Genomic DNA, 56893 nt, shown 5'->3' on the forward strand with positions numbered 1-56893 from the left:
TCGACCACGACGCCGCCCGGCGCACCGCCGAACTCGCCTCCCTGCTCGGCCCCCAGGCGCACGCCTACCGGGTCGACGTCAGCGACGGCGCCGCCGTCGACGCCTTCGCCGAGGCGGTCGCCGCCGCGCACGGGGTCCCCGACGTGGTGGTCAACAACGCGGGCATCGGCCACTCCGGGACGTTCCTGGAGACCACCGAGAAGGAGTGGCAGCGCGTCCTGGACGTCAACCTCTGGGGCGTGATCCACGGCTGCCGCGCCTTCGGCTCGCTGATGGCCGACCGCGGCCGGGGCGGGCACATCGTCAACCTCGCCTCGGCCGCCGCCTACCTGCCGTCCAAGGCGCTCACCGCCTACGCCACCAGCAAGGCGGCCGTGTTCATGCTCTCCGACTGCCTGCGCGCCGAACTGGCCGGGCACGGCATCGGCGTCTCGACCATCTGCCCCGGCATCGTCAACACCAACATCACCCGCACCTCCACCTTCTCCGCCACCAGCGCCGACCAGCAGGCGGCCAAGCAGGCCCGCGCCGCGAAGCTCTACGCCCGCCGGGGCTTCCCGCCGGAGAAGGTCGCCACCGCGATCCTGCACGCCGTCCGCACCGGCAAGCCGGTCGTCCCGGTCACCCCCGAGGCCAAGGCCGCCCGCTTCCTCAGCCGCCTCTCCCCGGGCCTGCTGCGCCTGGCGGCCCGCCTCAACGTGACCTGAGCGAGCGGCCGGTGGGCCTGTGATATCGGAGAGGCTGGAAATCGATATCACAGGCCCAGCTCGCTCGGGAGGCCCGCCATGGCTCGCACCGTGATAGACGTCAACGACACGCTCCTCGCCGAGGCCGCGGAGATCTTCGGGACGACCACCAAGGTCGCCACGGTCAACGCGGCCCTGGAGGACACGATCAAGCGCCGCAAGCGCGAGTCCTTCCTCACCTGGCTCTCCGAGGGCGGACTGCCCGACCTCACCGGCCAGGCGCACCCGGGTGAGTGAGCGCTTCCTGATCGACAAGTCGGCCTTCGCCCGGTACCCGACACCTGCCGTACGCGCCGCGATCGAGCCGCTGCACAACGCCGGACTCCTCGCCGTCTGCGGGGCCGTCGAGCTGGAGGTCATGCACAGCGCCCGCTCGAAGGCCGATGCCGAGCGCATTCGCGAAGGAATGCGCGGCTTCGACTGGCTTCCGACGCCGGACGAGGTCTGGGACCGGGCGATCGAGGTGCAGGCACGACTGACGGCCGCCGGCAACCGGCGGGCCCTGTCGGTCGCGGACCTCGTCACCGCCGCCACGGCCGAGCGTCACGGCGCGACCGTCCTGCACTACGACGGTGACTACGACATGATCGCCGCCGTGACCGGTCAGTCCACCCGCTGGGTCGTTCCGCCGGGTACGGCCGACTGACCCGCCCCCGGCGGCGCCGGGAGCCTGCCGCGTGCGCTCGTACGTCGTCGCGGGTGGCCGCATCGACGGGCCGGCGGCGAAGACATGATGCCGCCGCCCGACGGCACGGCGCGGTAAGTCCCGGGTGACCGGGGCAGCATCCAGGGTGCCGGAGGAAGCACGAGCGAAGGACGGGACATGGCGCAGCCGCTCACGGGCAAGGTCGCCCTGGTCGCCGGGGCGACCCGGGGGGCCGGGCGGGGGATCGCGGTGCAGCTGGGGGCCGCCGGGGCGACGGTCTACGCGACCGGGCGCAGTGCCGGCGGGCACCGCTCGGAGTACGGGCGGGCGGAGACCCTGGAGGAGACGGCGGCACTGGTCACCGCGGCCGGCGGCCGGGGGATCGCGGTCCGCGCGGACCACCTCGTCCCCGCCGAGGTCGAGGCCGTGGCGCGGCGGATCGAGGCCGAGCAGGGCGGGCTCGACGTCCTGGTGAACGACATCTGGGGCGGCGAGAACCTCTTCGAGTGGGAGAGCCCGGTCTGGGAGCACGACCTGGACAACGGGCTGCGCCTGCTGCGCCTGGCCGTCGAGACGCACGTGATCACCAACCACCACCTGCTGCCGCTGCTGCTGCGCCGCCCGGGCGGTCTGGTGGTGGAGATGACCGACGGCACCGCCGACTACAACGCCACCCGCTACCGGAACTCGCTCTGCTACGACCTCGCCAAGTCCTCGGTGCTGCGGATGGCCTTCGCGCTGGGCCACGAGCTGGCCCCGCGCGGGGCGACGGCGGTCGCGCTGACCCCCGGCTGGCTGCGCTCCGAGATGATGCTGGAGCACTTCGGCGTCACCGAGGAGAACTGGCGCGACGCGACCGCGAAGCAGCCCGGCTTCGGCGTCTCGGAGTCGCCCGGCTACGTCGGCCGCGCCGTGGTGGCGCTGGCCTGCGACCCCGGGGTGGCGCGCTTCAACGGCGGCTCGCTCTCCAGCGGCGCCCTGGCGAAGGAGTACGGCTTCACCGACCTGGACGGCAGCCGCCCGGACGCCTGGCGCTACCTGGTCGACCAAGAGACGGCGGACGGCCCGCTGGACCCGGCCGGCTACCGCTGAGCGAGGCCGCGGGGCGCGGCCGGGCGCGCCGTGGCCGCTCCGGGCCGGGCATTTGGTACCCAGGAGTTCCATCACCCAGCGGAAGCGAGGGAACCCCCATGGCCACCGGCACCGTGCAGTCCTACCACGCCGACCACGGCTACGGCCTGATCACCCCCGACGAGGACGGCCCCGCCCTCTACGTCTACTTCGACTCGATCCTGGCCGAGGGCGACCGCGTCCTCACCGAGGGGCGGCGGGTGGAGTACGAGCCGATGGAGCAGGAGGGGCGCTGGGTGGCCGAGCGGGTGCGCCCGCTCTGACCCGCGGTCGGCCCGCCCCGGCCGGCCGAGGCCCTACGATCAAGGCCCATGGAGATGACGACCGCCCTGTGGTCCTTCGCCCTCGTGGTGGGACTGCTCACGCTCACGCCCGGGATCGACACCGCGCTGGTGCTGCGCACCTCCGCCCTGGGGGAGCGCCGGCAGGCCTGGGGCGTGGTGCTCGGCATCCAGACCGGGACCCTGATCTGGGGCACCCTCACCTCGGCCGGGGTGACCGCCCTGCTGACCGCCTCCCACCTGGCGTACGAGGTCCTGCGCTGGACCGGGGCCGCGTACCTGGTCTGGATGGGGATCGGCCTGCTGCGCAACCGGGGCGGCGGGGCCGAACCGGAGCGGCTGCCGACCGGCGGCGGGGTCCGGTCCGGCTGGCGGCGCGGCACGCTCACCAATCTGCTCAATCCCAAGGTCGGCGTCTTCTACGTCGCCGTGCTGCCGCAGTTCATCCCCGCGGGGGCCCCGCACTTCGCCGCCGGGGTGGCGCTGACCTGCGTCCACGTCGTGGAGGGCCTGCTCTGGTCGGCCGTGCTGGTGGGCTTCGCCAGGGCGGTGCGCGGCTGGCTGAGCCGGCCCGCCGCCCGCCGGCTGCTGGACCGGGTGACGGGTGCGGTGGTGGTGGGCTTCGGGGTGCGGCTGGCGCTCTCGGAGTAGCCCGCCCGGCGCGCTGCCCGACGTCACCCGGGTGGTGGCGCCGGATGGCCGGGCGGGCGGGGGCGGGGCTGCATGGGAGGCGACGGAGCCCATCCGACGGGAGCAGCGCATGGCCATCATCGTGATGTTCGAATTCCCCGGTACCACCCGGGACCAGTACGAGGAGGCGGTGGACCGGCTGACCGGCGGCACCGGGCTGAACGCGCCCTCCGACTGGCCGGTGCGCGGGCTGGTCCTGCACGTGTCCGGTCCGACGCCGGGCGGCGGCTGGCACGTCACCGAGGTGTGGGAGTCCCGGGAGGCCTTCGAGCACTTCTCGGCGGTGCTGCTGCCGATCCTCCAGGAGGTCGGCATCCCGGCCGCACCGCCGCTGATCCGCGAGGTCCACGACGTCGTGCGGTGACGGCGGGGCCGGGCCGCGCCGCGGTCAGGCCGCGTGGGACCGCGTGTCCCCGGTGGCCGGACCGGCCGCCCGCGCCAGGTCGTGGTGGATCGGCCCCTCACCGCGGCTCAACGGCAGGCAGCTGCCGCCGCGCCGGTGGGCGACGATCTCGGCGGCGACCGAGACGGCGGTCTCCTCGGGGGTCCGGGCGCCGAGGTCCAGGCCGATCGGCGAGCGCAGCCGGCCGATCTCGGCGTCGGTCAGGCCGACCTCGCGCAGCCGGGTGTTGCGGTCCCGGTGGGTGCGGCGCGAGCCCATCGCGCCGATGTAGCCGACCGGCAGCCGCAGCGCGCGCTCCAGCAGCGGGATGTCGAACTTGGCGTCGTGGGTGAGGACGCAGAGCACCGTCCGCCCGTCGATCCGGTCCAGCTGGGAGTCCAGGTAGCGGTGCGGCCAGTCGACCACCACCTGGTCGGCGTCGGGGAAGCGCCGCTCGGTGGCGAAGACCGGCCGGGCGTCGCAGACGGTGACGTGGTAGCCGAGGAACTTGCCGATCCGCACCACGGCGGCGGCGAAGTCGATCGCTCCGAAGACGATCATCCGCGGCGCGGGGACGTAGGACTCGACGAAGAAGGTGACGGTGCCCTGCTCCCGGTCGTCGCAGGGGCGTCCGTCGAGGCCGAGGACCAGCCGGCCGGTGCGCCCGGCGTCCAGCATGGCGCGGGCCTCGTCGACCACGGCGCGCTCCAGCGGGGCCACGGTGGTGGGCGCGGGGGAGAGGGCCCCGTGGTGGGTGTCGGCGGTGACGGCGACGGTGGCGCCGACCAGTGCGGCGGGGCCGTCGATCACCCGGGCCAGGGCGACCGGGGTGCCGGAGGCGAGGTAGGTGATGCCGGCGTCGAGCGCGGGGTCGGTGCCGGGGACGACCGGCTGGACGAAGACGTCCAGCACGCCGCCGCAGGTCAGGCCGACCGCGAAGGCGTCCTCGTCGCTGTAGCCGAAGCGTTCCAGCACCGGCCGGCCGGACTCGATGGCGGCCTGGCAGAGCTCGTAGACGGCTCCCTCGACGCAGCCGCCGGAGACGCTGCCGATCGCCTCGCCGGCCGCGTCGACGGCGAGCGCGGCACCCGGGTCGCGCGGCGCGCTGCCGGAGACCCCGACCACCGTGGCCACGGCGAAGGAACGCCCGGACGCGTGCCAGGCCTGCAGCTGCTCGGCGATGTCGTGCATGTCGGGGAGCTCCTTAACACCTCGGAAGACGGAACGGGAGGTGCCGCCGTACGGGAAACGATTCCCGTACGGCGGCGGTGCTGCTAGTGGACGCCCAGCCAGGACTTGATCGGAGTGAGCGCGAAGTAGACCACGAACACGCCGGTGAGGATCCACATCAGCGGGCCGGGCTCGCGCCACTTGCCGGTGCCGGCCTTGATGACGGTGTACGAGATGACGCCCGCGGCGACACCGGCGGTGATGCTGTAGGTGAACGGCATCAGGGTGCAGGTGAGGAAGGCCGGGATGGCGACCTCGCGGTCCGACCAGTCGATGTGCCGGGCCTGGCTCATCATCATCGAGCCGATGACGACCAGGGCCGCGGAGGCGACCTCGGTGGGGACGATCGCGGCGAGCGGCGAGAAGAACAGCATGAGGGCGAACACGCCGCCGGTGACGGTCGAGGCGAGGCCGGTCCGGGCGCCGTCGCCGACGCCGGTGGCCGACTCGACGAACACGGTCTGGCCGGAGGCGCCCGCGACGCCGCCGATGGCACCGCCGGCGCCGTCGACGAACAGCGCCTTGGACAGGCCGGGCATCCGGCCCTGCTTGTCGGCCAGGCCCGCCTCGGTGCCGACGCCGATGATGGTGGCCATCGCGTCGAAGAAGCCGGCCAGGACCAGGGTGAAGACGGCGACCGAGGCGCTGATCGCGCCGAGGCCGTGGCTGCCGAAGGCCCCGAAGACGTCGATGTGGCCGAAGAGGCCGAAGTCGGGTGCGGAGACCGGGCCGCCGCTCGGCCACACCGGGGCGGAGCTGACCCAGGTCTTCGCCGGGAGGTCGGCGACCGCGTTGATGACGAAGGCCACCACGGTGCCGCCGGCGATGCCGATCAGGATCGCGCCGCGGACGTTGCGGGCCAGCAGGACGAAGATCGTCAGCACCGTGAGGCAGAAGACCAGCACGGGCCAGCCGGCGAGTTCGCCGAAGGGGCCGAGCGCGAGCGGGGTGGGGCCGCCGGTGTGCACGAAGCCGGCCTTGACCAGGCCGATCAGCGAGACGAAGAGGCCGATGCCGATGGTGATGGCGTGCTTGAGCGGCAGGGGGATGCCGTTCATGATCTTCTCGCGCAGTCCGGAGACCACCAGCAGGACGATCAGCAGGCCGTAGACGACGCAGAGGCCCATCGCCTGGGGCCAGGTGGTGTGCGGTACCACCAGGGCGGATATCACGCCGGAGACCGAGAGGCCGGCGGCGACCGCGAGGGGGACGTTGCCGACCACGCCCATCAGGATCGTGGTGACGGCGGCGGCGAGCGCGGTGGCGGTCGTGAGCTGGGCGTGGTCCAGCTTGAGGCCGTTGACGTCGGCACCGCTCAGGATGATCGGGTTGAGCAGGACGATGTAGGCCATCGCCATGAAGGTGGTGAGGCCACCGCGGATCTCGTTGCCGAAGGTCGATCCCCGGGCCGTGATCTTGAAGTACGCGTCCATGGCGTTCTTCGGCGGTGTGACCGGGGCCGACGTGGGGGTGTCGTCCTCGGTGGGTCTGTCTTCAGTGGTGCCGGGCTCCGTGGGGATCCTGGTCATGTCCACTCCCAAGTGTCAAAGGGGGTTGGGGTGGGCGAGCCGACCTGACAGCCAGTCAACGAAGTTGGCACAGGGGGACGATTCGACTCACTGGGCGCACTCTGTGGCAGTGCTGCGGTGCAGTGCGTTCCACCGGCCGTCGGCCGGGGGTGGGTGGTGCGCACCGCTGCAGAACCCCGGCGTGGGAGAGGCAGCGGGAGGATGCGTTCGCTTTGCTTCGGCTGGTGCATGTGTGGTGCCTGTACTTCGGGGTGGAACTGCCCCGGGGCGGCGGGGAAGACGGTCGCCGCCCCGGGGAGGTGTGGGGGAGACCCGGTGGCTACTTCGGTCCGGGGGCCTCGGTGGTCAGGTGCTCGGGCCGGACGGGGATCCGGTTGAGCGCCAGACCGGTGGCGTTGCGGATGGCGGCCACGATCGACGGCGTCGCGGAGACGGTCGGCGCCTCGCCCACCCCGCGCAGCCCGTACGGGGCGTGCGGGTCGGGGAGTTCGAGGATCTCCACCGGGATCGGCGGGGTGTCCAGGATGGTGGGGATCAGGTAGTCGGTGAAGGACGCGTTGCGGACCTTCCCGTCCTTGACGATGATCTCCTCCATCACGGCCAGGCCGAGCGCCTGGGTGCAGCCGCCCTGGATCTGGCCCACCACCGAGAGCGGGTTGAGCGCCTTGCCGACGTCCTGGACGGCGGTCAGCTCGACCACCTTGACCAGGCCCAGCTCGACGTCCACGTCGACCACCGCGCGGTTGGCGCAGAAGGTGTACTGGACGTGGCCGAAGCCCTGCCCGGTCTCCTTGTCGAACGGCACGGTCGGGCGGTGGTGGTGCTCGCGGGTGAGGTCGATCGCCTCGTCGCCGAGCAGGTCGACCATGGAGACCAGGGCGCCCGTCGACGGCGAGACCACCTTGCCGCCGGTCAGCGTCAGGTCGTGCTGGGTCCAGCCGTAGCGCCGGCGGCCCTTCTCGATCAGCGCCTGCTTGACGGCCTCGGCGGCGAGCTTCACCGCACCGCCCGTCATGTAGGTCTGCCGGGAGGCCGAGGTCGAACCGGCCGAGCCGACCTCGGTGTTGGCCGGGTGGATGGTGACCTGCTCGACGCCCAGCTCGGTGCGCGCGATCTGGGCGTGCACGGTGACGCCGCCCTGGCCGACCTCGGCCATCGCGGTGTGCACCATGGCGACCGGCTCGCCGCCGATCACCTCCAGGCGCACCCGGGCGGTGGAGTAGTCGTCGAAGCCCTCGGAGAAGCCGACGTTCTTGATGCCGACCGAGTAGCCGACGCCGCGCACGATGCCCTCGCCGTGCGAGGTGTTGGACAGCGCGCCGGGCAGCTGGCGGACGTCCACGTGCTCGGTGTCCAGCGGCGGCGGGAGCGGCATGTCCTTGACCCGGCGCAGGAGTTCGGCCACCGGGGCGGGCGAGTCGATCTGCTGGCCGGTGGGCATGAAGTCGCCCTCCGACATCGCGTTCAGCTGGCGCAGCTCGACCGGGTCCATGCCCAGCTCGGCGGCGAGCCGGTCCATCTGGGTCTCGTAGCCGAACGCGGCCTGGACCGCGCCGAAGCCGCGCATCGCCCCGCAGGACGGGTTGTTGCTGTACAGCGCGATGGCGTGCATCTTGACGTTCGGGATCACGTAGGGCCCGTGGCCGAGCGAGGCCGCGTTGCCGACCACGGCCGGCGAGGCGGAGGCGTACGCGCCGCCGTCCAGCACGATCCGGCAGTCGGCGAAGACCAGCTTGCCGTCCCGGGTGGCGCCGTGCTCGTAGGTCATCCTCGCCGGGTGGCGGTGCACGTGGCCGTAGAAGGACTCGTCACGGGCGTAGACGATCTTGACCGGCTTGCCGGTGTGCTGGGCGAGCAGGCAGGCGTGGATCTGCATCGAGATGTCCTCGCGGCCGCCGAAGGCGCCGCCGACACCGGCCAGCGTGAGGCGGACCTTCTCCTCCGGCAGGGCCAGCACGGGGGCCATCTGCTGGCGGTCCACGTGCAGCCACTGGGTGGCGATGTAGAGGTCGATGCCGCCGTCCTCGGCCGGCACGGCCAGGCCGGACTCCGGGCCGAGGAAGGCCTGGTCCTGCATGCCGACCTCGTAGCTGCCCTTGACGATGACGTCCGCCAGGGCCCGCACCTCGTCGGTCACGCCGAGGCCGGAGACCAGCTTCTGCTCGTGGCAGATGTTGCCGTAGCCGTGCGACTTGAACTCGTGCGGCTCGTGCACGTAGCCGTGGGTCTCCGGGTCGAGGCACTGCTCCTCGGTGGTGATCGGGGTGAGCACCTCGTACTCGACCTTGATCTTCTTCACCGCGCGGCGGGCCGTCTCCGGGTGGTCGGCCGCGACCAGCGCGATGGCCTCGCCGTGGTAGCGGACCTTGTCGATCGCCAGGGCCGGCTGGTCCTGGATCTCCAGGCCGTAGTACTTGGTGCCGGGAATGTCCTCGTGGGTGAGGACGGCGTACACGCCGGGGACCTTCAGCGCGTCGGCGATGTCCACCGAGAGGATGTTCGCCCGGGGGTGCGGCGAGCGCAGCGCCATACCCCAGAGCATGTCCTCGTGCCACAGGTCGGACGAGTAGGCGAACTCGCCCTTGACCTTCAGGTTGCCGTCCGGGCGCAGCGGCGAGCCGCCGATGCCGTCCTTGCTGGCCTGGTTGATGTTCTGCAGGTTCTTCTGACCCTGGATGGTGCGGGTACTCACTCCGACGTCGCCCTCTCGCACGTGCGGGCGGAAGCCAGCCGCACCGCGTCCATGATCTTCTCGTAACCGGTGCAGCGGCAGAGGTTGCCCGACAGCGCCTCACGGATGTCGTTGTCACTCGGCTGGGCGTCCTTCGCCAGCAGCGCGTCGGTCTGCACCAGCAGGCCGGGCGTGCAGAAGCCGCACTGGACGGCGCCGGCGTCGATGAAGGCCTGCTGGACCAGGCCCAGCTCGCCCTGCTCGTCGCTCAGGCCCTCGACGGTGCGGACCTCGCGGTCCTGCACCTGGCCGGCCGCGACCAGACACGAACAGACCGGGACGCCGTCCAGGTAGACCGTGCAGGAGCCGCACTCGCCCTGCTCGCAGGCGTTCTTCGAGCCCGGGAGGCCGACCCGCTCGCGCAGCACGTAGAGCAGGCTCTCGCCCTCCCAGACGTCGTCGGCCTCGACCGGCTTGCCGTTGGCGGTGAAAGTGACCCTCATGCCGCGCTCCTGATCTGCTTGCTGTAGTCGTTCCACGTCCAGGTGAGCGTGCGGCGCGCCATCACGGCCAGCGAGTGCCGCCGGTAGTCGGCGGTGCCGCGGACGTCGTCGATGGGCGAGGCGGCGGCCTTCACCAGCTCGCCGAACCGCTGGATCACCTCGGCGCCCAGCAGCTCGCCGGACTCCCACAGGCCGCGCTCGGCGAGCACGCCCCGCAGATACTCCTCGGCCTCGACGGCGCGGCGCGGCGTGGGGGCGGCCGAGCCGATCCCGGTGCCGACGGTGCCGTTCTTCGGGTGCAGCGCGAAGCCGAAGGCGCAGACCGCGATCACCATGGCGTTGCGGGTGCCGATCTTGGAGAACTGCTGCGGGCCGTCCGCGACGGGGATGTGCACGGCCCTGATCAGCTCGTCGGCCGCCAGGCTGTTGCGCTTGACGCCGACGTAGAACTCGTCGATCGGGATCATCCGGGTGCCGCGCACGGAGCCCGCCTCGACGAACACGTCGCGGCCGGCGGCCAGCAGCGCGGGGTGCGCGTCGCCGGCCGGGGAGGCACCGCCGAGGTTGCCGCCGACGCCGCCGCGGTTGCGGATCTGCGGCGAGCCGACGGTGTGGGCCGCCAGCGCGAGGCCGGGCAGCGGACCGGACAGCTCGTCGATGATCCGGGAGTAGGGGACGGAGGCGCCGAGCCGGACGACGTCGCCGCCGTTCGACCATTCGGTGAGCTCGGTGATGCGGTTCAGGTCGAGAATCGCGGATGGCCGGTGCACGTCGAAGTTCATCTCGACCATGACGTCCGTACCGCCCGAGATGGGCAGCGCGGTCGGGTACTCAGCCTTCGCCGCGAGTGCCTCGTCCCAGGTAGCGGGCCGAAGGAACTCCATGCGGGTGTCTCCTCAAGTCGTTGCCGGCCGGACGGGTGGGCACAGTGCCCGGGAACTCGGTGTTCGGACCGCGCTGTCCGCTTCGTCGCCTCCGCGTCGGGTCCTGGTCACCGGGGTGTGTCCGGCGGCGTGTGGCCAGTGAACCTCTGTGACGGGGCCCACTGGCAGTCACCGATGGCATGAAGCCCCGGCTGTGGTCCCGCCCGGCATCCTGTACGTTCCTCTAAGGACGAGAATCTCGCAGCCCAGCTGATTTCCGGGTGCTGCCTACGACCGTAATCCGGCCGTGATTCCCAAGCTATGACCCCGTGATCCGGGCGTCCGTTGGGACGTAACACCGAGCACGGATGTTCGGGCACACTGTGACCCCCGGACCGCGCGCTCGGGCCCCCTCACCCCCACCCCAAGCCCGTAAGGAGTCCCGGATGCGTGTCCGCGACCTGCTCGCCCCCGGAGCCCCGAGACTGCGCCTGCTCGCGGCCGAGGAAGAGCTCGACCGGCAGGTCAGCGGCGTGATGACCACGGACCTGCACGACCCGGGCCGCTACCTGCACGGCGGCGAGCTGGTGCTCACCGGCATGCTCTGGCGCACCGGGCCGGCCGACTCCGAACGCTTCGTGCGGACCATCGTGGCCGGCGGCGCGGTCGCCCTCGCGGCCGGCGAGGCCGAGGTCGGCCCCGTCCCCGAGGACCTCGTCGACGCGTGCCGCCGGCACCGGATGCCCCTGTTGGCGGTACCCGACGACATCGCTTTCGGCACCGTCACCGAGTTCATCGGCCGACAGGTCTCCGCCGACCGCGCCGCCGACCTGGCCGCCCTGGTCGACCGCCACCGGCTGCTGGTCTCCGCGGCCGGCGGCGGCGGACTGGACGCCGTCCTCGACCTCCTCGGCGGCGACCTCGACCTCGACTGCTGGGTGCTCACGCCCACCGGCGCGGTGATCGCCGGCCCGGCCGACCGGCTCTCCGCCGAGGACCGCGACCAGCTGGTCCGCGCCCACCTCGGCGCCCAGCGCCAGCGCCGCCGCCCCCCGCACCGGGCCCGGCTGGCCAACGGCTCCTACTCGCTGCTGCCCGCCCCGGCCCTCGACGACGTCCAGGCGCCGCTCGCCGACTGGGTGCTCGCGGTGGCCGGCGACGTCACCGAATGGACCACCAAGCGCCAGCAGCTCGCCGAGAACCTGGCCCGGCTGGTCGCCGCCGAGCGGCACCGCCGCGACGAGGGCCGCCGGCTGCGCCGCCGCCTCGCCGACGAGGTGCTGACGCTGCTCCAGCGCGACGCCGACCCGGGCGAGATCAGCCGCACCCTGTACGCCTCCTCGGCGATGGCCGCCCGGTACGAGAACCCCGAGCCCAAGCCGCAGTCGCCGGACGGCTCCTGGCTGGTGCTCAGCGCCGAGGGCACCGGCCTGCCCGAGGGCGCGGTGCGGCTGATCCTGGAGGAAGCTCTCAACGGCACCACCGACCGCGCCCTGGTCGCCGGGGCGGGCACCGGCGCGGTGGTGGTGCTGCCCGCGCTGGACAGCGCGGTGCCCGCCGACACCCTGCGGGAGCTGCTCGCCCCGCTGGAGGCGGGCCTCGGCTCGGAGGGCCGGATCACCCTCGGCGTGTCGGCCCCCGCCTCCGAGGCGGGCGGCCTGCGCGGCGCCCTGGAGGAGGCCCGGCACGCCCGCCGGATCGCCGCCGCCCGGGTCGGCCGGGTCTGCGTGGCCGGCCCGGAGGAGCTGGCCTCGCACGTGCTGCTGCTGGCCGCGGTGCCCGACGAGGTCCGCCGGGCGTTCCGCAGCCGGCTGCTGGACAAGGTGATCGCCTACGACATCGAGCACCAGGCGGACCTGGTCCGCACCCTGGAGGCGTTCCTGCGCTCGGACGGCTCGTGGACCCGCTGCGCCGCCCAGCTGCACGTGCACGTCAACACGCTGCGCTACCGGATCGGCCGGATCGAGGAGCTGACCGGCCGTGACCTCTCCCGGCTGGAGGACCGGGTGGACTTCTACCTGGCCCTCGAACTGGCCTGAGCCCGCACGGAAAGGGGTCCGCCCCGCACACCGACGGTGTGCGGGGCGGACCCCTTCCGCATGACTACGGCTGCACGGGGATGATCGAGGTGAGCCACTGGAAGACGCCCGGCACCATGTTCTTCCAGACGTCGCTGGAGTGCGGCCCGGTGGTCTCCTGGACCTGGACGGTGGTCGGCGCCTTCGCGACGGCCGCGATCGCCTGGCCGTCCTCGTAGCCGTCGCCCTTGTTGCCGCTGATGTACAGGGCGACCTTCGGCGGCTGGGCGGCGGTCTTCACGATGGTGACCGGGTTGTTCGCCTCGCGCAGCTTGGCGTCCTTGCCGACCAGCGAGGACTTCTCGACCGCCGGGTCGTTGTAGCCCGAGAGGCTGATGCCGGCCCGGTAGCGGTTGGGGTGGGCCAGTGACAGCTTGGCGGCGCAGTGGGCACCGGCCGAGTAGCCGGCCACCGCCCAGCGGTCGGCCGACGGCTCGGCGCGGAAGTTGTCCAGCACCATCTGGGGGACGTCGCGGGTCAGCCAGGTGTCCGCGTTGACCTTGCCGGGCACGTCGGTGCAGCCGGCGTCGGTGCTGTTGCCCAGCAGCAGGGTGCGCGGCGAGACCAGGATGAACGGCGCCACCTTGCCCTCCTGCATCAGCGGCTTGAGCTGCTCGGAGACCTTGAGCGTGCCGTACCAGGTGGAGGAGGAGCCGGGGAAGCCCGGGATCAGCTCGACGACCGGGAACTTCTTGTCCTTGAACGCCGGGTCGTGGTACTGCGGCGGCAGCCAGACCAGCACCTCGCCGTCCACGCCGGACAGCTGGCCCTTGAGGTCGGTCTTCTGGACGTCGTTCGGCACCTTGGGGTCGTCCACGCTGCGGAACTGCTGGTGGACCTTGGGCGGCTGCTTGGCGGCGTCGCCGCCGGCCTGGGCCCCGCCGGCGCCCGCCTCGGCCGGGGGGACGGAGGGCACGGCCCGGACGTGGTTGCCGGTGCCCAGCAGGTCGTCCCAGTTGCCGTAGATCAGGTTGGCGTTGTTGACCATGACGAAGACCGTCGTCACGGCGGTGATCTGGCAAAAGACGATCATGGCAAGCCTGGACAGGACCTGCACCGGCCTCGGCCCGCGCACCTTTCCCCAGAGCAGCAGGGCCGCCGCGATGGAGATCGGCACGAGGACGATCGTGCAGATGAGGAATGGCGTGCCTGTCAGTTGCATCAAATTCTCGTATCCGGGTTCAAAGCCGTCCGGGGCCCCACTCGCCCGGAACGCGCTCCAATGGCATCAGACGGTCGGGAACACGGGATCGGTTGCCGTCCAAATCTGTAAGGAACCTGAGAGGAACATCACGTTTCGGCGCTGTTTCCCTCTTGGGGCCCGCACCAGTCTGCCACCCTGACGGCCCGCACCCGGACGCTGCACCCAGCGGACTCCCAGGAACGCCACCGGGGGCACGATACCGCCCGGGCGGATCCGGGCGGCGGGCGAGGCGGTGCGATGCCGCGCGCGGCGGGCAGCGAGACTATGGGGATGAGCACAACCCGCTTTCGCCCCTTCCGCCGGTTCCGGCCCGCCTGCGCCGTCCTCGCCGTGCTGGCCGCCGTGGCCGGCTGCAGCAGTACCGGAGGCCTCCGCGCCGAGCACGCCCGCAGCCAGGCCGCGGCCGCCGGTGGCAGTGCCGTCACCACCCCGCGCTGGAAGATCGCCATGGTGACCCACGCCGGCGCCGGCGACGCCTTCTGGGACACCGTGCGCAAGGGCGCCGAGCAGGCCGCCGCCAAGGACAACATCACCTTCCTGTACTCCAACGACGCCCAGACCCAGAACCAGGTCCAGCTGGTCCAGGCCGCCATCGACCAGAAGGTCGACGGCCTGCTGGTCACCCTCGCCAAGGGCGACGCGCTCGGCGACGTGCTCGGCAAGGCCAAGGCGGCCGGCATCCCGGTGATCACCGTGAACTCCGGCCAGGAGTACTCCGCCCGGTTCGGCGCGCTGACCCACATCGGCCAGGACGAGTCCACCGCCGGCCAGGCGGCCGGCACCGAGCTCGCCGGCCGGGGCCGCAAGAACGTCCTCTGCGTGATCCACGAGCAGGGCAACGTCGGCCAGGAGCAGCGCTGCTCCGGCGCCCAGTCCAAGGCCGGCGGGGCCTTCCAGGTGCTCTACGTGGACGGCGTCAACATGCCCGACGCCCGGGCCGCCGTCTCCGCCAAGCTGCAGGCCGACCCGGCCATCGACACCGTGCTGACCCTCTCCGGGCCGATGGCCGCCACCGGACTGCAGGCGATCCAGGACGCCCGCCGCCCCGTCGAGCTCGACACCTTCGACCTGGGCACCCAGGTGGTGGCCGGCCTCAAGTCCGGCTCGGTCGGTTTCGCCGTCGACCAGCAGCCCTACCTCCAGGGCTACGAGGGCGTCGACCTGCTCTGGCTCTACCGCTCCAACCTGGACATGCTCGGTGGCGGCAAGCCCGTGCTGACCGGGCCGCAGATCCTCACCCGCGACGACGCCGACGCCCTCGCCGAGTACGTCGCGAGGGGGACGCGTTGAGCACCACCGACCTCCTCGTCCAGGACCGCCCGGCGGCGCTGCGGCGGGTGCTCGCCCGCCCCGAACTGGGGGCGCTGATCGCCGCCGCCGCGGTCTTCCTGGTCTTCGCCGCGGTCGCCGAACCGTTCCTGCGGGTCTCCTCGCTGGGCACCGTGCTGTACGCGGCCTCCACCATCGGGATCATGGCCGTCCCGGTCTCGCTGCTGATGATCGGCGGCGAGTTCGACCTGTCGGCCGGCGTGCTGGTCACCACCGCCGCGCTGACCTCGTCGATGGTGTCCTACCAGCTCACCGCGGTGACCTGGGTCGGCGTGCTGGTCTCGCTGCTGGTGACGCTGGCGGTCGGCGGCTTCAACGGCTGGATGCTCAGCCGGACGAAGCTGCCCAGTTTCATCGTCACCCTGGGCACCTTCCTGATGCTCACCGGTGCCAACCTCGGCGTCACCAAGCTGGTCTCCGGCACCGTCTCGACCAAGCCGATCTCCGACATGGAGGGCTTCGGCGCCTGCCGTTGGCTGTTCGCCTCCGAGGTCACCGTCGGCGGGCTGACGGTCAAGGCCACCGTCTGGTGGTGGCTCGGCCTGCTGCTGGTCGGCAGCTGGGTGCTGCTGCGGACCCGCTTCGGCAACTGGATCTTCGCGGTCGGCGGCGACGCGGCCGCGGCGCGGGCGGTCGGCGTGCCCGTCGCCCGGACCAAGACGGTGCTCTACCTCGGCGTCGGCTTCGGCGCCTGGGTGCTCGGCCAGCACCTGCTGTTCTCCTTCGACACCGTGCAGTCCGGCGAGGGCGTCGGCAACGAGCTGATCTACATCGTGGCGGCCGTCATCGGCGGCTGCCTGATCACCGGCGGCTACGGCTCGGTGGTCGGCTCGGCGCTCGGCGCGCTGATCTTCGGCATGGCGAGCAAGGGCATCATCTACGCCCAGTGGAACCCTGACTGGTTCAAGTTCTTCCTGGGTGCGATGCTGCTGCTCGCCGCCTTGCTGAACACCTTCGTCAAGCGCCGCGCCGAACGGGGACCGCGATGACCGAGCTGCTCCGCCTCGAAGGCGTCGGCAAGACCTACGGCTCCGTCCGGGCGCTCCAGGACGTCTCGCTCACCCTGCGGGCCGGCGAGATCAGCTGCGTGCTCGGCGACAACGGCGCCGGCAAGTCCACCCTGATCAAGATCATCGCCGGGCTGCACCGGCACGACGAGGGCCGTTTCACCGTCGGCGGCGAGGAGGTCCGCTTCGGCTCCCCGCGCGAGGCGCTGGACCGCGGCATCGCCACCGTCTACCAGGACCTCGCGGTCGTCCCGCTGATGCCCGTCTGGCGGAACTTCTTCCTCGGCTCCGAACGGGGCCTGCGGCGCTGGGGCGGACTGCGCCTGGACGCCGACGGGATGCGCGCCACCACGCGGGAGGCGCTCGCCCGGATGGGCATCGACCTGCACGACGTCGACCGCCCGATCGGCACCCTCTCCGGCGGCCAGCGCCAGTGCGTGGCGATCGCCCGGGCCGTCCACTTCGGCGCCGAGGCGCTGATCCTGGACGAGCCCACCGCCGCGCTCGGCGTCAAGCAGTCGGGGGTGGTGCTCAAGTACGTCACCGCCGCCCGCGACGCCGGCCTCGGGGTGGTGCTGATCACCCACAACCCGCACCACGCCTACCTGGTCGGCGACCACTTCACCCTGCTCAAGCGGGGCCGGATGGCCGGCAGCCACCCGCGGGCGGAGACCGGCCTGGAGGAGCTCACCACCGAGATGGCCGGCGGCTCCGACCTGGAGGAGCTCTCGCACGAGCTGGCCCGCCCGGGCACCGGCACCCGTGAACCCCGTGAACCCCGTGACACCCGTGACTCCCGTGACCCCCGTGAGGAGCGTCCGCAGCCGTGACCACCCCCAACGCCGCCTCCCGGCCACCGGTCCTGCCCAGCCTGCTCGGCCTCGGCCCGCGGGCCGAGCGCCGCCGCCGGGCCCTGCCCGCCGGCCTCCTGCGGCTGCCCACCATCGGCGTCGACATCGGCGGCACCAAGGTGGTCGCGGGCGTGGTGGACGGCGAGGGCAAGGTGCTGGAGAAGCTGCGCACCGACACCCCCGACAAGAGCAAGAGCCCCCGGGTCGTCGAGGACGTCATCGTCGAGCTGGTGCTCGAACTCGCCGACCGCCACGACGTCCACGCGGTGGGCATCGGCGCGGCCGGCTGGGTGGACGCCGAGCGCTCCCGGGTGCTCTTCGCCCCGCACCTGAACTGGCGCAACGAACCGCTCCAGCAGGCGCTCAGCGAGCGGCTGCGGTTCCCGGTGATCGTCGAGAACGACGCCAACGCGGCGGCCTGGGCCGAATGGCGGTTCGGCGCCGGGCGCGGCGAGGACCTCATGGTGATGCTCACCCTCGGCACCGGCATCGGCGGCGCGGTGGTCCGCGACGGCTACGTCGACCGGGGCAAGTACGGGCTGGCGGGGGAGTTCGGGCACATGCAGGTGGTGCCCGGCGGCCACCGCTGCCCGTGCGGCAACCGGGGCTGCTGGGAGCAGTACTCCTCCGGGAACGCCCTGGTGCGCGACGCGCGCGAGCTGGTCGCCGAGGAGTCGCCGGTGGTCCAGCTGCTGCTGGCCAGGGCCGGCGGCGCGGTCGAGGGCATCACCGGCCCGCTGGTCACCGAGGCCGCCCGGGCCGGTGACGCGACCGCCGTCGAGCTGCTCTACGAGGTCGGCACCTGGCTCGGGGTCGGCATCGCCAACCTCGCGGCCGCCCTGGACCCGGGCCGCTTCGTGGTCGGCGGCGGCGTCTCCGAGGCCGGCGACCTCCTCCTAGCCCCGGCCCGGGACGCCTTCCGCCGCACCCTCACCGGGCGCGGCTTCCGCCCGGAGGCGACCATCGCGCACGCGGCCCTGGGCAACGAGGCGGGCCTGGTCGGCGCTGCCGACCTCGCCCGCCAGGTCGCCCGCCGCTTCCGCACCATCAAGCGGCGCCGGGTGGAGCGCAGCGTGCTGTAGCGCCGGACTACCCGCCGGTAGTCGCGGCGCCCTGTTGTCCGGGCCATGCCTCCTGTGAAACAACGGAGTTGACGTCGACTCAGGAGGCCTCCGGATGAGAGCTCTGGCCCGAATCGCCCCGCCGCTCCTGCTTGCCACCGCCCTGGTCTGTTCCGCCGCCGGGCCGGCCGGGGCGGCAGCCCCGCCGCCGAAGGTGCCCGAGGCGGTGGGCTGGGGCGGCGCGGTGGCCAGCGTGGACGCCGACGCCACGGCGGCCGGCATCGAGGTGCTGCGCAAGGGCGGCAACGCGGTGGACGCCGCCGTCGCCGTCGCGGCGGCGCTCGGTGTCACCGAGCCGTACTCGGCCGGCATCGGCGGCGGCGGGTACTTCGTCTACTACGACCACGACAGCGGCCGGGTGTCCACCATCGACGGCCGCGAGACGGCCTCCCGGACGGCCGACGCGTCGCTCTTCCTGGAGGGCGGCAAGCCGCTGGCCTTCGCGGATGCCGTCACCAGCGGGCTGTCGGTCGGCGTGCCCGGCTCCCCGGCGACCTGGGAGACGGCCGTGCGGCAGTGGGGCAAGCGCTCCTTCGCCGACGCGCTGAAGCCGGCCCGGCGGATCGCCGAGCAGGGCTTCACCGTCGACCAGACCTTCCAGGACCAGACCGCGCTCAACCAGGACCGGTTCAAGGACTTCCCCGCCACCGCGAAGCTCTTCCTGCCCGGCGGCAAGCTCCCCGCGGTCGGCTCCACGTTCCGCAACCCGGAGCTCGCCGCCACCTACCGCCAGCTGGGCGAGCAGGGCACCGCGGCGCTCTACCGGGGCGACCTCGGCGCCGACATCGTCCGGACCATCCAGCACCCGCCGGTGGACCCGGCCTCCGGGCGCAACGCCCGCCCCGGCAAGGTGGACGCCGCCGACCTGGCCGCGTACCAGGTGCGCCGCCAGCAGCCCACCCACGTGGCCTACCGCGACTACGACCTCTACTCGATCGCCCCGTCCAGCTCCGGCGGCACCACCGTCGGCGAGGCGCTCGGCATCCTGGAGGACGGCGACGTCGGCCGGTACGACGACACGCAGTACTACCACCACTTCCTGGAGGCCTCCCGGATCTCCTTCGCCGACCGCAACCGCTGGGTCGGCGACCCGGCCTTCTCCGACGTCCCGGCCAAGGAGCTGCTCTCCCCCCGGTACGTCGCCTCGCGGGCCTGCCTGATCAGCCCCGACCGGGCGCTCACCAGCCCGCTCGCCCCCGGCGACCCGCGCCACCCGGCCGACTGCGCGAACACCGGCGCGGCCCAGCCCGAGCCCTACGAGGGACTGAGCACCAGTCACCTGACCGTGGCCGACCGCTGGGGCAACGTCGTCTCCTACACCCTCACCCTGGAGCAGACCGGCGGCAGCGGCATCACCGTCCCCGGCCGGGGCTTCCTGCTCAACAACGAGCTGACCGACTTCAACTTCACCCCGCTGACCCCCGGGGTGCCGGACCCGAACCTCGCCGGGCCGGGCAAGCGCCCGCGCTCCTCGCTCTCGCCGACCATCGTGCTGCGCGACGGCGAGCCGGTGCTGGCGGCCGGCTCGCCCGGCGGCGCGACCATCATCACCACCACCCTCCAGGTCCTGCTCGGACGCCTGGACCGGGGCCTCGGCCTGGAGCAGGCGATCGCCGCGCCGCGGGCCAGCCAGCGCAACACGGCCGCCACCCAGGCCGAGCCGGCCTTCCTGGACCTGCCCGAGCGGGCCCGGCTGGAGGCGCTCGGCCACGTGTTCACCAGCACGCCCGAGATCGGCGCCGCGACCGGCGTCGAGCGCCTGCCGGACGGCCGCTGGGTGGCGGCCGCCGAGCCGGTGCGGCGCGGCGGCGGCGCGGCGGCGGTGGTGCGCCCCGCGCCCTGACGCCCGACGCCTGACGGCGGTGGCCCCTGGGCCCGCGGGCCCACGGGCCTGTCGGTGCCGGGCGGTAGATTCGGGGTGGGCGTCCTGCCGGGCGCCCACCCTCGTCCGTACCACCGGGAAGGCCGCCCGCCGTGACCGTCCGCATCGCCACCTGGAACATCAACTCCGTCACCGCGCGGCTGCCCAAGCTGCTGGAATGGCTGGAGAGCGCCAAGCCGGACGTGCTCTGCCTCCAGGAGCTCAAGTGCTCCACCGACGCCTTCCCCTACGAGCCGGTCCGCGAGCTCGGCTACGAGACCGCCGCGTACGGCACCGGCCGGTGGAACGGCGTGGCCATCGTCTCCCGGATCGGTCTGGAGGACGTGGTGCGCGACCTCCCCGGCCAGCCCGGCTTCCTCGCCGACGGCGCCCTGCTGCCCGACACCGAGCCGCGGGCCATCGCCGCCACCTGCGGCCCGGTCCGGGTCTGGTCGGTCTACGTGCCCAACGGCCGCGAGGTGGACCACGCCCACTACCGCTACAAGCTGGAGTGGCTGGAGGCCCTGCGGCTGGCCTCGCTGGAGGACGCCGCGGGGGAGCGTCCCTTCGCCGTCCTCGGGGACTTCAACATCGCCCCGACCGACGAGGACGTCTTCGACGTGGCGGCCTTCGAGGGCCTGACGCACGTCACCCCCGCCGAGCGCGCCGCCCTCGCCGCCCTGGGCGAGGCCGGTCTGCAGGACGTCGTGCCCCGCCCGCTGAAGTACGACCGCCCGTACACCTACTGGGACTACCGCCAGCTGGCCTTCCCGAAGAACCGGGGCATGCGGATCGACCTCACCTACGCCAACAAGCCCTTCGTCGACGCCGTCACGGACAGCTATGTGGACCGCGAGGCCCGCAAGGGCAAGGGGACGTCGGACCACGCCCCGGTCGTGGTCGACCTGGACCTCTGAGCCCGGCCGGGCCCGGCGTCACGCCCCGTAGCGGCGGCTCGCCCGAACGGGCCAGAGCGGTGGCCGGGCGCCGGGTGTGTGCCTACCGTCGGTGAATGACTGGGTGTGGTTGTTCGATCACGTGGACTTCGGAGTCCCCGGCCGCGCCCGAGAATCCCGGAGGTTCCGGTATGCGCCCCACGCGTACGGCCGCCGCCGCCCTGATCGGCGCGACGGTGCTGACCGGCCTGACGGCCCCCCTCGCGCTGGCCAAGGACGGCGCCGCCACGGTCAGCCCGTCCCAGGCCGCACCGGGCCAGACCGTGACGGTCACGGTCTCCTGCGAGAAGTCCGACAAGCCCGACGCCAAGACCATCACCGCGAGCTCCCAGGCCTTCGAGGGCGGCCCGGCCACCCTCACCCTGGGATCGGACGGCCGGCACACCGGCTCCGCGCGGCTGGCGGGCAAGGCCGGCGGCGACAGCAAGGTCGACGGCACCTGCCCCGACGGCGCCGCCTTCTCGACCAGCGTCACGGTGACCACCGTCGCCGCGTCCTCCGGAGCCTCCTCCTCGCCCGGCCAGAGCCTCGGCGAGTGGGGCAAGGCGGCCGGGGAGTGGGCCGGCTCGCTCGGCCAGTCCGGTGCGGGCAGCCAGCAGGTCGCCCCGCACGGCGCCGTGCAGACCGGTCTCGGCGGCTCGGTCGCGGCCGACCCCGCCGAGCTGGCGGGCGGCGCGGCGCTGGTGGTCGGCGGTATCGGCGGATTCTGGCTGCTGCGGCGACGCGGCGGCGCCGGGTCCGCCTGAAGGCGCGCCCCGCACCCGGGGGCCCTCGGGCCCGCCCCACGGTGCCGCCGGACCGGTCGGTCCGGCGGCACCGGCCCGTCTCAGGCCGTCGCGGCCCGGGCCGCGGAGCCCCCGGTGACCCCGGCCGCCGTGGACGCCCGGGAAGCCCGCGGGGTCTCCGGCGCCTCCGCGGCCCGCAGGAGGCCGGAGGCCAGCAGGTACTGGGCCAGGAGGTACGTCGCCATGATCCAGAACTGGTGCCCGGGCAGCTCGCGCCACTTCGCGAGCTTGGTGGCGATCAGGGTGTCGGAGAGCAGGAAGAGCGCCCCGCCGAGGCCGGTGCGCCACCCCAGCCCGGCCGAGGTGACGGCGGTCGAGGCGAGCAGCAGGCTGTACCCGGCCACCGGCGCCCGGAGGCCGCCGAGGTCCGGCCAGAGCCGGCCCACCATCACGGCCCAGGCCGTCGCGTACGCGGCCGTGACGATCAGCGCCCGCCGCCGGTCCGTGAGCGCCCCCTGCCGGACGAACATCGTCACGTAGCAGACGTGCGCCGCCGCGAAGGAGCCCATCCCGGCCAGGAACGCGGTGTCGTCGCCGAGCTGGAGCAGGACGTCCCCGCCGCCGCTGAGCAGCAGCGCGGGCGCCAGCAGCTTCGGCGCCTCCCGCCCGGCCGCGGTGGCGGCCGTGACGCTGTGCGCGGCCAGCAGCGGCATCAGCGCCGGCTTGGTGGCGTGCCGCAGGGCGGGCGTGTCGGTGAGCAGCGCGCCCAGGTGGGCCGCCGAGGTGGCGGCGAAGCCGGTGAGCAGCCCGGTGGCGGAGCGCAGGCGCCCGCCGAGGACGGCGCGGGTGGTGGTGCGGATGCTCATGCGGCGGTGTCCTCCGGTGGGTGGGGGCGGGCGGCCCGTTCGTCCGCACCCTAGGCGACCGGGTCCGTCCGGGGAAGGCCGGGTTACCCACGAGTACTACCCGGGCGTAGGCCGGCGCGCGCCGACGGCCGGGGCCGCTCCGGCGGGGTACGCGCGGACCAATTCGCCGCGAGCTCCGGCTGGGGCCACCGGCGGCCGCGCCCACCGTCTAGTCTGGTCCACGACATGGAGCAGCAGGAGTACGCGGCCGGCACCACGCGGGTGGCCGGCGGCACGTCGGACGGGCGCACGGGCGGGGCGGGGCAGGGCACCACCGTCGCCGTCGTCGCCGTACGCGAAGCCGGTCCTGACGCTCCCCAGGAGACCGGAGGGGCCGTCCTCTCGCCCGATCCGGGGCTGCTCCGGCTGGCGCACTGGTTCGCCGAGGCCGATCCCGGGACCGCCGACGACCTCTGCGTCGCCACCTTCGGCCTCTACCCGGCCCGCCACTTCGGCGTCCCGGCCGAGCCGGTGACCGGTCCGGAGGCGGCGGCCGGTGACGCCGTCAGCTGGTGGCACGGTCCCACCGCGCACGCCCCCGCCGCGCTGCGGGTGCGCGAGCCGCGGCCGGCGCGCCGCCAGCGCCGGGCCCGGCGGGACGAGGGGGCGCTGCCCGTCGTCCGCTCAGGAGCCAAGCCGGGTCTGCCCGGAAAGCACCGCAAGCCCGAGCCGGCCCGCTCGGCCGCCGGCGCGCAGGACCGTTCCGCCGCCGCCGAGCGCCGGATCGCCGCCCGGTTGCTGCTCGCCCACCCGCTGGTCACCGCCTCCGGGCCGCACGCCGACGGGTTCCCGCTGATCCGGCGTCACCGCGACTGGCTGACCGGCCAGTTCGACACCCTGCTCGGCTACCGCCTGGTGGTCGGCCCCTGGCACGCCCGCCTCTACAAGGCCGGGCTCGGCCCCGGCGCCGCCCGCCGGCTCGAACACCCCGGCACCGGCGCGCCGTTCACCCCCGGCGGCTACGCCCAGCTCGCCCTCGCGCTGTCCCTGCTGGTGGACGCCCCCGAACGGCTCCCGCTCGGCCCCCTGCTGGCGGCGATGCGGGACACCGCGCCCGGTCCGGCCGCCACGCCCGCCGACCTCGCGATGGCCCTCGCCGCACTGGCCGACTGGCAGGTGCTCGGCGAGATACCCGCCGACCGGAGCGCGGACGGCGTCGTCCTGACGGTCGACCGGGAGCTGGCCCGCGCCGTACCCGCGGGCCCGCCCGCCCTCGCCGACGACGCCGCCGACCTGATCCGCCGCGCCGCCGGGGCCGAGCCCGGCACCGCCGTGCGCCGCCGCCTCGCCGAGACCCCCGCCGTGCTCGCCGCCGACCTGCCCGCGGACCAGCGCGACTGGCTCGACCTCCACCGCCGGACCGGCCCGGCGGCGCTCGCCGAGTTCCTCGGCCTGGAGGCCGAACTGCGGGCCGAGGGGGTCGCCCTGCTCGACCCCGCCGACGAACTCACCGACCTCGCCCTGCCCGGGGCCGGCACCCTCGCCCAGGCCGCCCTGCTGCTGGTCGAGCGCCTGGTCGAGGAGGTCCGCCCGCTCCCCGGCGAGGCCACCGGCGCGGACGTCCCGATCCCGGACGCGCTGATAGACGGCGTCCTCGGGGACATCGCCGACGAGTACGGGCTGCCGGCCGGCTGGCGGCGCGACTACCTCGCCGACCGCACCGCGCTGCGCCGCGACGCCCTCGACCTGCTGCACCGGATGGGCCTGATCACCCCCACGCCGCGCGGCACCCGGCCGCCGGGCTGGCTGCTGCGCGCCCCCGCCGCCCGCTTCGCTCCGGCGCCCGATCTGCGGCCGGCCCCGGGGACGGGCCGGCACTCCCGCCGGGAGGCCCCGGTGGCGGCTCCGGCCGGCCCCCGGGCGGAGCAGCGGGCCTGAGCGCCACCGGCCCGCCGTCGAGCGGGTCGCGCGTCGGGAACGAAAGAAGCACCGCGTCCTTGGCCGGTGGGCCGGACGGCGGTGCCTGGGGTCGGGCGCGGAGGGCGGCGGGATCAGCGGGTCATCGTCGGGCGGTGGCCGCCGTGAGCGGGCCGTGCTGGGCGGCTTCGACGGTGGCTCCCACACCGAGCGTGCCGAGGGCGATGGAGGCGAGAACGGCGGCACAGGCCAGGAAGCGGCGGTGGCGCTGCGGGAGCGGGAAGCGCGGATCCTGGAGGGTCGCCGGAGGGTTGGCGTTCATGACAGGGAGCGTTCCAGGGCGGCGTGAACGAGCGGTACGCGCGGGTGAAGTCCGGATGGGGGCCAAGCGTCGGTTCGTGCCGGATCCGCCCCGCCCCGGGGCGGGGCGGATCCGGGGCGGTCACCGGGACGGCGGTCGCGGCCCCCGCCGGGCGTCGGCCATCGCCTCGCCGACGGCCACCCGGACGGCGTCCCGCAGGCCGTGCGCGGCGTGGAACCGCGAGGGCCCGGCCGCCGGATCCTCGCGCAGCTCCTTCACCAGGGCGACGCAGAGCAGCAGCATCACCACCACGAACGGCAGCGCGACCAGGATGGTGGCGTTCTGCAGCGCGGTGAGCCCGCCGGCCAGCAGTAGCGCGGCGGCGACCCCGCCCATCAGCACGCCCCAGACCACCACCAGCCAGGTGCGCGGGTGCAGCGAGCCCCGGCTGGAGAGCGAGCCGAGCACGAGCGAGGCGGAGTCGGCACTGGTGATGAAGAAGGTCATCACCAGCAGGACCGCGATGACGCTGGTCACCGAGCCGAGCGGGAGCGAGCGCAGCATCTCGAACAGCGAGGCCTCGGCGCCCTGGGGGATGGTGGCCACCAGGTCGGCCTCGCCGGTGGAGTTCAGCCGGATCGCCGTCCCGCCCATCACGCAGAACCAGACCACCGTCGCCCCGCTGGGGACCAGCAGCACGCCGGTGAGGAACTGCCGGATGGTCCGGCCGCGCGAGATCCGGGCGATGAAGGTGCCGACGAACGGCGCCCAGGAGAGCCACCAGGCCCAGTAGAAGATCGTCCAGGAGCCGAGCCAGCTCTCGTCGGTGAAGGCGCCGGTCTGGGTCGACATGGCGACCAGGTCGGAGAGGTAGCCGCCGACGGTGGACGGGATCGCGTCCAGGACGAAGACCGACGGGCCGAACACGAAGACGAAGAGCATGATCAGCGAGGCCAGCACGACGTTCGAGGTGGAGAGCCACTTGACGCCCTTGTGCACGCCGGAGAAGGCGGAGAGGACGAAGGCGGCGGTCAGCGAGCCGATGATGACCAGCTGGGTGCGTTCGGTGTTCTCGACGGAGGAGATGAAGCCGAGGCCGTCCGCCACCTGGAGGGCGCCCAGGCCGAGGCTGGTCGCCGAGCCGAAGACGGTCGCGAACACCGCCAGCAGGTCGATCGCCCGGCCGGGCCAGCCGTTCGCGCCGCGTTCGCCGATCAGCGGGACGAAGGCGGCGGAGATCCGGTTGCCCCGGCCCTTGCGGAAGGTGGTGTAGGCGAGCGCCAGGCCGCCGACCGCGTAGATCGCCCAGGGGTGCAGGGTCCAGTGGAAGAGCGAGAACTCCAGCGCCTGCTGGGCGGCGGCCGGGCTCTGCGGCTCCAGGCCGGAGCCGGGCTGCGGCGCGGCGTAGAGCTGGAGCGGTTCGCCGACGCCGTAGAACATGAGGCCGATGCCCATGCCGGCGCTGAACATCATCGCGACCCAGGCGAGGGTGGAGAACTCCGGCTCGTCGTCGTCGCGGCCGAGCCGGATCCGGCCGAAGCGGCTGAACGCGAGCAGGACGGTGAGCACCAGGAAGACGTCGGCGGCGACCACGAACAGCCAGCCGAAGTTGTGCAGCACCCAGCCGAGCGCGGTGTCGGACGTCCGGCCGAGCGAGTCCTCGGCGAAGACGCCCCAGGCGACCACCCCCAGCACCAGGACGGCACTGACGCCGAACACCGTCCGGTCGACGGGGAGGGTCGCGGCGGGTTCGTCCGGGCCTGGTGGCTGGCTGCTCATGAAGGTCCCTCTCCTGGCGTACTGGACGGTCGGCGACACGATCGGAAAATGGATACATGTCGTACTATGTCCAGTCCTCGGGGGTGCCGGGGGGAGGGCACGCCGGGGAGAGGCGACCGGACGGGCCGTCAGGGCGAGGATCGGCGCGCCGGGCGGCGGGTCGTCACGCGGCCGCGTACGCGCGGGCGGAGGGCCCGGTGGCCGGGGCGGCGGTGTCCAGGTACCCGGCCAGCGCCTGCCGGCTGCGGGTCAGCTCGGCGATCCGGGTGTCGAGTTCGGCCAGCTCGCCGCGGAGGGTGGCGAGCAGGTCGGGGCAGGCCTCCAGGGCCGGGACGGGGCCGCTCGCGCACGGCAGGATCTCGGCGATCACCCGGGTGGACAGGCCCGCCGCGAGCAGACCGCGGATCTGCCGCACCCGGATCTGGTCGCCCTCGCGGTACTCGCGGTAGCCGGCGGCCGACCGGTCCGGTTCGAGCAGCCCCTGCTCCCCGTAGTACCGCAGCAGGCGGGTGGACACCCCGGTCAGGCGGGCGAGTTCTCCGATGCGCATGACCGGGCGAACGCCCGTCCGGGCCGGGCTGTTCCCGGCCCGGACGCGGCGGGGCCGTCGCTACGCCGGCCGACCGGTCACGAAGTCCAGCAGCAGCGCGCGCAGTTCGGGCAGGCGCTCGACCACCGGGAGGTGGCCACTGGCGAGTTCGACCAGCCGGGCGCCCGGGATGCCCTCGGCCAGGGCCCGGTGCTGGCTCGGCGCGACCAGCATGTCCTCGGTGGTGCTGATCACCAGCGTCGGCACGGTGACCCGGGCCAGGTCGCCGCGCACGTCCACCCGGCCGGCCAGGCCGAACTGCTGGCGGTAGCCGGCCGGGACGGGGGCGAGCAGGGCGGCGCGCAGGTCCGCGAGCTGCTCGGCGGTGAGCGCGTCGACCCAGGTCTCGCCGAAGGCGACCGCGAGCACGAAACGGGCCAGCAGCTCCGGGTGGTCGGCCAGGCCGGCCGCCAGCTCGGCGGTGAGCCGGAGCCGGTGGTCGCCGCCGGCCACCCCGGCGAGCAGCAGCAGCGAGCGGACCCGGGCCGGGTGCCGGGTGGCGGCGCGGACGGCGACGGCGGCCCCGAGCGAGTACCCGGCCAGGTCGAAGCTCTCCAGGCCCTCCTCGACGGCGGCGGCGACCAGCCGGTCCGCCAGCTCGTCGAGCGAGGGCCCGGCCGGCTCGAACGGGGTGCCGCCGGAGCCGGGGAAGTCGGGTGCGACGACGGTGCGGTGGGCGGCGAGGTCGTCCAGCAGCGGCCCCCAGTTGTCCCGGGCGCTGCCGCCGGCGCCGTGCGCGAGCAGCAGGCCCGGGCCGGAGCCCCGGACGATCCGGGCCAGCGCGGGCGGGGTGGCGGGGGACGGCTCGGTCATGGCGGGGCTCCTGTTCACCTGGATGGCTCGGTGACCGGCACGCTAGGAGTTCACACCGGTGTGAAGGTCAAGTCCGGTGCGGGCCGAACCGCCCGCGCGGCGTCGATCGGCGGGATCGGCGGACGCGACACGGTTCGCGATCGTATGATCCGGGCGTGACCGGAGGCCCGAGCGCCGCGAGACCGACCGGGCGGACCGCCGCCCCGGTCCGGAGCGCCGCTGCCCGCCGGGCCGTCGCCCGCCGCGCCAGACGCACCGACCGCTGTCGCTGAGCCCCGCCCGCGCGCTCCGCGCCGGGCCGGAGCGGGCCCGCGCCGTCGGCGCCCGCGTCCCCGCCCGCCCGGCCGCGCGGCCCGCCCGACCGTCCGCCGCAACCGAACGGAAGTGTGCCCGTGCCCACCGCGAACCCCCTTCGGACCACCCCCGCGAGCCCGATCCCCGGCGAGGCCGCCTACGACCGGCTCCGCCGCCGGCAGTGGTCGGCCGGCGAGGCCCGCGCCGACGGCGTCGAGCGCCGGACCCTGCTGCGGATGCTCACCGCCGCCGGGGTGCTCGCCGCACCCGCCGCCGGCGGGCTGGTCGTCCCGGACCGCGCCCGGGCGCGGACCGCGACCGCCGCGCCGGGAGCGCTTGCCGAGCCGCCCACGGCCCTCGCGGGTACGGTGTCCCCCGTGCCCGGCATCGTGAAGCCGCTGCCCGCCGAGTGGTTCCTCCCGCGCGGGACCAACGCCGAGATGCGCTGGGACGCGCTGCGCGACGCGGAGGGCGCGATCGGCCGGCACGTCCCGGTGGAGCGGTTCTTCGTCCGCAACCACACCAGTACCCCGGTCATCGACGCCGACAGCTGGCGGCTGCGGCTCTTCGGCAGCGGCCTGCGCGGCGGCCCGGACGCCGGGCGGCCGGTCGAGTTCGGCCTGGCGGACCTGCGCGCCCTGCCCTCGACCAGGATCAGCGCCCTGATCGAGTGCGCCGGCAACGGCCGCAGCTTCTACGCCACCCAGCAGAACCAGCCCGTGCCCGGCACCCCCTGGACGCTCGGCGGGGTCGGCTCCGCCCAGTGGCGCGGCGTGCGGCTGGCCGAGGTGCTGCACCGGGCCGGGCTGACCCGGGACGCGGTGGACGTGCTGCCCAGCGGCCTCGACCCGGCGTACGTGAGCGGTGGCGTCGACTTCGGCCGGGTGCGCCGCCCGCTGCCGGTCGCGAAGGCGCTGGACGACGTGCTGCTCGCCTACGAGATGAACGGCGAACCGCTGACGCCCGACCACGGTGCGCCCCTGCGGCTGGTGGTGCCGGGCTGGATCGGGATCGCCTCGATCAAGTGGGTCGGCTCGATCGAGGTCGCCGACCAGCCGCTGTACTCGCCCTGGAATACCGACTTCTACCGGATGTTCGGTCCTGACTACCCGGCCGGCGGAAGTGCGCCGGTCACCACCCAGGTGGTGAAGAGCGCTTTCGAACTCGCCCGTGACGCGGTGCTGGCGGCGGGCCGCGAGCACCGCCTGTACGGACGCTCCTGGTCGGGCGCGGCGCCGGTCCGCCGGGTCGAGGTGAGCACCGACGGCGGCCGGCGCTGGCACCGCGCCGAGCTGCGGGACGAGCCGCGCGCCGACAACTGGACGCGCTGGAGCCTCGACTGGCGCCCGGACCGGACCGGCCCGTACGAGCTGCGGGCGCGCGCGACCGACCGCCGCGGCAACACCCAGCCCGCGACGTCCGTGTTCAACCGCGAGGGCTACCTGTTCGACGCGGTGGTGGTCCACCCGGTGACGGTCGCCTGACGCCGCTCAGCCGGTGGGGCTGGCCTCGTACGGCGCCTCGTACGGGGTCAGCACCAGCCGCACCACGTCCTCCAGCCGCCGCCGGGCGTCGCCGAGCGTGGTGCGGCCGGTCACCCAGGCGGTCAGCTCGCCCTGCCAGGCGTGGCCGACGATGTGCCGCACCAGGTCGCTCGCGGCGGCCGGCACCTCGGCCATCACCGCCTGCAGCGCGGTGCTGTCGGCGCGGGCCATGCCCTGCAGCGCCTCGCTGGCGAAGGGGTCGGTGGAGGCGGCGACGGCCACCCGGAGCCGGGCCAGTTCGGGCTGGCGCTGGTAGGCGCGCATGCCTCCGCGCACGAAGCGCACCACCCGGTCGGTGGCCCCCAGCCCGGCCCGCGGTCCGCGCAGCTCCGCCACCAGGTCGGCCAGCAGCAGCCGGTGCCATTCGGCGATGGCCGCGGCCAGCAGGTGGTCCTTGGAGGAGAAGTAGCGGTACGCCGTCCCGAGGGCGACTCCGGACCGCTCGCAGACCTGTTTCATCTGCAGCCGCTCGACACCGATCTCGTTCACCAGGGCGAGCGCGGCCGCGATCAGGGACTCGCGGCGTTCGAGCTGACGTGGAGACATCGCCTCCACCGGTCGTGGTGACAGGTCAACCTTGGTCACCCGCACCATGATACGGCTCGGAACCGCTCAGGAGTATGACGCCGACCGGTCGCCCCGCGTTCGTCCGCCGTCCACCGGTGGCCGGCGGACGGCGGCGCGGAACCGGGGTCAGTGCGCCCGGGGTGCCCGGTCGCGGATCAGGGCCTCCTGGACGGCGGAGGCGACCAGCCGGCCGTCCCGGTCGTAGAACTCGCCGAGCGACAGCCCCCGGCCGTCCGAGGAGGAGGGGCTGCGCTGGGCGAACAGCAGCCACTCGTCGGCCCGGAACGGGCGGTGGAACCACATCGCGTGGTCCAGCGAGGCCATGATCAGCCGGGGCGGCTCGGTGCGCTGGAAGAAGTTCGGCTGGACGTGCAGCCCGGCCGTCGAGGCCAGCGTGAGGTCCGAGAGGTAGGTCAGCGCGCAGACGTGCAGCAGCCGGTCCCCGGCGGGGAGCGGGGAGGCGGTGCGCAGCCAGACGAACTGCTGCGGCATGCCCGGGACGGCCGGCGGCACGCCGGGCGCGTCCGGCGGGACGAACCGCAGGTCCAGCGAGCCGAAGCCGCCCGTGCGGGTCAGCGCGGCGCGGGCCTCGGCGTCCCAGCCCGCCAGCGCGTCCGGCAGCTCCTCCGGGCCGGGCAGCGCCGGCATCTCCCGGTGGCGGTCGGCGGCGGGCTCGGGCCGCTTGAAGGAGGCGGAGAGCGTGAAGATCGCTTCGCCGCCCTGGACGGCGGTCACCCGGCGGGTGGCGTAGGACATCCCCTGGCGGACCCGGTCGACCTCGTAGCGGATCGGCCGGGACGGGTCCCCGGGGAGCAGGAAGTAGCTGTGCAGCGAGTGCACGTCCCGGTCGTCGCCGATGGTGTGCCCGGCGGCGGTCAGCGCCTGCGCGGCGACCTGGCCGCCGAAGGCGCGCATCGGGGCGCCGGCGTGGCAGCGCCCCCGGAACGTGTTCTCATCCAGCCGCTCGATCCGCAGCAGCTCGGCGAACGAGCCGGCGGTGTCGGCGGCCGGTCTCTCCTTCTCGGTCAGGTCGGTCACGGGGACATAGTGGCAGAAGCCGCCGTCCGGTGGTGTGACCGGGGTAACCCGGGGAGCGGAGGAGCCGGATAGAACCTGTTCCAGTACCGGCCCCGGTCCGGGCGCTCTCCGACGGATTGTCAGTCGCCCCTCCTAGCGTGCTCCGCATGACGCAAGCCGCACACGCGTACGCCTATCTGCGCCCGTCCGCCGTTCTCGACGGGGCCGACGGCCCACGCCTCGCCCTGGAGACCTCCGGCGGCACCACGCCGCTCGGCGCGGTCGCCAACCCGCGCTTCTTCGCGGGCTTCCTGGCCGACCCGGCCCCGGCCGCCGCCGCGCTGCTCGCGGTCGCCGACGTGGCCGCCGCCCGCTACTACCAGCCGCTGCTGCGCTCCTCGCTCGACCCGGTGGTCACCGCCAACGGCGACCGGCTGCGCTTCGAGTCCTTCTCCGGCTGCTGCGGCGTCTACGCCCGGCTCGACGTGCTCCGGGCCGGGCTCGACGGCGACGACATCGGCCACGGCACCACCAACGTCGACGTCAACAACCCGCTGCGGGAGGCGCTCACCCGGATCGGTCCGGCCGAGCCGCTGCACCTCGCGGTGGGGCCCGACGCACTGGAGGTCACCACCTTCGACGGACCGGTCGTCGAGAAGAAGGTCCCGCTGCCCGAGCGCTGGGTGCGCGGCTTCGCCGAGACCCAGGTGACGGCCGCCGCCTTCGACCTGCGCGCCGAGCTGCCCGCCGCCGAGGCGGTCCGCTTCCTGCGCTCGCTGCCGCGCGGCGGCGGGCGGGCCCGGTCCGCCGCCGGCTGGGTCGTCCCGGCCGGCCGGACGCTGCGCCCGACCCCCCGGCCCGTCCCCGGCGCGGTCTGCCTGCCCGGCCCGGAGCGGCTGGTGGCGCTCCAGCGGGTGCTGCGGCACGCGCTGGCCCTGCGGGTGTACGGCCCGGTCGCGGGCGACGCCCCGGCGGCCTCCGCCTGGGAGGTGGTGCTGCCCGGCATGCGCCTCACCCTCACCCTCTCGCCGGACGCCTCACGCGGCTTCTCCGGGGAGGGCGGCGTGCTCGGCGCGCTGGCCACCGGCGCCGCCGAGCAGGACGCCGAGCTGGTCGCGGTGCTGCTGGCCTGGGAGCCGCGGATCGACGTCGCCGAACTCGCCGAGCAGTCCGGGCTCACCCCGGCCCGGGTCCGGGCCGCCCTCACCAGGCTCGGCACCGCCGGGCAGATCGGCTACGACACCGCCGAGGCCGCCTACTTCCACCGCCAGCTGCCGTACGACGCCGGCCGGGCCGAGGCGCGGAACCCGCGGCTGCGGGCCGCGCACGCGCTGGTCGCGGCGGGCGCCGTACGGCTGGAGCCGGGCGGCGCGCTCGCCGAGGTCACCGTGGACGACCACCACCAGCGGGTGCGCACGGACGAGGCGGGCCGGGTGAGCTGCACCTGCCTCTGGTGGGCCAAGTACCGGGGCGGGCGCGGTCCGTGCAAGCACGCGCTGGCGGTCGCCGTGGTGCGGGAGCGGGTCGTGAGCGGGCGGGAGGCGGGCGCGTGAGCGGCGTCGAGGAGTTGCTGCGGGCGGTTCGCGAAGGGCGGACCCCGCAGGTGCCGGCGCTGGTCGCGGCGCTCGGCCCGGCCGAGCGGCGGGCCTGTCTGCCGGCCCTCAAGGAGCTGCGCAAGGAGCTCCGCGGCGAGTGGTCGAACGCGGCGACCGCGCGGGCCGGGGCGGTGCTGGTGGCCGGCGCCGGCTGCCACGCCGGGCCGGCCGGCGCCGCCGCCTGGATCGGCGGGCGGGACTTCGCCGGCCGCTCCTGCGCCCGCCACCCGGCGCTCGGCACGGTCGTCGAGGCCCAGCCGGTCGAGTGGCAGATCGAGGTGGTCAACCGGCTGGCGGCCCGCCGCGGCTCGGGCTGGAGCTGGGACCTCTACCCGCTGATCGAGCGGACCGTCCGGCGGACCGGCTGCCCGGTGCCGGCCACCGACGCCTTCACCGGCGAGTGGCTCGACCGGGTCGGGGCCGGCGACGGCCGCCGGGACGGCAGCCGGACGCTGCTGGAGCACCTCCGCGAGGACGCCTTCACCCCGCTGCTGGCGCCCCGGGTGTTCGAGCTCGCCGACGTCGGCTGGCGGTTCGAGCACCGGCGCACCGAGCGGCCCGGGGACTCCTGGCCCGCCGCCCTCACCGCGCTGGCGGCCGAGGGCCGGGTGGACCGCGCCGAGCTGATCGACCGCTGCCTGGCCCGCCTGGTGCGCGGCGGCAAGCCGGGTGACCAGCGGGCCTTCCTGGGCGTCCTGGCGGCGCTCGCGCCGAGCCCGGACGAGTACGCGAAGCAGGTCCGGAGTCTGGTCGCCATGCTGGACGCGCTCTCGGTGATCGCCGGCCACGCCCAGCAGGTGCTGTCCGAGCTGGACGCCGCCGGGCTGGTCGAGCCCGAGGTGCTGGCGGAGGCCTCGGCGGTGGTGCTGTTCCGGACCGAGAAGAAGCTGGTGCGCGCCCAACTGGGCTGGCTGGACAAGGCCGCGAAGCGCTCGCCCGAGCGCGCCGGCCCGGTGGTGCTGGCGGCCGCCGAGGCCTTCGGCCACCCCGACTCCGCCCTCCAGGAGCGGGCCCTCGCCGTGGTCGCCCGCCACCTCCGGGCGGCGGGCGAGGCGGTGCTGCCCGACCTGCGCCTCGCCGCCGAGGGGCTGAACCCGGCCCACCACGCCCGCGCGGGCGAGCTGTTGGGCGCGCCGGTCGGCGGCGACGACCCGGACACCGGCTGGAGCGAGCTGCTCCCGCCCGCTCCGGTGCCGAGGCCGCTGGGCGAGCCGATCGCGACGGCCGCCGAGGTCGCCGAGGAGCTGTCCGTGCTGCTGGCCGCCGCGCAGCCCGAGGTCGCGGACTTCGAGCGCACCCTGGACGGCCTCGTCCGGCACGCGCACCTGGACCGCGCGGCGCTCGCCGAGGCGCTGGCGCCGGTGCTGAGGGTGCACCCGTGGACCGGGTTCGGCCGCTGGCACGACTGCGGGCCGGAGGACCTGCTGTACGTCGCGGCCGTGATCGCCGGTGCGGCCGACCCGCGCCTGCGCGGCGCCGTCTTCCGGGACAGGAACTCGGTGCCGCTGCGCGGCGGGCACAACACGGTGTACGGCAACGTGTTCGCCGTCCGGCTGACCGAGGCGGCCGAGCGGGTCATGGCCGACCGGCCGCCGCTGCTGCTCGCCACCCCGACCGACACCACCGGCGCGCTGTCGCCGCAGGCCCTGGTCGACCGGTTGGGCCGCTACCAGGAGGCCGGGGTCGAGCCGGGGGAGGCCGATCTGCACGCGGCGCTGCTGCGGCTCACCGTGACCACGGACGAGGCCGTGCTGGCCGCCGCCGACCGGCTGACCTCGCCGGCCGGGCGCTGGACGGCCCGCTGGCTGCGCGAGGGCGGTCTGCCGGGCCAGCCCTCCGAACGGGTGCGGTTCGCGCCGCCCGCCCGGGACGCCGGCGCCCGGTCGTTCTTCTGGGAGCGCCGGCGGGAGCACCAGTGGGAGGGCGTCAAGCGGATCTGCGTCGCCCAGCCCGGCGTCGGGGCGGGCCCGCGGGGCCCGGCCGGCGAGCGGCTGGGCGCCGAGTTCCGGGCGCTGCTGGCGGCCACCGAGCCCAGCGTGGCGCGGGCGTCGGCCCAGGACGAGTGGCTCTGGCAGCCGACCGCGCACTGGGTCGCCGTCCTGCCGCACCACCGGGAGGAGCTGGCCGCCCGCTGGCTCGACGGGTTCGCCGACGGCGCCGACCGGGAGCAGCGCGGCGCCGCCGGGCTGCTGCCGGTCCTCGCCGAGGCCGGCGGACCAGCCGGTCTCGCGCTGCACCTGGCGCTGGCGTACGGGCTGGGCGCCCGCTTCCCCGAGGACCGCACGGCCGCGGTGGACGCCCTGCTCGTCCTCGCCGCCCGCGGGTGCCTCGACGGCGGGCTGCTCGGCCGTGAGCTGGGGGAGCTGGTCACCGAGGGCACGGTGAAGCCCAACCGGCTGGCCCAGGCGCTGACCGCGGCCGCCGACACCGGCGCGTACGGCACGGTCTGGTCGGTCCTGGCGCCCGCGCTGCCGGCCGTGCTGGCGGGCGCCGCGGGCCGGGGCACCGGTGAGCTGGTCGCGCTGGCCGCCGACTGCGCCCGGCGCAGCTCGGCCCGGGGCCCGATCCCCGAGGTGACGGAGGCGGCGGCCCGGCCCGGTACCGCCCGCCTGGTGAAGGAGGCCCGCGCCCTGCGCGACATCCTGGCGGGGTGACGCCCGGGCGACGCGTGGAGCCCCGGCCGCCCGCCCCGGGCCGCCGGGGCCCGGGCGGCAGGCCCTAGGGTGAGCCGGTCCGTTCCTCGCCGAGACCACTGCCCGGAGCCCCCGTGCTGCACCTGCGCCTGATCGTCCCCCACGACCTGCGGAAAGCCGTCCTCGACAGCCTGGACGGCTTCGTCGGCGTGACCCATGTGGTGGTCCTGCCGGACGCCGCCGTCCGGCCCGCCGGGGACGTGGTGCTCTGCGACGTGGCGCGCGAGTCGGCGGACGAGGTGCTCGGGGCGCTGCGGGAGACCGGGCTCTCCGAGCGCGGGGCGATCAGCGCCGAGGAGGTCGCGCTGACCCTCTCGGCCGCCGCCGACGAGGCCGAGCGGCTCGCGCCGGGAGAGGGGGCGGACGCGCTGGTCTGGGAGGCGGTCTCCGAGATCACCCACGAGGAGTCCACCCTCACCGCCGTGTACCTGGCCTTCCTCACCGTCGCGACCATGCTGGCCGCGTGCGGGGCCGTGCTGGACAGCGCGATCCTGGTGGTCGGCGCGATGGCCGTCGGGCCGGAGTTCGGGCCGCTGGCCGGGTTCTGCGTCGCGCTGGTCCAGCGGCGGGCCCGGCCCGCCCTGCGGTCGCTGAACGCGCTGGTGGCCGGCTTCGCGGTCGCGATGGCGCTGACCGTCCTGTTCTCCCTGCTGATGGACGCCCTCGGGCTGTTCAGCCAGGCGGCTTTCGACGGAGCGCGGCCGAACACCTCGTTCATCTGGCAGCCGGACGCGACCTCCTTCGTGGTCGCCCTGCTCGCGGGGGTCGCCGGTCTGCTCTCGCTGACCTCGGCGAAGGCCGGGATGCTGGTCGGCGTGGCGATCTCGGTGACCACCGTGCCGGCGGCCGCCAACGCGGCGGTCGCGCTCGGCTACGGCGACCTGAACCAGTTCTGGGGCTCCAGCTGGCAGCTGCTGGTGAACATGCTGGGCATCGTGGTGGCGGGGGTGCTGACGCTGCTGGTGCAGCAGGGTGCCTGGCGGGTGATCCGCCGCCGGGCGAAGCAGGCGGCGGCGGGCTGACGGCGGCAGCTGACGGCGCGGCGGGCTGACGGCACGCCGGGCCGCTGCGGCTCAGACCGGTACGCCGTCGTCCTCCGCGGCGCCCTGGGGGCGGACCGGGGGGTGGCCCGCCGCCCCGGCCAGGCCGTCCGGGACGAGCAGTTCCCGGTCGTCGCGGGGCAGCGCCGCGACCGCCCGCCACCAGAGCCGCGGGGCGGGCGGGTCCGCCGGCTCGAAGGGTTTGCCGGGGCGCGGCACCGCCAGCCGGGCACCGAGCGCCTGGGCGGCGGCGACCACCCGTTCGGCGGGCTCCTCCCAGGGGTGCGGCGCCAGGTTGAAGGTGCACCAGTGGATCGGCAGCAGCAGCTCGCCGCCGAGGTCGAGATGGGCCCGGACGCCCTCCTCGGGCGTCATGTGCACCTCGGGCCAGAAGTCGCTGTACGCGCCGACCTGCATCATCGTCGCGTCGAAGGGCCCGAACCGGCGGCCGATCTCGGCGAACCCGGGGAAGTAGCCGGTGTCGCCGCTGTGGAAGAGCCGGTGCCCGCCGCCGGACACCACCCAGGACGCCCAGAGGAACAGCGCGCTGGTGCGCGGGCCGCGGCTGCAGTAGTGCCGGGCCGGGGTGGCGGTCAGCGTCAGACCCGCCACCTCGGCCGACTCCCACCAGTCCAGCTCGACGATCCGGTCGGCCGGCACGCCCCAGTGCTCCAGGTGCGCGCCGACCCCGAGCGGGACGGCGAAGACCGCGCCGGTGGCGGACAGCGCGCGGACGGCGGCCATCTCCAGGTGGTCGTAGTGGTCGTGGGAGACCACCACGACGTCCACCGGGCCGAGTTCGGCGAGCGGCAGCGGGACGGGGTGCAGCCGCTTGGGACCGGTCCAGCCGAACGGTGAGCAGCGCTCGCCCCAGACCGGGTCGAAGAGCACCCGGCGGCCGCCGATCTCGGCCAGCACGGTGGCGTGGCCGAGCCAGCTGAGCCGTAGTCCGGACGCGGGGGGCCGGGCCAGGTCGACCGGGAGCAGCCGGTGCAGCGGCACGGCGGCGGTCGGCATCCGGCGGGTCTTGTCGGCGGTGAGCTGGGCGCGGGTGATCTCCAGCGGGCTGCGCTCGTACACCAGTCGGCGGGTCGGCAGCGGGTTGCGGAACGCGCCGTCCGCGAACTGCGGGGAGCGGTGGATCCGGGCCAGCCGCTCGCCCCGGGGGTCGGCCCCGAAGGCGTCCGTCCGGACCCGCTGCCAGGCCGCGCGGGGGAGTCCGGCCAGGCCCGGGGCCGTCGTGGTCGCTGAGGGGACGGAGAACTGCGAGGCCAGAGCGGCGACGCGGGAGAACCACGGGACGGGGCGGGGCACGGCACCTCCAAGGGGGCTGCGGCTACCGGGCATGCCGGGGCGCGTACCCACGGCGGTGAGACCGAAGCGGTACGACGACCATCTCGTCGGAGGTTACTCGCAGTGGGCGGTCCGGACCCGGTGGACGGCCCCACGCGTGCCGTTCGGCGTACGCCGGGCCGAACGGCACGTTCGGGAGGGCCCGGCCCGGCCCCCTGGGCTCAGGCGTAGAAGCGGGTGATCGTCTCGGCGACGCAGTGCGGCTTCTCGCTCTCCGCGCTGGTGATGGTGAACCGGACGACCGCCTGGACGCCGCCGGGCACCTCGGTCGCGGAGACCAGCTCGGCGGTGGCCCGCAGCGCGGTGCCGACCGGCACCGGAGCCGGGAAGCGCACCTTCTCGGAGCCGTAGTTCAGCGCCATCCGGACGCCCTCCACGCTGTAGCACTCCTTGGCCAGCACCGGGATCATCGAGAGCGTGAGGTACCCGTGCGCGATGGTCGAGCCGAACCGGCTCTCCTTCGCCCGCTCCGGGTCGACGTGGATCCACTGGTGGTCGCCGGTGGCCCGGGCGAACAGGTCGATCCGCTCCTGCTCGACGGTGTGCCACCGGCTGGTGCCGAGTTCGGTGCCGACGGCGGCGGTCAGGTCGGCGAGGGAGGCGAAGGTCGTCACGGTGCGCTCCTGGTGGCAGGCGGAGGTGGGGGAACTCCGGGAGAGTATGCCTACTCGCCGGTCACCTGTCAGGGGGCCGTCCACGGCGGGCGCTCCGCCGTCCACGGCGCGCCGGTCACCGGTCCGGCGAGCTTCGGGGCCGGTCGGACGAGCAGCACACCCCTAGGACCGCTGCACCGTGCGGCCGGCCGGCAGCAGCCGGCGGCCGCCGACCAGCTCGGGCACCAGGGCGACGAACATCGGGTCGGGATCGCCGGCCCAGGGGCGCAGCCCGCTGCGCAGCGCCCGGCGGACCAGCTCCGGGTCGCGCACCACGTCCGCCCGGCCGTGCACCAGGACGCTCCAGCCGGTCCGGGTGACCGCGTCCAGCCGGTCGGCCTGGAAGGCGACGACGGTGCCGTCCAGCCCGCGCGCGGTGGTGCTGCTCCGGCGCACCGCCAGCAGCAGCCGCCCGTCCGGCGTGACGTCGAAGGAGACCGGCAGCACGGCCGGCAGCGCGTGCTCGGTGTACACCACGCGTCCGACGGGCACGGTGCTGAGCAGCCGAAGGCACTCGGCCTCGCACAGGGTCTCCACCCGGTCGTCACGGTCCATGGGTCCGATCGTGCCCCCGCCGGTGTGCGGCCGATAGGGCCCATGGTCCCGGAGCGGCCGGGCCGGGAGCCCCGCCGCCGCGGCCCGGGGCGGTAGCTTGTCCGGCGGCGGGTGGAACGTGCCGCCGGCACGGGCGGCACCCGGCGACCGGGCCGGGCGGGCCCGGCGGCGCACGCAGGACAGGGCAGGACAGGGGCCGCGGCGGTACACGGGCGCGGCGGGCGGTCCCGGGTTGCCGGGGCCGGCGAGGAGGGGGCGGTGCGGGTGGTCAGTGGGGTCGACCTTGTGGTGATCGGGGCGGACGGCGGGCCGGACCGCGGCTTCGGCGGTTCGGCGCTCGCGGCGGACGGCGCCCGGCTGCTCGCCGACGTGCTGCCCGGGATGTGCTTCGACGCCGGATCGGCGGGCTGCCGGGTGGCCGTGGTGGAGCCGGGCGCGGACGCCAACACCATGCTCACGACGGTGCGGGAGGCGGCCGCGCGGCCGGGCCGGTGGCTGCTGGTCTGCCTGGTCGGCCAGTTGGTGGCGGATCCGCGCGGGCGGCGGCTGGCCCTGGTCACCGGCGGCAGCACCGCCGACAACGCGTACCGGCGCGGGCTCGCCTGGGACTGGGTGGTCAGCGCGATGGTCCACGGCGACCAGGAGGAGGCGCTGCTGCTGGTCGACGCCGTCGTGGACCGGGACACCTGGTCGGCCCTCGAACGCGGTGGCGGCGAGGACGGCGTCGGCGAGCTGCTCAGCTACTCGCGGGTCCCGCTCTGGGGCCGGATCGGCCGCTACACCCCCGGCAGACGCGGGCGGGACGCCGTACTGCCGGGCGGCGAGGGGTCGTTCAGCCGGGCCCTGACCGGGGTGCTCCGGCAGGGGCTCCCCGGAGCACCGGCCGCCGTCGCCCCGCTCGACCTCCAGCCGGCCGTCGCCGGTCTGCTCGACGGCGGTGATCCGGCCGGTGCGCCGGGCGCGCGCCTGCTCGTACCGCCGCCGGGCGGGCGCCTCCTGATGCGCAATCGGGCCGCGGTGCGGGGCGCATTGGCCGGATTGTCGCTTTCCGAAGAACTGTTGGCCGTCCTGTGGCGTGAAAGTGCCCCGACGGATCCACCTTCCACGTAAGGTCAGGTGGCCCGGGGTGTTGCCGTGAAGGGGTGGCTTGGCGAAGAATCGATGCTCTCGCGGCAACACCGGCGGGACAGCGGAATTCTTCTGGCGACCACAGACCACGGACGGGGTCGGTCGCGACGAGGTGGGGCGATGCGGCGGCGCGGAAATGTATTGCGCCCTGGGGCGGTTGGGGTCGCTGGGCTGGTTTTGGCGATGCTTCTGACCGCCTGTGGGAGCGGTGGTGGCGCCGGTTCCGTCGATCATCTCGGGACGGCTGCGCCCAGTGTTGCGGGAGTGAACCCGGTAACTCCTTCGGGTGGTTCGGCAAACGTCGGGATCGCGCCGACCGAAGGGCCCGAAGGCGCGGCGGGGCGCCTGGCGCTGAGCACCTATCAGGACTGGTGGCAGACCCAGGCGGCGGACTTCGCTCGGGCCGATTCGGACGGCTCCCAGTTGGAGACGTACTCGTCCGGGAAGGCACTGGCCGACGCCCTCGTCAATCTCCGTCAGCTCCATGACGCCAAACTGGTGATGATCGGCGCCCCGCGGAATTCACCCGTGGTGAAGAGCGTCGATCTGAAGGCGGACCCGCAGGCCGCCGTCATCGAGGACTGCCTCGATGTGACCGACTGGCACCAGGCCGATGCGACCACCCGCGCGGTAAAGGATCCACCGCGGCGGCTCACCCGGTACATCGCGACCGTTTCCCTGCGACAGTTCCAGACGCGCTGGCTGATCTACGAGTTCAAGCGGGAGGTGGACCGAACATGCTGAAACCGGTACGGCGATTCGTGATCCGCACGCTGTTGGTCGCGGGATTGCTGTTATCCCCGGCCGCGCCTGCGATGGCGGACGAACCACCGATCGGCGGGGACGTCACGCACTGCGCCGTCAACGTCATCTGCGAGGGCGGCACCATCCCCGGCGGCACGCCCTCCCCGGGCGGCGGCGGGACGGGCGGCGGGAGCACCGGCGGCCCGCAGATCTGCCGCTGGAACGGCCAGGACTGGCCCTGCCACGACCCGGAGCTGGGCTGGTTCAGCGGCTCGACCGGCTGCTACTACCGCGAGGTCTCCCCGCAGCCGCCGGCCGGCTCCGAGGCCTGGGAGGGGCACCAGCCCTCCGAGGGCACGGTCTACGCGGTGACCTGCCGCTTCACCGACGGCGGCATCGGCGCGCCCGCGCCCAGGTTCTTCGCCCAGGCGCCCGCCGGGCCGCCGCCGCTCAATCCGGTGGCGGAGGCGCGCAGGATCATGGACACCATCGTCCTGCCGTTCCCCGAGCCGGGCGTGGCGCCCAAGGACACGGCCGTGGTCGGGGTGCCGGTCTGGCTCTGGCTGGAGAACGCCGAGGCGCCGGCGGCCAAGTCGGTGAGCGGCGGCGGGATCACGGTCACCGTCACCCCGCGACTGGACTCGGTGGTCTGGGACCTCGGGGACGGCCGGAAGGAGACCTGTGACAAGCCGGGCGCCGCGGCCGGCACGCCCTACGAGGCCAAGTACGGCGCCGCCAAGTCGCCCACCTGCGGCCACGAGTTCACCACCGGCTCGGGCGGCAAGCCGCGCGGCACCTTCGTCGGGAGCATCCAGGCCAACTGGGTCGGCGTGGTGACCGTCACCGGCAGCACCCAGAAGGTCGATCCGATCAAGGTCCCGCTCACCTTCGCTCCGCTGGAGCTGCGGGTGGGCGAGGTGCAGGTCCTCAACTGACGCGGGTGCGGCGGGGGCGACCCCCGCCGCACCGGCGCGCACGCAGCAATGTCCGAACGACGTGGGAAGGCCGGAACCCGGTGGAGAACCGTACATTTGCGACGCCCGGGGCCAGTACGGCCGGGGCCGCGGCGGTGTCCGTGGCGGTGCCGGAGCAGGGGCGCGGGGCGCCGCACGCCCCCGGGCGGAACCTGCGGGCACGACGCCGGCGGCCGGCCGTGCTGGCGATGGCGGTGGCGCTGATAGCCGCCGGCGGGCTGGGCGGCGCGGTGCTCTACAACAGCACCGGCCAGCGGGTCGCCGTCCTGGCACTGGCCCGTGACGTGCCGTTCGGACAGGTGGTGACCGACGCGGACCTGGTGGTCGCGCGGATCGCGACCGATCCGGCGCTGAAACCGCTGGCGGCCGCGGAACGCGGCAAGGCGGTCGGGATGCGGGCCAGCACCGACCTCAGGCGCGGCGCGCTGCTGCTGACGGCGGACCTCGCGCAGGCCCTGACCGTCCAGCCGGGCCAACTGCTGGTCGGCGTGTCGGCCAAGCGCACCCAGCTGCCGGCGGCCCGGCTGACCCCCGGCGTGTCGGTCGTCGTCGTCTACACGCCCGACAGCGGCCGGCCGGACTCGCTGTCCGCGCTCGTCGTCACGGTCGGCCGGGTGGACACCGACGGCAGCCAGGTGGTGGACGTGGCGGTGGCGGCGGCCGACGCGCCCCGGCTGGCCTCCTGGGTCGCCAGCGGGCGGATCCAGGTGGTGCTGGCGCCGCGCGGCGCGGCCGCGCCGTCCGGGGCGCCCTCGGGGGCGCCTTCGGGCACGGGCGCGCCGACGGCCTCCGCCGCGCCGTCCGGCTCCGCGACGCCGTCCGGGGCGGGTGGGGGCTGAGATGGCGGTGATCGCAGTGGTGGGCGGCCCGGGAGCTCCGGGCGCGACCACGACGGCCCTGGCGCTGCTACTGGCCTGGCCGCTTCCGCCGGGGCGCCGGATCGTCCTGGTGGAGTGCGACCCGGACGGCGGAGCCGTGCTGGCCGGTGCCCTGGAGGGCCGGGTCGAGGCGGTCTACGGGCTGCGCAACCTGGCGGTCGCGGACCGGCGCGGACTGCTCGCCCAGACGCTCTGGGAGCAGCTGATCGACCTCTCGCCCGAGGGCAACGCGGAACGGCTGCTGCTGCCCGGCCTGACCGACCCGACCCAGGCACCCGGGCTCGCCTACACCTGGGAGCCGCTGATGGAGGTGCTGCACGGGCTGGAACCGCAGGGCTACGACGTCATCCTGGACCTCGGGCGCTCCGGTGCCACCGGGACCAGCGCCGTGCTGGCCCGCCGGGCGGACGTGGTCGCGGTGACCGTGCGGACCACCCTGCGCGGGCTGAGCGCGGCCCGGCCGCGGCTGTCCGCGCTCGCCGAGGACCTCACGGCCGCCGGCACCGGGGCCGACGCGCTCGGGCTGCTGCTGGTCGCCGAGGGCCCCTACTCCGGCGCGGAGGTCTCGCGCGAGTACGGCCTTCCGGTGCTCGGACTGCTGCCGTACGCGGCCCGCACCGCGCGGGTGCTCTCGGACGGCGGGGACATCACCGACCGGCGGTTCATCCGCTCGGAGCTGATGCGGACCGCCCGGTCGGCGGCCGACGAAGTGCAGCGACTGGTGCGCCGCCGCAGGCAGCGGCTGGCGCCCTCGGCGGCGCCCGCCCAGGTCGGTCCGGCGCCCGTGCCGGACGGGGAGGGCGCGGCCCCCGGGTACCCGTCGGCGCCCCAGCCGTACGGGCCGGTGCCGCCGGCTCCGGTCATCACCACTGGTCCGGTGGCCCCGCTCGCCGGGCTGGCGCCGCAGCCGGCCGCGCCCGCGCCGTTCCCGGCGCACGTCCAGCCGCCGCAGCAGGGGCCGTCGCCGCGGTCCGACGCCCCGGGGGCCTACGGCGGGGCGGAGCAGTACGGCCAGCAGCAGTACGGCGGGGCGGAGCAGTACGGCCAGGCGCCCTACGGGCAGCCGCAGTTCGGCGCGGCCGAGCCGTACGGGCCGCAGCCGCAGCCTCAACCGCAGCCTCAACCACCGCAGCCCCAGCCGCCGTTGGCCCAGGGGCCGCGGCACCCGTCCGCCGGTCCGGAGTCCCACGTCAGCTACGGGGAGGTGCTCCGTGCGCGGTAGCCCCCTGCACCAGCGTCCGGCGGCCGACCCGGCCGCACTGCCCTGGACGGCTCCCCAGCCGGAGCCCCCGTCGGCGCCCCGGCCCGGCCACGTCACCCCCGGCCCGGTCGGCCCGGCCGCCGCGCCGTACCCGGACGGGTACCAGGCCGGTGCGACCCCGACCGCCGTGCCCGCCCCGCTGCCCGCGCTGGACCTGCGCGGCGCCGGCACCCGGCCGGCGGTCGACCCTCAGGTGGCGCGCGAGCTGAAGCGCCAGGTGGCGGCCGAACTGCACCAGCAGATCGCCCGGTTGACCGCGACCTCCGGCGTCGAGCCGGACCGCGCCACCCGCCGCCAGCGCGGGCGGGCGCTGATCGAGGAGGCGGTCGCCCGCTGGTCCGACGCCTACGCGCAGACCCACGGCATCCCGCCGACCCGCGAGCAGGACCGCTCGCTCGCCGAGGCCGTCTTCGACCTGCTCTTCCGGGCCGGGCGGCTCCAGCCCTACCTGGACGACCCGGACATCGAGAACATCCTGATCAACGGCTGCGACGACGTCTGGGTCTCCAGGGTCCACCAACCCCTGCGCCAGGTACCGCCGGTGGCCGACAGCGACGCCGAGCTGATCGAACTGCTCCAGGACCTCGCCCGCCAGCACGGCGGCGGCGAGCGCAGCCTCTCCACCTCCAGCCCGACCCTCGCGCTCCGGCTGGAGGGCGGGATGCGCCTCCAGGCGCTCACCGAGGTGACCCCGCGCCCGTACGTGGCGATCCGCCGCCACCGGGTGGCCTCGGCGACGCTGTCCGAGATGGTCCAACTCGGCACCCTGGACACCACCCTGGCCGCCTTCCTGGCCGCGGCGATCCGGGCCCGGAAGAACGTGATGATCACCGGTACCCAGGGCGTCGGCAAGACCAGCCTGCTGCGCGCGATGGCCGCCGAGATCCCGCCGGACGAGCGGATCGGCACCCTGGAGTCGGAGTTCGAGCTCTGGCTGCACACCCTCGGCCACCTGCGCCAGGTCGTCCCGATGGAGGCCAGGGAGGGCAACGGTGAGCGCGTCGAGGGCCGGCTGGCGGGCGAGTTGAGCATCGGCGACCTCATCCCCGCCGCGCTGCGGATGACGCTCTCCCGGATCATCGTCGGCGAGGTCCGCTCCGGCGAGGTCGTCCCGATGCTGCGCGTCATGACCAACGGCGAGGGCGGCTCGATGTGCACCCTGCACGCCCGCGGCCCGCACATGGTCGTCGACCGCATCGCCGAACTCTGCCTGGAGTACGGCTCGCACATGACCGACACGCTCGCCTACCGGCTCACCGCCAACGCGGTGGACCTCATCGTGCACGTCGCGATGGTCGACGAGACGGCCGTCGGCGGCCGCCGCCACCGTTTCGTCTCGCACGTCCTGGAGGTGGCCGGCCTCGGCGAGAGCGGCCGGCCCGCGCTGAACACCGTGTTCGGCCCGCGCCCCGAGCTCGGTGAGCCCCGCGCCGTCCCGCACACCCCGCCGAACTGCCTGGACGACCTGCGCCGGGCCGGTTTCGACGCCGCGCTGCTCGGCTCCCGCTACGGGAGCTGGGGCCAGCCGCTGCAACTGCGGATCGGCGGTGGGGCGCGATGACCCTGCTCTTCGTCCTCTGCGGCCTGCTGGTCACGGCCGGCCTGGTGACCCTGGTGTTCTGGGCGCTCGGCAGCGAGGAGACCGGCGACCCGGACGAGGACGGCCGGAGCCCGCTGGCCTCCCGGGGCCACGTCCTCTGGTACGGCGCACCTGGCACCGCCTCCGCCCGGACGGCGCGGCTGCGCCGGATCCAGCTGCCGGTCGCGCTCGTCGCCGCGCCGCTGGGCTGGCTCTTCACCGGCATCCCGCTCACCGCGCTGCTGGTGCCGCTGGCCGTGTTCGGCCTGCCCTGGCTCTTCGACACCACCCGCTCGGACACCCACCGGATCGAACGGCTGGAGGCGCTCTCCGAGTGGACCCAGCGCATCGCCGACGTGCTGCTGCTCGGCGTCGGCCTCAACCAGGCCATCGTCACCAGCCGCCGCACCGCGCCCGCGGCCCTGGAGCAGGAGGTCGGCGAGCTGGCCGCCCGGCTGCAGGCCCGCTGGCGGCCGGAGGAGGCGCTGCGCGCCTTCGCCGACAGCCTCGCCGACGCCACCGCGGACAAGGTGCTCGCCGCCCTGCTGCTGCGCGCCGGGGACAGCGGCCCCGGCCTGGCCCGGGCGCTCTCGGACATGGCCGAGTCGGTCCGCGAGGAGGTCCGTCAGCGCCGCACGATCGAGGCCGACCGGGCCAAGCACCGCACCACCATCCGCTGGCTGGTCGGGATCATCGTGCTGGTCGTCGTGATCGGCTCGTTCAACACCGACTACACCCGGCCCTACAGCACCGCGCTGGGCCAGATCGTGCTCGCGGTGGTCGCCGCGCTCTTCGTGGCGATCATCGCCTGGATGCGCGCGCTCGCCGCGCACCCGCCGGTGCCGCGTCTGCTGGAGCCCGAACGGCGCGGCCGCGGCGGGGGCCGGCGGCGCGCCGCCGAGGCGCCGGCCGAGGGCGAGCCGCAGGAGACCGGGGACGACCGGCGACTCCTCGGGGAGGTCCGATGATCTCCCCCTGGTCCGTGCTGGCCGGCGCGGTCGCGGCCGGCGGCGTCGCCCTGCTGATCTCCGAACTCCGGCCCGCGCCGCCCGACCTGAGCCAGGCCCTGGACCGGCTGCACCGCACGCCCGCCGACCGGGCGCCGGACCCGGACGAGCGGCCGCGCTGGTTCGACCGGATCGGCGAGCGCTCGATCGGGCTGCGCGGGGTGCGCGTCCCGCAGCGCGAGCTGTCGCTGATCGGCCGGGCCCCGGCCCGGTTCATGGCGCACAAGCTGCTGTTCGCCGTGATCGGCCTCGTGCTGCCGGCCTACCTGTCGGCGATGGCGGTGCTGCTGGACATGGGCCTGCCGTTCGCGCTGCCGCTGCTGGTCGGGCCGTTGCTCGGCGGGCTGCTCTGGTTCGTCCCGGACGCCATCGTGCGCGGCGAGGCCAAGGAGGCGCGGACGGAGTACCTGCACGGCATCGCCGCCTACCTGGAGCTGGTCGCGCTGGAGCGGGCCGCCGACCTCGGGCCCGCCGAGGCGCTGCGCCGGGCCGCCGCGGTCGGCCGCGGCCCCGTCTTCCGCCGGATCCGGGACGCCCTGGACCGCGCCGCGACCGACCGGCTGCCGCCCTGGGCGGGGCTGGACGCGCTCGCCGCCGAACTCGGGCTGACGCCCTTGCAGGACGTCGCCGACATCATGCGGCTCTCCGGTACCGACGGCGCCGCCGTGTACGACACCCTGCGTGCCCGGGCCAAGGGCCTGCGGGGCGAGTTGCTCGCCGAGGACCTCGCGCGTGCCAACGCCGACAGCGAACGGATGGTCGCGCCCGGGGCGGCGCTGACCCTGCTGATGACCGCCCTGATCGTCTTCCCCGCGCTCCACCAGATGCTCGCCTGACACCGTCCTGGTGCCGGTGAGCGCCTGTCACCACACCCAACCCCCGGGAGTCCTCCGATGTCCGACCAGCTCAAATCCCTGGCAGGCCGACTGATCCGGCCCACCCTGCTGCCCGTGCAGTTCGCCCTGCTGCTCTTCCAGTTCCGGGTCGGCCGGCTGAAGGCCGCCCGGGCGCGCGGCGACCGCGGCGCGATCAGCATCGAACTCGCGCTCGCCATCATCGCGCTGGTGTTCGTCGCCGGAGCGGTCGCGGTGGCGCTGTACGCGTTGAAGGACAAGGTCGTGAAGAAGGTCGAGCAGGACCCGAACCTGCCCGGTGGGGGCGGTGCGGCCACCCCGTGAGGCACCGACCCCGTCGCCGTCGCGACCGCGGAGCGATAAGCCTGAGCCTGGCCGTCGTCTTCCCGGTCGTCCTGCTGCTCGTGCTGCTCGTCGTCCAGGGCTCGATCTGGTGGTACAACCGCCAACTCGCGCTCACCGCCGCCCGGGAGGGCGTGGACGCCGGCCGCGTACAGGGGAACCGGAGCGACGAGGTGAAGGACGCCGCGGCCAGGCGGCAGGCCGAGGACTTCCTGCGACGGCAGGACGGCCCCGGCTACCGGGTGCGGACCGACGGGAGTACGCCGGAGCTGATCCGGGTCACGGTGGAGCTCACGCCGCCGGTCCTGATCCCCGGCATCACCCCGCCGACCATCACGCAGCACGCCGAGGCGCCGCGCGAGCGCTTCGTCCCACCGGCGGCCGCGCCGTGAGGCGGGTCCCGCGCCCGGCCCGACCCCCGTGGCCCGTCCGGTGGGGGCACGGGCTCGTGAGCCTGCGCCCGGCCCGGTCGGCGCGCGGGCGGGACCGCGGCGGGGTGGCGATCGAGGCCGCGATCGTCGCCCCCGGCGTCGTCGCGCTGGTGCTGGTCGCCATCGCCGCCGGGCGGGTGCAGACCGCGGCCGGCACGGTGGAGGCGGCCGCCCGCTCGGCGGCCCGGACGGCCTCGCTGGCGCGCAGCGTGGACGGGATGGACGAACTGGTCCGGAAGACGGCCGCCGAGACCCTGCGGCAGCAGGGCGTCAGCTGCCGGGACAGCGACACCGCGGTCAAGCACGGCGAGCTGACCAGCCACGGGGTGACGCTGGCGACGGTCGAGGTGACGGTCCGGTGCGACGTGGGTCTGAGCGACCTCCTGGCCGGGCCGGGCATGCCCGGGACGAAACGGCTGGTGGGCCGGTTCGTCTCGGTGGTCGACCACTACCGGGCCGGGTGAGCCGGCCGATGGCGGTGGGGCGGACGGCCGGTGCCGACGAGGGCTCCGGGCGGGGATTGGGGACGGCCCGCGCGGGGGAGACGCAAGCGGAGAGCTCCCGGGGGACGGCAGGACGAGGCGGAGCGGTCCCCGGTGGGGCCGCCAGGGAGACGAAGGTGCGGGAGGGGGCGTGACGGTGCGCAGACCCGGGGGGGAACGGTGGGGCGGCCAGGCCGTCCGACGGCGGACCGGGGGCCGGCGCGGCCGGGACCGGTCGGACCGCGGCGCGATCGCGATCTTCGTGGCGATCTGTGCGGCGTTCCTGGTCCTGGTCATCGCGCTCGTCGTGGACGCCGGCGGCCGGCTGCGCGTCGCCGAGCGCACCGACGGCTACGCCCAGGAGGCCGCCCGGGTGGGCGGCCAGCAGCTCGACGAGGCCGCCGTGCTCCGGGGCGAGGGGTACAAGGTCAAGCAGGAGTACGTCAAGGACGCCGCCAACAGCTACCTCGCCCTGTACCACCTCGCCGTCCACGACGTGGCGTTCTCGGACGACGGTTCGTCCGTGACCGTCACGGTGCAGGCCGACTACAAGCCGGCCCTGTTGGGCGAGCTCGGCAAACAGAAGGTCACGGGCAAGGGCAGTGCCACCCTCGTCCACGGAGTCGAGAAAGCGGAGACCGACTGATGGTCGCGCCACGTGCCAAGGACCAAGCCCGCGCCGGACGCCCGGCCCGGGGCGTGCCCGCCGCGGCGGGAGCCCGCCACCGGCCGGCACCGCTGCCACCGCGCCGAGGGCGGGGCGGCGCGCTGCTCGGCGCCCTCGCCGCGCTGGTCACCCTGCTCGTCCTGCTGGTCGGCGTACCCGCGCTGCTGGTGTACGGCACCGGGGCGGTCGCCGCGATGGGCGAGGTGGCGCCGGACGGCGTCCGGCAACTGCTGACCAGTCCCGACGACGGGCGGCTCTTCCTCTGGCTGCTCGTCGTGGTCGGCTGGCTGGGCTGGGCCTGCTTCGCGCTCTCCGTCCTGCTGGAGGTCCCGGCCCAGCTGCGCGGGCGGATCGCCCGGCGGATCCCGGCCTTCGGCTGGAGCCAGCGGATGGCGGCCGGCCTGGTCGGCTCGGTGATCGCGCTGCTGCCGGTGGCCGGTTCGGCCTTCGCCGCGGTGCCCGACCGGGCACCGGCCGTCGCGCAGATCCAGCCGGCGGCCGGTGTGCAGCGGGCCGCGCTGCCCGCGGCCCAGGCCGCGCCCGCGCTCGCCCCCGCCGCCGACCAGCAGCCCACCTACACCGTCCGGGACAGCCGGCCGGCCGACAGCCTCTGGTCCATCGCCGAGCGCCAACTGGGCTCGGGGGAGCGGTGGGTGGAGATCGCCAAGCTCAACGACGGCCGGACGATGGGGGATTCGGGTCTGCGCTTCGACGCCGAGCGGCCCATCCAGCCCGGCTGGGAGCTGCTGATGCCCGGCGACGCCAAGGCCGACGAGGCCAAGGCGCCCGCCCCGGCGCCCGCGCCCGTGCCGCCGGCGCCGAGCGCGCCGCAGCCGGGCACGGACGGGAGCGCGGCGAGCGGCCGCGGCACCGTCACGGTGGCGGCCGGTGACAGCCTGTCGGCCATCGCCGAGCGGGAGTTGGGGGACGCCGAGGCCTGGCCGAAGCTGTTCGAGGCCAACCAGGGCGCCCAGGCGCCGGACGGCGAACGGCTGACCGATCCGGACGTGGTCGTGCCGGGGATGGTGCTGACCCTGCCCGGTGCTCCGGCCCCGGCCCCCGCGCCCGCACCGGCGCCGACCCCGGCTCCCACGCCGACCCCGGCTCCCGCCCCGGCCGACCAGGCGCCCGCGCCGGCTCCGCAGGCCCCCGCCTCGCAGGCTCCGGCCCCCCAGGCCCCGGCCCCGCCGGCGCCCTCCACCCCGGCGCCGGTGCCCGCCGACGCCCAGGCCCCGGCCGCGCACGCCGAACAGGCCCAGGGCGACGACTACACCGTCGCCCTCACCGCCTCCACCGTCGGCGTGCTGCTCGCCGCGATGATGGTCGGCACCGTCGCCCACAAGCGCGGCACGCAGCTGCGCGCCCGCCGGCCGCGCCACCGCATCGCGCTCCCGGCCGCCCCCGCCGCCGCGTTCGAGGCCGAGCTGAAGGTCCGCCAGGACGACCGCGGCCTGGACCTGCTCGACCGCGCCCTGCGCACCATGGCGCGCAACACCGTGCGCGGCGGCAAGCGCCTGCCCGCCATCGTCGCGGCCCGGATCACCCCCGGCCACACGGTCGAACTGCACCTCTCCGGGCCGGCCGCCCCGATCGCGCCGTTCCGGGCCGCCCACGCCCCCAACGTCTGGTGGTGCGCGGACGACTCCGGCGAACTCCTCTCGCCCTCCCAGGCGCGCAAGACCGCCTCGCCCTACCCGGCCCTGGTCACCCTCGGCGGCGCGCCGGACGGCTCGGTCGTCCTCGCCGACCTGGAGACCGTCCGGCTACTCCACCTCTCCGGCCACCCGGACGACGCCCGGGACGTGCTGCGCACCCTGGCCATCGAGCTGGCCCACAGCCCGCTCGCCGACCGTCTCCACCTGCACCTGGTCGACCTCGCCGAGGAGTTGCCGATCAGCGGGCCGGCCGCCGAGCGGATCCACCGGCACACCACGCTGGAGGCGGCGCTCGGCGCGCTCGGCCCGCGCACCGCCAAGGCCCGCGCCACGCTGGTCGCCGCCGAGGCCGCCAGCCCGCGGGACGCCCGCAGCCGCGGCCTGGCCGACGAGTCGTGGGTGCCGGAGATCGTGCTCTGCGCCCAGCAGCCCGGCGGCGACGTCCCGGCCGAGCTCGGCCGCCTGCTCGACGCCCGGCCGCGGACCTGCGTCGCCGTGGTCACCCGCGCGCCCGAGCGCGGCACCGGCCCGGTCGCCCGCTGGACGCTGCCCGCCACCGGCCAGGCCACCATTCCCGGCCTGCACGTCACGGTGGAACTCCAGCGCCTCAGCGACGGGCAGTACGAGCAGGTCTCCGAGCTGCTCCGGGCCGCCGACGACACCACCCAGCACCCCGCCCCCGCCTGGACGCTCGACGGCCCCGGCATCGACCTCGAACCGGCCGAACTCCCGGTGCCCGTACCGGTACTGGCGGCGGTCGGGGCCTCGGCACCGTTCGGTGACGGTGCCCTCGGCGGGTCGCTCGGCGGCGGCTTCGACAGCGCTTCCGCCGCCCGGTCCGACGGCACCGAAGCGGCCGGTCCGCGGCTGCTCGCCCGGGTGATCGGCACCGGTGCCAGCCCGTTCGCCGGCACCGACCCGGCCTCGCCCGCCGCCGCCGGTGGACCTGGGTCCCGCTTCCTCGTCAACGGCCTCGGCCGGCAGGCGAGCAGCCCGGCCGCGTTGTCGGCGGCGCCGCCCGCGCTGCCGCCCACCCCGGCGGTCGCCGAGGAGGGCGAGGCCCCCGAGGGGGACGCCGACGACACCACCCAGAACCTCCGGCTGCCGGCCGCGGCCGAGACCCGGGCCGTCGAGGTGGTCGTCCCGGTCCAGCCGGTGCCCCCGGCGGCCCCCGGGCCGGAGCCGGCCGCGGAGCCCGCGCCGGTACCGGAGCCGGTCCCGACGCACGAACCCGCGCCGGCGCCCAGCGGCGGCGCCCCCAGGGTCCCGGGCCGCCCGGAGCCGGCCCCGGAGCCCGCCGCGGAGCCGGCCCCGGAGCCCGACGTCGAGCCGGAGCCCGCCCCGGTGGCGCGCACCACCCCGGTGCGCAGCGACAGCGACGACCTGCTCGCCATCCTCCGCTCCCCGGAGGCGCACGCCGTCCGCACCGCCCCGCGGATCCGGCTGCTCGGCCCGGTGGACGTGGCCGGCGCCGCCGGCACGGTCGAGCCAGCGAACCTGCCCCGGCTCACCGAGCTCGCCGCCTACCTGGCGCTGCGCTCCGGCGCCGACCACGCCGCGCTCGACCACGACCTCCACCCGGGCGCGGCCCACCTGGACACCCACCCCACCGTCGCCGACGCGAAGAGCCCGCTGCCCGGCAAACTCGCCGATCTGGCGGCCTGGTTCGGCTCCTCGGCGGAGGGCCGGGCCTTCCTGCCCACGGACACCACCGACGGCTACGCCTTCGCGCCGACCGTCACCTGCGACTGGGACGAGTTCCGCGGCCTGTACCGGCGCGGCATGCGCAGCACCAGTGCCACCGCGGACGCGGCGCTCGCCCACGCGCTCGCCCTGGTCCGGGGGGCGCCGTTCGCGGAGGCCCCGCCCGCCGCCTACGGCTGGGCCGAGGCCGAGCGGCAGGACATGATCGCGGCGATCGTCGACACCGCCCACGAACTCGCCGCCCGCCGCCTCCAGTACGGCGACCACCGCAGCGCCGAGGCCGCCGTCTTCCGAGGCCTCGCCGTCGCCCCGGACGTCGAACTCCTGCACCGCGACCTCTTCTACGCCTACGCCTCCGCCGGCGCCCGGGACCAGCTCCTGCGCGCCGTCAACCGGCTGGACGCACTGAGCCGGCGCACCGGCCGGGACCTCGACGCCGACACCGTCGCCCTGCTGCGGGACCTGCTCTCGGGGGCCTGAGGCCGCCACTGCCCCGGGTGGCACGGAACAGCCGTGCCGCCCGGGGCAGCAGCGCCGCCGGGGCTCCCGGTCCCGTGATCCCGTGACGGCCGGTGGTGGGCGCGGGCCGGTGCGCCTGCGGGTGTCGGTGGCGGGCGGTACGGTCCTGTCATGGCAGCCAGAATCGACCTGACCCTCGATTGCGCGGACGCTCAGCTCCTCGCCGCCTTCTGGAAGACGGCGCTGGGCTACGTCGACGAGCCGCCGCCCGCCCCCTTCGCGACCAGGGCGGAGTGGCTCGCGCAGTTCGACCTGCCGGAGGACGAGTCCGAGGACGACGGGGCCTGGCTCTGCGACCCCGACGGGGTCGGCCCCCGGCTCACCCTGCTCAAGGTCCCCGAGCCCAAGACCGCGAAGAACCGGCTCCACGTCGACGTCCGGGTCCCGGGGCACGGCAGCCCCGAGGAGCGGTGGGCCCGGATCCGGGCGGAGGCCGGGCGGCTGGTGCGGGCGGGCGGGAGCGTCCTCGCGGAGTTCGACGGGCACCACGTGGTGATGGCCGACCCGGAGGGCAACGAGTTCTGCGTCGCCGCGGGCCCGGCCTGAGGCCCGCGGCTTCGCCGGGGCGGACGCCCCGTCACCGGGGCGGCCCGTTGCACGATGGGGTCGGATCACGGGGTCGGAAGGGCAGGCCCGCCGACCGGCGGCGGTCCGCGTCAGGGGCGGCGGCCCTCCGGTCACCGGCCGTCAGAAGCCCCGGGGCGCAGGGCCGCCCGCGCGGCGGGCGGAGCGCCGACCGTGCCGTCCGCCCACGGCCGTTCGGGCGCGTACGTGCGTGCGGGCCCGCCCAGCGGACGCCCGGGCGCGGCGGCTGAGCAGCGGCGACGCGGCGGGCCCCGGCGGCGGGGCGGTGATCGCCCACCCGGCCTGGCTCGGGTGTGCCGGGATCTCGTAGGGTGGCGCTGACGGACGTGGTCGCAGGCGCCACGGGGCAAGGGCAGCAGACGCCGCTCAGCGGCGGGGCGGGGCGGTGACCAGAGATGGCGGAGTCGACAGCTGTCCCAGGAGGCCCCGATCCCGGTGCGGACCAGGGCCCCGGGGGTGCCGTACCGCCGTGGCCGCCGCGCAATCCGTACGAGGAGCACCCGCCCGGTCCCGCGGCCCTCTACGAGCCGCCCGCGGCCGTCCCGGCCGCCGTGCAGACCGCCGCGCCGGTGTCCGTCCCGGCTCCGGCCCTGTACGAGCCGCCCGTCCCGGCTCCGGCCGCGCCGATGGCGCCGCCCACCGGCTGGACCATGACCGGGATGTCCGTCGTCGCCCCGCCGCCCGCCGCGGCGGCGCCCGCCGCACCGTCCACCGCCACCCCGCTGCCGTTCACCGTCCCGGGCGGCACCCCGGCGCACGGCACGGCCCCCGCGCACGGCACGACTCCCGCCACCCCGGCGCACGGCACGACTCCCGCGCACGGCACGGCCCCCGCCCACGGCTTCGGCGCCGGACCGGGCGGTCTCGGGTCCGCGCCGCGCGGGCGGATCCTGGTGGTCGAGGGCGGCTACGGCAACGCCGGCCGCCGTACCTGGGGGCGCGGCGGACCCGCCCAGGCGCCCGTCCTCTCCGCGATGCTCGCCGCCGTCTCGCCCCAGGTGCTCCTCGCGGCCGACGCGGTGGACGCCGTCCACCTCCCCGGCGCCAGCGACCCGCACACCGTGCTCGCCCACCTGCGCGCCGCCGCCCGGCACCCCGGTCCGCTGCTCGTCCACCTCGGCGGCCACCTGCTCGCCGACAAGCGCGGCGGCCAACTCCACCTCACCCTGCGGGACTCGAAGTCGGGGAGCATCCGCCAGGACGGCATCGCCTGGCAGTCCGTCGCCGCCGAGCTGCGTCACCGGCCCGCCGACTGGCAGACACTCGTGATCGCCGACCTGAGCGCCGATCAGAACGCCTGGCCCTACCTCCAGGGCACCGTCTCGCCGCTCGCCGACGGCCTTCCGCTCTGGGCGGTGGTCAGCCCGGACCCGGAGCAGATCGGCACCTTCACCCGCGCGCTGATCGAGGCCCTGCACGGCGGACGTCCGGGCGCCGAGGCCGTCCTGGCGCCCGAACAGCTGCGCCAGCAGGTGTACTCGGTGCTGCGCCCGGACGTCGTCATCCTCGCCACCCACGCGCCGAACCGGCCGTTCTTCCGCAACACCGCCCGGCGGACGGACGGCGTGCTGCCGGAGGCCGTCCCGTACGAGGGCCCGCGCCCCGCCGCGCTGCTGCCCCGTCCGCCGGTCCAGCGCGACGCCGCCCCGGCCGCCCGGCCCGCCGTGACCCTCGACAAGGCCGCCGCACCGGTCTTCCCGGCACCCGGCTCGGCACCCGCGCCCGGCTCGGCACCCGCGCCCGGCTCGGCACCCGTGCCCGTGCCGCTGAGACCTGCCGCGGTGGCGCCGTCCGACGGACCGGTGAACCTGCTGAAGCCCGGCGTGCCGCCGACACCCCCGCCCCCGGCGCGGCCGGTCGACCTGCTGAAGGCCTACGCCTGGCGCCCGCCGGTGACGTCGGGCGTGACCCTGGGCAAGGCGCCGTCCACGGACGCGCGCCCGGCGGACGAGGCGGCCGCGCAGGCGGCACCCGCCGACGCGGCACCCGCGGACCGCGCGCCGGCCGAGGTGCCGCCGGTGGACGGGCCCGCGGAGGCGCAGCCGAAGGACGCCGCGCCCGAGCCGGAGCCCGCCGCTGCGCCCGAGCCCGAACCGGCTCCCGAGCCCGCCCCCGCCCCCGAAGCCCTCGCCCCCGAGGCGCCCCGGCCCCGCGACGACTACCGCGAGGTCATCGGCCGCATCGTCCGCAGCGCCGACGCCGGGGACCACGCCGCCGCCACCGACCTCGCCTTCGCCCTGGAACTGGAGGCGATCGCCGAGCACGGCGCCGTCTCCGCGCCCGTGCTCCAGGTGCGGCAGGTCCGCGCGCACGTCTGCCGGCTGGCCGGGAAGTCGGTCGAAGCGGCGGACATCTACCGCGAGGTGGCCCTGACGCTGCTGCGCTCCCAGGGCCCGGACTACCCGGAGACCCAGCAGGCGGCCACCAACGCCGAGGCCTGCTGGCGGGCGATCCCGGACCGCGCGGAGGCGATCCGGATCGCTCCCGAGATCATCGAGATGCGGGCCCACCTCCCGGGCCCCGACGGGCGCAAGCTGCGCGCCGCCGAACGCCACCTGGCCCAGCTCGCCGCGCCCCGCCCCGACCCCGCCTGAGCCGGCGCCCAGACGCACCGCCGCACCGATGCCCCGGCACGGGGGGGGGGGGGGGGGGGGGGGGGGGGGGGGGGGGGGGGGGGGGGGGGGGGGGGGGGGGGGGGGGGGGGGGGGGGGGGGGGGGGGGAGA

51 protein-coding genes (1 of these 51 only partly in view) are annotated in these 56893 nt (G+C 75.4%); 35 read left to right on the plus strand and 16 right to left on the minus strand.

The window, feature by feature from the left end:
- The 7 genes from ACZ4UX_RS27675 to ACZ4UX_RS27705 all read left to right on the plus strand — a co-directional run.
- A protein-coding gene (locus ACZ4UX_RS27675) for an SDR family oxidoreductase (protein WP_465708692.1) crosses the window boundary here: on the plus strand, positions 1 to 707 show its end. 1015 nt of this gene lie to the left of the window's left edge; 707 of the gene's 1722 nt are visible here — the last part of the coding sequence; the start codon falls outside the window, past its left edge; its stop codon occupies positions 705 to 707.
- 78 nt (positions 708 to 785) lie between these two features.
- The gene (locus tag ACZ4UX_RS27680) at positions 786 to 983 is read left to right on the plus strand and encodes a type II toxin-antitoxin system VapB family antitoxin (RefSeq protein WP_465708693.1); all 198 of its coding nucleotides are present in this window, start codon (positions 786 to 788) and stop codon (positions 981 to 983) included.
- Positions 976 to 1392 carry a PIN domain-containing protein gene (locus tag ACZ4UX_RS27685; RefSeq protein WP_465708694.1) on the plus strand — a complete coding sequence of 139 codons (417 nt, stop codon included), beginning with the start codon at positions 976 to 978 and terminating at the stop codon, positions 1390 to 1392. The genes ACZ4UX_RS27680 and ACZ4UX_RS27685 overlap by 8 nt, the downstream gene beginning before the upstream one ends.
- A 177-nt stretch (positions 1393 to 1569) precedes the next feature.
- Positions 1570 to 2484 carry an SDR family oxidoreductase gene (locus ACZ4UX_RS27690; protein WP_465708695.1) on the plus strand — a complete coding sequence of 305 codons (915 nt, stop codon included), beginning with the start codon at positions 1570 to 1572 and terminating at the stop codon, positions 2482 to 2484.
- Between the two features lie 98 nt (positions 2485 to 2582).
- Positions 2583 to 2786 carry a cold-shock protein gene (locus ACZ4UX_RS27695; protein WP_359804318.1) on the plus strand — a complete coding sequence of 68 codons (204 nt, stop codon included), beginning with the start codon at positions 2583 to 2585 and terminating at the stop codon, positions 2784 to 2786.
- A gap of 48 nt (positions 2787 to 2834) precedes the next feature.
- Positions 2835 to 3455, plus strand: a complete 621-nt coding sequence (locus tag ACZ4UX_RS27700) for a LysE family translocator (protein ID WP_329490612.1) — start codon at positions 2835 to 2837, stop codon at positions 3453 to 3455.
- 109 nt (positions 3456 to 3564) lie between these two features.
- Complete coding sequence (locus ACZ4UX_RS27705) at positions 3565 to 3858, plus strand: antibiotic biosynthesis monooxygenase family protein (protein ID WP_329490613.1); 294 nt, start codon at positions 3565 to 3567, stop codon at positions 3856 to 3858.
- 24 nt (positions 3859 to 3882) lie between these two features.
- On the opposite strand, the gene ACZ4UX_RS27710 is transcribed toward ACZ4UX_RS27705, so the two are convergent.
- The 5 genes from ACZ4UX_RS27710 to ACZ4UX_RS27730 form a co-directional block, all read right to left on the minus strand.
- Complete coding sequence (locus tag ACZ4UX_RS27710; RefSeq protein ID WP_465708696.1) at positions 3883 to 5067, minus strand: XdhC family protein; 1185 nt, start codon at positions 5065 to 5067, stop codon at positions 3883 to 3885.
- Between the two features lie 83 nt (positions 5068 to 5150).
- Positions 5151 to 6635: an NCS2 family permease gene (locus ACZ4UX_RS27715; RefSeq protein WP_465708697.1), complete on the minus strand. Its 1485-nt coding sequence runs from the start codon at positions 6633 to 6635 to the stop codon at positions 5151 to 5153.
- A 319-nt stretch (positions 6636 to 6954) separates the two neighbouring features.
- On the minus strand, positions 6955 to 9327 hold the full coding sequence (pucD, locus tag ACZ4UX_RS27720; RefSeq protein ID WP_465708698.1) for a xanthine dehydrogenase subunit D: 2373 nt from the start codon (positions 9325 to 9327) through the stop codon (positions 6955 to 6957).
- Positions 9324 to 9809, minus strand: a complete 486-nt coding sequence (locus ACZ4UX_RS27725) for a (2Fe-2S)-binding protein (protein WP_359804322.1) — start codon at positions 9807 to 9809, stop codon at positions 9324 to 9326. Before ACZ4UX_RS27725 ends, pucD begins: the two co-directional genes overlap by 4 nt.
- Positions 9806 to 10693, minus strand: a complete 888-nt coding sequence (locus tag ACZ4UX_RS27730) for an FAD binding domain-containing protein (protein ID WP_465708699.1) — start codon at positions 10691 to 10693, stop codon at positions 9806 to 9808. The genes ACZ4UX_RS27725 and ACZ4UX_RS27730 overlap by 4 nt, the downstream gene beginning before the upstream one ends.
- Before the next feature lie 425 nt (positions 10694 to 11118).
- On the opposite strand from ACZ4UX_RS27730, the gene ACZ4UX_RS27735 reads away from it, so the two are divergent.
- Complete coding sequence (locus ACZ4UX_RS27735) at positions 11119 to 12711, plus strand: PucR family transcriptional regulator (protein WP_352295142.1); 1593 nt, start codon at positions 11119 to 11121, stop codon at positions 12709 to 12711.
- A 64-nt stretch (positions 12712 to 12775) separates the two neighbouring features.
- On the opposite strand, the gene ACZ4UX_RS27740 is transcribed toward ACZ4UX_RS27735, so the two are convergent.
- Positions 12776 to 13867: an alpha/beta hydrolase gene (locus ACZ4UX_RS27740; RefSeq protein WP_465708700.1), complete on the minus strand. Its 1092-nt coding sequence runs from the start codon at positions 13865 to 13867 to the stop codon at positions 12776 to 12778.
- A gap of 357 nt (positions 13868 to 14224) precedes the next feature.
- Here ACZ4UX_RS27740 and ACZ4UX_RS27745 point away from each other — a divergent pair, with 357 nt between their 5' ends.
- From ACZ4UX_RS27745 to ACZ4UX_RS27775, 7 genes are all read left to right on the plus strand, one after another.
- The gene (locus ACZ4UX_RS27745) at positions 14225 to 15244 is read left to right on the plus strand and encodes a substrate-binding domain-containing protein (protein WP_329490622.1); all 1020 of its coding nucleotides are present in this window, start codon (positions 14225 to 14227) and stop codon (positions 15242 to 15244) included.
- Positions 15241 to 16272, plus strand: a complete 1032-nt coding sequence (locus ACZ4UX_RS27750) for an ABC transporter permease (RefSeq protein WP_465708701.1) — start codon at positions 15241 to 15243, stop codon at positions 16270 to 16272. Before ACZ4UX_RS27745 ends, ACZ4UX_RS27750 begins: the two co-directional genes overlap by 4 nt.
- Entirely contained in the window at positions 16269 to 17120 is an 852-nt protein-coding gene (locus ACZ4UX_RS27755; protein WP_465708702.1) for an ATP-binding cassette domain-containing protein, read from the plus strand. Before ACZ4UX_RS27750 ends, ACZ4UX_RS27755 begins: the two co-directional genes overlap by 4 nt.
- 41 nt (positions 17121 to 17161) lie before the next feature.
- On the plus strand, positions 17162 to 18223 hold the full coding sequence (locus tag ACZ4UX_RS27760; protein WP_359804341.1) for an ROK family glucokinase: 1062 nt from the start codon (positions 17162 to 17164) through the stop codon (positions 18221 to 18223).
- A 94-nt stretch (positions 18224 to 18317) separates the two neighbouring features.
- A complete protein-coding gene (gene ggt, locus ACZ4UX_RS27765; RefSeq protein WP_352295148.1) occupies positions 18318 to 20105 on the plus strand; it encodes a gamma-glutamyltransferase in 1788 nt (595 codons plus the stop codon).
- Between the two features lie 131 nt (positions 20106 to 20236).
- On the plus strand, positions 20237 to 21040 hold the full coding sequence (locus ACZ4UX_RS27770; RefSeq protein ID WP_465708703.1) for an exodeoxyribonuclease III: 804 nt from the start codon (positions 20237 to 20239) through the stop codon (positions 21038 to 21040).
- Positions 21041 to 21210: 170 nt separating this feature from the next.
- Entirely contained in the window at positions 21211 to 21825 is a 615-nt protein-coding gene (locus tag ACZ4UX_RS27775) for a hypothetical protein (RefSeq protein WP_359804326.1), read from the plus strand.
- An 80-nt stretch (positions 21826 to 21905) separates the two neighbouring features.
- On the opposite strand, the gene ACZ4UX_RS27780 is transcribed toward ACZ4UX_RS27775, so the two are convergent.
- Positions 21906 to 22670, minus strand: a complete 765-nt coding sequence (locus ACZ4UX_RS27780; protein ID WP_465708704.1) for a lysoplasmalogenase — start codon at positions 22668 to 22670, stop codon at positions 21906 to 21908.
- A gap of 225 nt (positions 22671 to 22895) precedes the next feature.
- Here ACZ4UX_RS27780 and ACZ4UX_RS27785 point away from each other — a divergent pair, with 225 nt between their 5' ends.
- Complete coding sequence (locus tag ACZ4UX_RS27785; RefSeq protein ID WP_465708705.1) at positions 22896 to 24587, plus strand: DUF2398 family protein; 1692 nt, start codon at positions 22896 to 22898, stop codon at positions 24585 to 24587.
- 121 nt (positions 24588 to 24708) lie between these two features.
- Here ACZ4UX_RS27785 and ACZ4UX_RS27790 read toward each other — a convergent pair whose 3' ends face one another.
- The 4 genes from ACZ4UX_RS27790 to ACZ4UX_RS27805 form a co-directional block, all read right to left on the minus strand.
- Positions 24709 to 24888: a hypothetical protein gene (locus tag ACZ4UX_RS27790; protein WP_352294182.1), complete on the minus strand. Its 180-nt coding sequence runs from the start codon at positions 24886 to 24888 to the stop codon at positions 24709 to 24711.
- 120 nt (positions 24889 to 25008) lie between these two features.
- Positions 25009 to 26646, minus strand: a complete 1638-nt coding sequence (locus ACZ4UX_RS27795; RefSeq protein WP_359804330.1) for a BCCT family transporter — start codon at positions 26644 to 26646, stop codon at positions 25009 to 25011.
- Positions 26647 to 26809: 163 nt separating this feature from the next.
- Complete coding sequence (locus ACZ4UX_RS27800; protein ID WP_352294178.1) at positions 26810 to 27196, minus strand: MerR family transcriptional regulator; 387 nt, start codon at positions 27194 to 27196, stop codon at positions 26810 to 26812.
- Between the two features lie 60 nt (positions 27197 to 27256).
- The gene (locus ACZ4UX_RS27805) at positions 27257 to 28048 is read right to left on the minus strand and encodes an alpha/beta fold hydrolase (RefSeq protein ID WP_465708706.1); all 792 of its coding nucleotides are present in this window, start codon (positions 28046 to 28048) and stop codon (positions 27257 to 27259) included.
- A gap of 392 nt (positions 28049 to 28440) precedes the next feature.
- Here ACZ4UX_RS27805 and ACZ4UX_RS27810 point away from each other — a divergent pair, with 392 nt between their 5' ends.
- A complete protein-coding gene (locus tag ACZ4UX_RS27810; protein WP_396487737.1) occupies positions 28441 to 29826 on the plus strand; it encodes a sulfite oxidase in 1386 nt (461 codons plus the stop codon).
- Between the two features lie 6 nt (positions 29827 to 29832).
- Here ACZ4UX_RS27810 and ACZ4UX_RS27815 read toward each other — a convergent pair whose 3' ends face one another.
- A complete protein-coding gene (locus ACZ4UX_RS27815) occupies positions 29833 to 30471 on the minus strand; it encodes a TetR/AcrR family transcriptional regulator (RefSeq protein ID WP_329490635.1) in 639 nt (212 codons plus the stop codon).
- Between the two features lie 108 nt (positions 30472 to 30579).
- The gene (locus ACZ4UX_RS27820) at positions 30580 to 31491 is read right to left on the minus strand and encodes an acyl-CoA thioesterase (protein WP_329490636.1); all 912 of its coding nucleotides are present in this window, start codon (positions 31489 to 31491) and stop codon (positions 30580 to 30582) included.
- Positions 31492 to 31637: 146 nt separating this feature from the next.
- Between ACZ4UX_RS27820 and ACZ4UX_RS27825 the strand changes: the two genes are divergently transcribed.
- The 3 genes from ACZ4UX_RS27825 to ACZ4UX_RS27835 all read left to right on the plus strand — a co-directional run bounded on the left by ACZ4UX_RS27825 (position 31638) and on the right by ACZ4UX_RS27835 (position 36780).
- On the plus strand, positions 31638 to 33023 hold the full coding sequence (locus ACZ4UX_RS27825) for an SWIM zinc finger family protein (protein ID WP_465708707.1): 1386 nt from the start codon (positions 31638 to 31640) through the stop codon (positions 33021 to 33023).
- Entirely contained in the window at positions 33020 to 35719 is a 2700-nt protein-coding gene (locus ACZ4UX_RS27830; RefSeq protein WP_465708708.1) for a DUF7824 domain-containing protein, read from the plus strand. Before ACZ4UX_RS27825 ends, ACZ4UX_RS27830 begins: the two co-directional genes overlap by 4 nt.
- 113 nt (positions 35720 to 35832) lie before the next feature.
- Positions 35833 to 36780: a DUF389 domain-containing protein gene (locus tag ACZ4UX_RS27835; RefSeq protein WP_465708709.1), complete on the plus strand. Its 948-nt coding sequence runs from the start codon at positions 35833 to 35835 to the stop codon at positions 36778 to 36780.
- Between the two features lie 51 nt (positions 36781 to 36831).
- Here the strand turns inward: ACZ4UX_RS27835 and ACZ4UX_RS27840 are convergent, their stop codons facing one another.
- The 3 genes from ACZ4UX_RS27840 to ACZ4UX_RS27850 form a co-directional block, all read right to left on the minus strand.
- On the minus strand, positions 36832 to 38025 hold the full coding sequence (locus ACZ4UX_RS27840) for an MBL fold metallo-hydrolase (protein WP_465708719.1): 1194 nt from the start codon (positions 38023 to 38025) through the stop codon (positions 36832 to 36834).
- Between the two features lie 287 nt (positions 38026 to 38312).
- On the minus strand, positions 38313 to 38765 hold the full coding sequence (locus ACZ4UX_RS27845; RefSeq protein ID WP_465708710.1) for a MaoC family dehydratase: 453 nt from the start codon (positions 38763 to 38765) through the stop codon (positions 38313 to 38315).
- A 162-nt stretch (positions 38766 to 38927) separates the two neighbouring features.
- Positions 38928 to 39359: a pyridoxamine 5'-phosphate oxidase family protein gene (locus ACZ4UX_RS27850; protein ID WP_465708711.1), complete on the minus strand. Its 432-nt coding sequence runs from the start codon at positions 39357 to 39359 to the stop codon at positions 38928 to 38930.
- A 258-nt stretch (positions 39360 to 39617) separates the two neighbouring features.
- On the opposite strand from ACZ4UX_RS27850, the gene ACZ4UX_RS27855 reads away from it, so the two are divergent.
- From ACZ4UX_RS27855 to ACZ4UX_RS27925, 15 genes are all read left to right on the plus strand, one after another.
- The gene (locus tag ACZ4UX_RS27855) at positions 39618 to 40469 is read left to right on the plus strand and encodes a hypothetical protein (protein ID WP_329490642.1); all 852 of its coding nucleotides are present in this window, start codon (positions 39618 to 39620) and stop codon (positions 40467 to 40469) included.
- A 201-nt stretch (positions 40470 to 40670) separates the two neighbouring features.
- Positions 40671 to 41231, plus strand: coding sequence for a hypothetical protein (locus ACZ4UX_RS27860; RefSeq protein WP_352294164.1), 561 nt, complete (start codon positions 40671 to 40673; stop codon positions 41229 to 41231).
- 71 nt (positions 41232 to 41302) lie between these two features.
- On the plus strand, positions 41303 to 42166 hold the full coding sequence (locus ACZ4UX_RS27865; protein WP_465708712.1) for a hypothetical protein: 864 nt from the start codon (positions 41303 to 41305) through the stop codon (positions 42164 to 42166).
- 80 nt (positions 42167 to 42246) lie between these two features.
- Entirely contained in the window at positions 42247 to 43044 is a 798-nt protein-coding gene (locus ACZ4UX_RS27870; RefSeq protein WP_329490645.1) for an SAF domain-containing protein, read from the plus strand.
- A gap of 1 nt (position 43045) precedes the next feature.
- Positions 43046 to 44305 carry a CpaE-like family protein gene (locus ACZ4UX_RS27875; protein ID WP_465708713.1) on the plus strand — a complete coding sequence of 420 codons (1260 nt, stop codon included), beginning with the start codon at positions 43046 to 43048 and terminating at the stop codon, positions 44303 to 44305.
- The gene (locus ACZ4UX_RS27880; RefSeq protein ID WP_396487723.1) at positions 44295 to 45905 is read left to right on the plus strand and encodes a CpaF family protein; all 1611 of its coding nucleotides are present in this window, start codon (positions 44295 to 44297) and stop codon (positions 45903 to 45905) included. The genes ACZ4UX_RS27875 and ACZ4UX_RS27880 overlap by 11 nt, the downstream gene beginning before the upstream one ends.
- The gene (locus ACZ4UX_RS27885; protein WP_329490648.1) at positions 45902 to 46891 is read left to right on the plus strand and encodes a type II secretion system F family protein; all 990 of its coding nucleotides are present in this window, start codon (positions 45902 to 45904) and stop codon (positions 46889 to 46891) included. Before ACZ4UX_RS27880 ends, ACZ4UX_RS27885 begins: the two co-directional genes overlap by 4 nt.
- Positions 46888 to 47766 carry a hypothetical protein gene (locus ACZ4UX_RS27890; protein ID WP_329490649.1) on the plus strand — a complete coding sequence of 293 codons (879 nt, stop codon included), beginning with the start codon at positions 46888 to 46890 and terminating at the stop codon, positions 47764 to 47766. Before ACZ4UX_RS27885 ends, ACZ4UX_RS27890 begins: the two co-directional genes overlap by 4 nt.
- A gap of 57 nt (positions 47767 to 47823) precedes the next feature.
- Positions 47824 to 48108, plus strand: a complete 285-nt coding sequence (locus ACZ4UX_RS27895) for a hypothetical protein (RefSeq protein WP_329490650.1) — start codon at positions 47824 to 47826, stop codon at positions 48106 to 48108.
- A complete protein-coding gene (locus ACZ4UX_RS27900) occupies positions 48105 to 48518 on the plus strand; it encodes a TadE/TadG family type IV pilus assembly protein (RefSeq protein WP_465708714.1) in 414 nt (137 codons plus the stop codon). Before ACZ4UX_RS27895 ends, ACZ4UX_RS27900 begins: the two co-directional genes overlap by 4 nt.
- 56 nt (positions 48519 to 48574) lie before the next feature.
- Positions 48575 to 49021 (plus strand): TadE/TadG family type IV pilus assembly protein, encoded by a 447-nt coding sequence (locus ACZ4UX_RS27905; protein ID WP_329490652.1) that lies wholly within the window; start codon positions 48575 to 48577, stop codon positions 49019 to 49021.
- A 169-nt stretch (positions 49022 to 49190) separates the two neighbouring features.
- Complete coding sequence (locus ACZ4UX_RS27910; RefSeq protein WP_465708715.1) at positions 49191 to 49685, plus strand: hypothetical protein; 495 nt, start codon at positions 49191 to 49193, stop codon at positions 49683 to 49685.
- Positions 49685 to 53545 (plus strand): BTAD domain-containing putative transcriptional regulator, encoded by a 3861-nt coding sequence (locus ACZ4UX_RS27915; protein WP_465708716.1) that lies wholly within the window; start codon positions 49685 to 49687, stop codon positions 53543 to 53545. Before ACZ4UX_RS27910 ends, ACZ4UX_RS27915 begins: the two co-directional genes overlap by 1 nt.
- Before the next feature lie 150 nt (positions 53546 to 53695).
- Complete coding sequence (locus ACZ4UX_RS27920; RefSeq protein WP_329490655.1) at positions 53696 to 54130, plus strand: VOC family protein; 435 nt, start codon at positions 53696 to 53698, stop codon at positions 54128 to 54130.
- A gap of 434 nt (positions 54131 to 54564) precedes the next feature.
- On the plus strand, positions 54565 to 56763 hold the full coding sequence (locus ACZ4UX_RS27925; RefSeq protein ID WP_465708717.1) for a hypothetical protein: 2199 nt from the start codon (positions 54565 to 54567) through the stop codon (positions 56761 to 56763).
- The last annotated feature ends 130 nt before the right edge of the window (positions 56764 to 56893 follow it).

The sequence above is a fragment of the Kitasatospora sp. NPDC028961 genome (assembly GCF_055564815.1).

Bases quoted from the DNA above. Each gene is read 5' to 3' on its own strand.
- ACZ4UX_RS27680 (WP_465708693.1), top strand. From the start codon at position 786: ATGGCTCGCACCGTGATAGACGTCAACGACACGCTCCTCGCCGAGGCC.
- ACZ4UX_RS27690 (WP_465708695.1), top strand. From the start codon at position 1,570: ATGGCGCAGCCGCTCACGGGCAAGGTCGCCCTGGTCGCCGGGGCGACC.
- ACZ4UX_RS27695 (WP_359804318.1), top strand. From the start codon at position 2,583: ATGGCCACCGGCACCGTGCAGTCCTACCACGCCGACCACGGCTACGGC.
- ACZ4UX_RS27700 (WP_329490612.1), top strand. From the start codon at position 2,835: ATGGAGATGACGACCGCCCTGTGGTCCTTCGCCCTCGTGGTGGGACTG.
- ACZ4UX_RS27705 (WP_329490613.1), top strand. From the start codon at position 3,565: ATGGCCATCATCGTGATGTTCGAATTCCCCGGTACCACCCGGGACCAG.
- ACZ4UX_RS27710 (WP_465708696.1), bottom strand. From the start codon at position 5,067: ATGCACGACATCGCCGAGCAGCTGCAGGCCTGGCACGCGTCCGGGCGT.
- ACZ4UX_RS27715 (WP_465708697.1), bottom strand. From the start codon at position 6,635: ATGACCAGGATCCCCACGGAGCCCGGCACCACTGAAGACAGACCCACC.
- ACZ4UX_RS27725 (WP_359804322.1), bottom strand. From the start codon at position 9,809: ATGAGGGTCACTTTCACCGCCAACGGCAAGCCGGTCGAGGCCGACGAC.
- ACZ4UX_RS27730 (WP_465708699.1), bottom strand. From the start codon at position 10,693: ATGGAGTTCCTTCGGCCCGCTACCTGGGACGAGGCACTCGCGGCGAAG.
- ACZ4UX_RS27735 (WP_352295142.1), top strand. From the start codon at position 11,119: ATGCGTGTCCGCGACCTGCTCGCCCCCGGAGCCCCGAGACTGCGCCTG.
- ACZ4UX_RS27745 (WP_329490622.1), top strand. From the start codon at position 14,225: ATGAGCACAACCCGCTTTCGCCCCTTCCGCCGGTTCCGGCCCGCCTGC.
- ACZ4UX_RS27755 (WP_465708702.1), top strand. From the start codon at position 16,269: ATGACCGAGCTGCTCCGCCTCGAAGGCGTCGGCAAGACCTACGGCTCC.
- ggt (WP_352295148.1), top strand. From the start codon at position 18,318: ATGAGAGCTCTGGCCCGAATCGCCCCGCCGCTCCTGCTTGCCACCGCC.
- ACZ4UX_RS27775 (WP_359804326.1), top strand. From the start codon at position 21,211: ATGCGCCCCACGCGTACGGCCGCCGCCGCCCTGATCGGCGCGACGGTG.
- ACZ4UX_RS27780 (WP_465708704.1), bottom strand. From the start codon at position 22,670: ATGAGCATCCGCACCACCACCCGCGCCGTCCTCGGCGGGCGCCTGCGC.
- ACZ4UX_RS27785 (WP_465708705.1), top strand. From the start codon at position 22,896: ATGGAGCAGCAGGAGTACGCGGCCGGCACCACGCGGGTGGCCGGCGGC.
- ACZ4UX_RS27790 (WP_352294182.1), bottom strand. From the start codon at position 24,888: ATGAACGCCAACCCTCCGGCGACCCTCCAGGATCCGCGCTTCCCGCTC.
- ACZ4UX_RS27795 (WP_359804330.1), bottom strand. From the start codon at position 26,646: ATGAGCAGCCAGCCACCAGGCCCGGACGAACCCGCCGCGACCCTCCCC.
- ACZ4UX_RS27800 (WP_352294178.1), bottom strand. From the start codon at position 27,196: ATGCGCATCGGAGAACTCGCCCGCCTGACCGGGGTGTCCACCCGCCTG.
- ACZ4UX_RS27805 (WP_465708706.1), bottom strand. From the start codon at position 28,048: ATGACCGAGCCGTCCCCCGCCACCCCGCCCGCGCTGGCCCGGATCGTC.
- ACZ4UX_RS27825 (WP_465708707.1), top strand. From the start codon at position 31,638: ATGACGCAAGCCGCACACGCGTACGCCTATCTGCGCCCGTCCGCCGTT.
- ACZ4UX_RS27850 (WP_465708711.1), bottom strand. From the start codon at position 39,359: ATGGACCGTGACGACCGGGTGGAGACCCTGTGCGAGGCCGAGTGCCTT.
- ACZ4UX_RS27860 (WP_352294164.1), top strand. From the start codon at position 40,671: ATGCTTCTGACCGCCTGTGGGAGCGGTGGTGGCGCCGGTTCCGTCGAT.
- ACZ4UX_RS27865 (WP_465708712.1), top strand. From the start codon at position 41,303: ATGGCGGACGAACCACCGATCGGCGGGGACGTCACGCACTGCGCCGTC.
- ACZ4UX_RS27875 (WP_465708713.1), top strand. From the start codon at position 43,046: ATGGCGGTGATCGCAGTGGTGGGCGGCCCGGGAGCTCCGGGCGCGACC.
- ACZ4UX_RS27885 (WP_329490648.1), top strand. From the start codon at position 45,902: ATGACCCTGCTCTTCGTCCTCTGCGGCCTGCTGGTCACGGCCGGCCTG.
- ACZ4UX_RS27890 (WP_329490649.1), top strand. From the start codon at position 46,888: ATGATCTCCCCCTGGTCCGTGCTGGCCGGCGCGGTCGCGGCCGGCGGC.
- ACZ4UX_RS27895 (WP_329490650.1), top strand. From the start codon at position 47,824: ATGTCCGACCAGCTCAAATCCCTGGCAGGCCGACTGATCCGGCCCACC.
- ACZ4UX_RS27915 (WP_465708716.1), top strand. From the start codon at position 49,685: ATGGTCGCGCCACGTGCCAAGGACCAAGCCCGCGCCGGACGCCCGGCC.
- ACZ4UX_RS27920 (WP_329490655.1), top strand. From the start codon at position 53,696: ATGGCAGCCAGAATCGACCTGACCCTCGATTGCGCGGACGCTCAGCTC.
- ACZ4UX_RS27925 (WP_465708717.1), top strand. From the start codon at position 54,565: ATGGCGGAGTCGACAGCTGTCCCAGGAGGCCCCGATCCCGGTGCGGAC.